This window comes from Phaeobacter sp. JH20_08, assembly GCF_048056635.1.
GTDB classification, from domain to species: Bacteria; Pseudomonadota; Alphaproteobacteria; order Rhodobacterales; family Rhodobacteraceae; genus Phaeobacter; species Phaeobacter bryozoorum.
On sequence record NZ_JAYMVV010000022.1, the window covers coordinates 1 to 57,017 of the forward strand.

The window sequence follows — 57,017 nt, forward strand, 5'->3', positions numbered from 1 at the left end:
TGATGAATTTCTCAAAAGTCTATTATTTTCATATACTTACGAAAACTTCTCAATCGAGGACACCACATTTCCCCGGCATGATCGGGCCATTTTCCCAGCAGGAACAAAGCTGCAACCGGTTTCAGCTCCGAGTCGCTGTCGTCTGCGCTCATGTCCGGGCGAGTCGAGAGGGCTATTCGCTGCGATGTTTCGACTCGCCATACGCACCGGCAGGAGCTTTCTGCGATCGAGATACGCCTCGCACCGCGACTCAGGCGGGCCTCAACCGCTGGACCGCCGGCAGGCGGAGTGCCAGCAGGAGAAGGATCAGCCCCATGTAGATCAGCGGTTCCAGCTGGAAGCCTTTCACCAGCATCACATAGTGCAGGGCTCCGAACAGAGCGGCCGGGTAAGTCAACCGGTGAAGGCTACGCCATTTACCTCTCAAACGCCGGACCGAAGCGTTATTGGAGGTCAGAGCGAGCGGCAGCATCAGAACAAAGGCCGCCATGCCGATGGTGATATATGGGCGCTTAACAATATCGGCAAGAATCTGACCGAGCAGCTGCACATCCAACAGAAGCCAGACCAGCAGGTGACAGCTGACATAGAAGAAACACAAAAGACCGATGGCCCGGCGAAACCGCATCAGGTTCAGCCCGAGCAGCCGACGCAGCGGTGTCACAGCGAGGGTGACGACGAGCAGCTGAAGCGCCAGTTTGCCGTATTCATGCTCAAGCGCCTTGATCGGCTCAGGGCCAAGCGCGCCAGAGAGCCCCTGATAGAACAGCAGGCCTGCGGGCAGCACACCCAGCAGATAGATCAGCCAGATGGGCACGACCCGAATTGTATCGTTGATGCGCTGCATTCAGAAGTTCTTTGCCAGATCCATACCCTCGTAGAGCGCGGCCACCTCTTTTTCATAGCCGTTGAACATCAGGGTCGGCTCGCGGCGAGCAAAGAGCCCCCCGCCAATGCGGCGCTCGGTGGCCTGGCTCCAGCGGGGATGGTCCACATTGGGGTTCACATTGCTATAGAAGCCGTACTCGCCCGCATTTGCCATGTTCCAGCTGGTCTGCGGCTCTTGATCGGTGAGAGTCATACGGACAATCGATTTGATCGACTTGAACCCGTATTTCCACGGCACCACCAGTCGCAGCGGGGCCCCGTTCTGATTGGGTAGCGATTTGCCAAAGATGCCAGTGGCCATGATCGTCAATGGGTGCTGCGCCTCATCAAGGCGCAGGCCCTCCCGGTAGGGCCAGTCCAGCACCTTATAGGCTGTGCCGGGCATTTCCGACGGCCGGTAGAGGGTTTCGAAGGCGACGTATTTCGCGCCCTCCTGCACCCCGGCCAGATTGAGCAGATCCGCCAGTTCAAACCCCTGCCAGGGCACCACCATCGACCAGGCCTCGACACAGCGGAAGCGATAGATCCGGTCCTCAAGCGTCATAGCCTCCATGATCTGCTCCATGGAGTAGCTGCCCGGGCGCTCGACCAGGCCATCGATTTCGACGCTCCAGGGCTGGGTGGTCATCTGACCGGCATAGGCAGCCGGATCCCCCTTGCCGGTGCCGAACTCATAGAAGTTGCAATAGCTGGTCACGTCTTCCCAGCTGTTGGGTTCCAGCTCCGCCTCCGTTGCGGCCTGTGCGGTGCCGCCAGCCAACCCCGCCAGACCAAGCCCCGCAGCGCCGCCCAGACCGGCCATGATCTGGCGTCGGTTCAGAAAAGCCGAATAAGGCGTGACGTCGCCGTCACTCAGATCGTTCTTCCAGCGGTGGGCCATGCGGCGTCTCCTTAGTATGGGTATCTGCAGGATCTAAGCCAGCGGGCGGCACAGTCCAAAACATATCCTCTCACGTCTCCGCGATGGCACTGTAACCTGGCATAAGCTCATTCATCGGCCGGCTGCGCCCATCTTCCTGCATGATCCTGACATGTCGGCGGCGCAGCTGACGCGGTTCGGTCACGCCAACGGAATGCGCGATGGTTTCAACCTCATGGATGATCTCCTTGGCATAGCGTGCGACGCGGGTGGATTTTTCCTCGACCACCAACCCCTTTTGCAGGCGCTTGTCATGGGTTGTGATACCTGTCGGACAGCTGTTGCGGTTACACTTCAGCGCCTGAATACAGCCCAGCGAGAACATGAATCCCCGCGCCGAGGTCACAAAATCGGCGCCTGCCGCCAGCGCCCAGGCAACATCGCCCGGATTGACCAGCTTGCCAGAGGCGATGAGGCGAATGCGGTCCTTCAGCCCGTATTCATCGCGCAGATTGCACGCAAGCGGCAGTGCCTCCCGGACAGACATCCCAACCAGATCAATCAACGGCATAGGTGCGGCTCCGGTTCCGCCCTCGCCACCGTCCACGGTGATGAAATCCGGCGCGCTGTCGTCCCTGCGGGCGGCAATATTCAGAAACAGCTCGCGCAGGGCCGTCTCAGCACCGACCACCAGCTTTATCCCCACCGGCTTGCCTGTGACTTCCCGAAGATGCGCGATCATATCCAGCAGCTGATCGTAATTGGCAATCTCCGGATGCCGATTGGGGGAGATGCTGTCCTCGCCTTCCGGGATGCCGCGTATCTCGGCAATCTGCTGGGTGACCTTGGCCGCGGGAAGGATCCCACCCTTGCCGGGTTTTGCCCCCTGCGCCAGCTTCAGCTCAAACATCCGCACCGCATCATGGGCGGCAACCTTGCGCAATTGTTCGTCGCTCAGCCCGCCGTTCTCATCGCGCACGCCGTATTTGGCAGTACCAATCTGGAACACCACATCGCAGCCCCCCTCCAGGTGATAGGGACTCAGACCACCCTCGCCGGTGTTCATCCAGACACCGGCCTCTTTTGCCCCATGGCTGAGGGCACGGACGGCCGGCGCAGAGAGCGCCCCATAACTCATGCCGGAGATATTGAAGAACGAGGGTGCCATATAGGGCTGGCGGGCGGTTGGCCCGATCAGGCGCGGCTCGCAACAGGCCTTGCCCTCATCCAAGGCCGGAAATGCCGCATTCACGAAGATTGGCGTCCCCGGCACGTTCAGATTGCGGGTCGAGCCGAAGGCGACGGTATTCCCCTTTCCTTCTGCGGCACGTCCCACCCATTCGCGCTGCGCGCGGTTGAAGGGCATCTCCTCGCGGTCCATGGCAAAGAAATACTGGCGGAAAAACTCTCCCAAGGTGCTGAACAGGCCGCGAAACCTACCGATCACCGGATAATTGCGGCGCACCGCGTCCTCGGTCTGCACCCGATCAACCACGAACAGCCCCGCAGCCACCAATGCCAGCGCCCCCAAAGCAAAGACAAAGGCATATGCGAGGAATTCTATGGCATTTGCCGCGAAACCCATGCAAAAACTCCTATATGATAATGGAACGCGCTGCCCATCGGCCCGTTCGCCCTAGACCAAATTGGTGTATTCCACCGGGCGGGCAAGTCACCTTTGATCACATTGGGAGAGGACCATGACAAAATCCACCGTAATAACCGCTGCATTTCGCACGGGACGCCGCTTCGCCAGCTTTCTGTCGCTGGGTTACGGGGCATTCATCGCGTTATCCCTCCCGGTCACGGCCGAGCCGACAATAACGGCGGATATGGTCAGCTATCAGACCGATCTCGCCTTCGATGATGTCACCTTTGGGCTGGAAAGCGCGATCACCAATCGTGGGTTTGTGGTCGATCATATCAGCCATGTGGGAGAGATGCTGGAGCGGACGCGCGAGGATGTCGGCTCTGACGTCGTTCTGTTCCAAAAGGCCGAGGTCTATTCTTTCTGCTCCGCCAGCCTGTCGCGCAAGGTGATGGAAGCCAATCCGATGAATATCACCTTCTGCCCCTACGATATCTTCGTCGCACAGCAGCCCGGCAGCGAGATCACGACAATCGGCTTTCGCGCTTTCCCTGATGGCGACATGCAGCTGATCCAGTCGTTGCTGAATGACATCGTCCTGGAGGCAATCGAGGAGTAAGACCCATCGTTTGAGTTTTTCCGCTGCCTCCTGGCGCTGGCTTTGATAGTCTGATCACCACGGAAATTGACAGCGGACAGATCCTGCATGAAGTCCATCCTTGTTTCGCTTCTGCTGCTCGCGGGCACGATGATCGCTGCCTGCGCACCGGGCACGGACACCCAATCGGATGAGGTCGGCCAGCTTCGCCACGCGATTGAAGCACTTGGCCCGCAAGTCGATCCGGAAGAAGCGGCCAGAGCCGCGCTGATTGCCTATCGCCACGCTACCGCGCTTGCGCAGGAGTATAAGGTGACAACCTCACCGATCCTGCACAACACCCTCGTCAATACCGGCGTCAAACAACGCGGCCTTTGTTATCATTACGCCGAGGACATGCAGGCCCGGCTGCAAAGCGAAGGGTTTCAAAGCCTTACGGTTCTACGGGCCATCGCAGAGCCAAGAAACAGCTTTCGGATTGAACACAGCAGCGCCGTGATCGCCCCGAAGGGAGCGGATATCTACGGCGGCATCGTGCTGGACCCATGGCGCTATGGTGGCAGGTTGTATTGGTCCGCAACGGCCAAGGATCCCCGGTATGACTGGGAACCCCGCCTGACCGTCCTGCGGCGCAGAGGGGCCACGGCCGTGATGGCCAGAAATTGAACAGCCGCGCATAGCAATGAGCAGACATTTATAAGAGAGGCCCGCCGGATCGGCGGGCCTTCCTTCTTCGTGTCAGCTTAGTGCACCACCGCATCATCGGGGCGCGGCCGATCGGTGGAGCCGATGCGATCGCCGATGATCAGACCTTCGACACCGGCACTTACAGGCACCGTGTCGCCATCGCGGATATCTCCGGCCAGAAGCATCTCCGCCAATGGGTTCTGCAAGACCCGCTGGATCACCCGTTTCAACGGGCGGGCGCCGAACACCGGATCATATCCTTCATCCGCCAGCCACGTCTTTGCACCCTCATCCAGCTCAAGCACGATCTTGCGACCCACAAGCCGCTTTTCAAGCCGCGCCAGCTGTAGCGTGACGATGCCATCCATGTCCTTGCGTCCCAGGCGATCAAAAATGATCGTCTCATCCAGACGGTTCAGGAATTCAGGACGGAAATGCGCACGCACCGCGTCCATCACATCCCGCTTGGCATCGGCGGCATCCGCCCCATCCGGTAGCTGGCTGAGCGCCTGCGCACCGAGGTTGGAGGTCAGGATAATCAGAGTCTGTTTGAAATCGACGGTCCGCCCCTGTCCATCGGTCAGCATCCCATCGTCCAGCACCTGCAACAGCACGTTAAAGACATCCGGATGGGCCTTCTCCACCTCGTCAAACAGAACAACCTGATAGGGTTTGCGCCGGACGGCCTCGGTCAGCACGCCCCCCTCATCATAGCCGACATATCCCGGAGGCGCGCCGATCAGGCGGGCTACCGAATGTTTCTCCATGAACTCGGACATATCCACGCGCACCATGGCGCTGTCATCATCGAACAGAAACTCAGCCACCGCCTTTGTCAGCTCGGTCTTGCCGACACCGGTCGGACCAAGGAACAGGAACGACCCCAGCGGGCGGTTCTCGTCATTGAGCCCGGCTCGGGCGCGCCGCACCGCATTGGCCACAGCCGTGACCGCAGTGTCCTGACCAATCACACGACCATGCAGATCCGCCTCCATCCGCAACAGCTTCTCGCGCTCGCCCTCGAGCATCTTGGATGTCGGGATCCCGGTCCAGCGCTCGACCACGCCGGCGATTTGCTCCGGACGAACGGCCTCTTCGACCATCAAACCGTTACGGTCAGAGGCTTCAGCCTCGCTCAGCTGCTTTTCCAGACCTGGAATAACGCCGTAGGACAGCTCCCCTGCGCGGGCGAGGTTGCCTTCACGTTTGGCTGCATCCAGATCCGCTCGCGCACGGTCCAGCCGCTCCTTCAGCTCACGGGCCGAAGCCAGCTTGTCCCGCTCGGACTGCCACTGTGCGGTCATCTCTGCGGATTTCTCCTGCAGGTCCGACAGCTCTTTCTGCAGGGTATCCAGCCGATCCTTGGAGGCCGCGTCATCCTCGAGTTTCAACGCCTCTTCCTCGATCTGCATCTGCAGAATCTGACGGTCGAGCGCATCCAGCTCTTCTGGCTTGCTGTCGACCTGCATCCGCAGACGCGCCGCAGCCTCATCAACAAGGTCAATCGCCTTGTCCGGCAGGAACCGGTCGGTGATGTAGCGATGCGACAGGGTGGCCGCCGCCACCAGCGCCGCATCCGCGATACGGACACCGTGGTGCAGCTCGTATTTCTCTTTGATGCCCCGCAGGATCGAAATAGTGTCTTCCACAGTGGGTTCCGTCACCATGACAGGCTGGAACCGCCGGGCAAGCGCCGCGTCTTTCTCAACGTATTTGCGGTACTCATCCAGAGTGGTTGCGCCGATACAGTGGAGTTCGCCCCGCGCCAGCGCCGGTTTGATCAGGTTGGCCGCATCCATCGCGCCATCGGATTTACCCGCGCCAACCAGCGTGTGCATTTCATCGATGAACAGAATGATTTCGCCTGCGGCGTCGGTCACTTCGGTCAGCACCGCCTTGAGCCGTTCCTCAAACTCGCCCCGGTATTTGGCCCCGGCAATCAATGCGCCCATATCAAGCGAGAGCAACTGTTTGTCACGCAGGGATTCCGGCACATCGCCATTGACGATGCGCAGCGCCATACCTTCGGCAATCGCAGTTTTACCAACCCCCGGCTCACCAATCAGCACCGGGTTGTTCTTGGTCCGGCGGCTCAGCACCTGCATAGCGCGGCGAATTTCCTCGTCGCGGCCGATGATCGGGTCAATCTTGCCCTCGCGCACAGCTTCGGTCAGATCTCGGGCATATTTCTTGAGCGCGTCATAGCCATCTTCGGCACTGGCACTGTCTGCCTTGCGCCCCTTGCGGATGTCATTCACCGCCTCATTCAGCGCCTGGGCGGTCACGTGACCAGCCGCCAGCGCTTCCTTGGCTTTGGATTTCACCATGCACAGCGCCATCAGCACCCGCTCGACAGGGACAAAGCTGTCGCCAGCCTTCTCGGCAATCTTGGCCGCTTCATCCAGCACCTTGGCGGTCTGGCCGTCCAGATAGATGTCTGCGGAATTGCCCTGCACCTTCGGCAGCTTCGAAACCGCAAGTTCCAGCGCCTGGACCACCTGGGTCGGGTTACCACCGGCGCGGGTGATCAGATTGCTTGCCAGCCCCTGGTCATCATCCATCAGCGCCTTCAACAGGTGCTCCGGCATCAGCCGCTGGTGATCTTCACGTCGGGCAATCGTCTGGGCCGCCTGCACAAAACCACGCGCCCGTTCAGTGAACTTGTTCAAGTCCATCTTGCTCTCCTTATATAAGCGCCCCCTTTTCTGGTGACGCCCGCTCTGCGGCACGTCCCGGTCGGGGCCTCCTGTCCAATGTGGGAGGTCTTATCCTCTCTTCAAGGCTACTATGCGGCAAATATGTCACCAAATCCCTGACCCAGATCAACCGCTTGCTCATTCAGCCACTCCCTCGATCGGTTTGTCGCACCCTGCCACCGCCCCGCCGGGCCCGTTTTTCCCTTTCCCAACCGAGGCGGCGGCACTAAAAGCAGTGCGATCCCAAGACCACCCCTACCGTCACACGGCCTGAACCGCCGCACAAAAGACGAGGAACCTTCATGTCCGCTTCTTCCACCAGCCACTCTTCCCCTGACGCCAAAGCCGACGACCGGCTGATCGTTGCACTGGACGTGCCCAATGCGCTTGCCGGGCTTCAGCTGGCCGACACGCTTGGTGACGCGGTCTCCTTCTATAAAATCGGATTGGGGATGCTGACCGGTGGTGGTCTGGCGCTTGCGAATGAGCTGAAACAGGAGCGCGGCAAACGAATTTTCCTCGATATGAAACTGTTTGATATCAGCGCCACGGTTGAGGCCGCGGTTCGGGGGCTGGCCCAGTTCGACCTCGACTTTCTCACAGTGCATGGCGACCCCCATGTGGTGCGCGCAGCCAAGGAAGGTGCCGCCGGCACAAGTCTCAAGATCCTTGGTGTCACCATTCTGACCTCGCTGGACCGCTCCGATCTGGATGAAGCCCTGATAAAATCAGGCGACATTCCCGATCTGGTACAAGAGCGCGCGGGGCTAGCTCTCGCGGCCGGGGCCGATGGCGTAATCGCCAGCCCGCAGGAAGCGGCGCTGATCCGCGCCCTGCCAGAAGCCACAGGCAAGTTGATCGTCACCCCCGGCGTCCGCCCTGCCGGTGCGGCGCTTGGAGATCAGAAAAGGGTGGCAACCCCAGCAAGTGCGCTGGAGGCCGGCGCCGATCATATTGTGGTCGGTCGCCCGATCTGGGCAGCAGACGCCCCGCGCAGCGCCGCCGAAGATATTCTGGCCAGTCTGCCACGGTAAACCGGCCCCCGCCTGCGGCGCGTCCCACACGGCATCAGTTACACTTATTCAACACGGGCAACCCGTCGGCACAGATCTGCCCGACGGGTTTTCTGGTCAGATTGACCCGAAGGCGGCGGGCAGACCCACTCGCCACTCAAAGATCTGGCCGAAATAAAACTTTTCATCAGATCCATACTGGACGGGAATTCTGCCACATTTGCGCCAAGATTACCTAAGGTCAACCTACAGTATTACAACAGTATTTTGCGTTTCACCGCAGCAAATTGCGCCCTTTTGTCCTGTGCCCGCAAAAGCACACAATCAAAGGCAGAATTACATAATCCTGCCTTACAGCCTTTGCCCAGCGGTCAAAATGACCGACCCTATACGGGAGACACTCCCCTGACGGCCTTGCTCTTCCTGAGGTTCGTCACCTCCCCCGCTACAGCAGCGGGGGTTCTTTCTTTTCAGCCCCGGATATTCAGCCGCTGACAGGCGATCCGCCAAGGGTGATACCGCACATTTTATCCTATGCCACCAGCTTTGGCAGGGCGTGTCAGGTAGCTTTGCAGATATTCCGCAAAATGCGGCACCGCCAGCTCATGCCCGATGTACCACTCAGGACGCACCAGCGCCCAGCTCTGACCTTCATCGCCCAGCCGAATGTCGTGCTCCCGCGCGGCCGACAGATGCGCGACAAAGAACCAGACGACACCATTGCGCCGCTCATAGCTTTGCCGCCACACCAGATCCACCTCCTGCACGACCAGCCCAACCTCTTCTTCCGTTTCGCGCAGCGCGCAGGTTTCCGGTGTTTCCTCGCCTTCGCGCCCGCCGCCTGGGAAATCCCAATGGCCGGGGTAGGGAATATGCGGATAGGCATCACGCTCGATCACCAGCAGCCTATCGCCAATGAAAAGCGCCAGCTTGGCGCCGTTGAATGTCATTGCTGCTCTCACCATGTCAGATGATCTAAAGACAATTGCTGTGGCAGAGGCTACTCTGAGCGCCCCCGCAGCACCATCAGATTCCCCGACCCTTTCGGCCTCAACGCCTCCGCCCCATGTCAGACCAATCGCACATACCGCCCGATCACACGGCTCCGTCTGAGCTGGAGACGCCCAGCCATGCGCCCCGGCGCCTGCAGGTGCTGTGCCGGGAGTGCTTGTCCTATGGTGTCCTCAAACCAAAAAACGGCCAGACACCAAATCCAAAGCGCTGCCCAAGCTGCCAGAGCCCACGGATCAAGGCGCACCCGGAGCTGTTCTCGCTGTCGATTGCACATATGGACTGCGACGCCTTCTACGCCAGCGTTGAGAAACGCGACAATCCCGAGCTTGCCGACAAACCGGTGGTGATCGGGGGCGGGCGGCGTGGTGTCGTCTCTACGGCCTGCTATGTGGCGCGCATTCGCGGTGTGCGATCGGCCATGCCGATGTTTCAGGCGCTCAAGCTTTGCCCGGACGCCGTGGTGATAAAGCCGCGAATGAATGTCTATGTCGAGGTCAGCCGCCAGATCCGAGCGATGATGGATGAGCTGACGCCGGATGTGGAACCCCTGTCGCTGGATGAGGCCTTCATGGATCTGTCTGGCACCCAGCGGCTGCATGGTGCGCCACCTGCGGTGATGCTGGCACGGCTGGTCAAACGCATGAAGGACGAGCTGGGCGTGACAGGATCAATCGGGCTGTCACACAACAAATTCCTGGCAAAGGTCGCCTCCGACCTCGACAAACCGCGCGGATTCTCGGTGATTGGCAAAGAGGAGACAGCCGATTTCCTGAAAGACAAACCGGTGCGCCTGATATGGGGTATCGGCCCAGCCGCTCAGGCGTCGCTCGACAAAGCCGGCATCCGCAGTTTTTCGGATTTGCTGCGCTGGGACCGCACTGATCTGAACGCGCGGTTCGGCTCAATGGGGGAACGGCTCTGGCATCTCGCGCGCGGGCAGGACCGGCGGCGGGTGTCGGCCAATGCGCCGGTGAAATCCATATCGAACGAAACCACCTTCTACGAGGACACCGCAAGTCTGGAGGTGCTGGACGGTCACCTGTGGCGGCTGGCCGAAAAAGTCTCTGACCGCGCCAAAGCCCGACAGCTTGCAGGGCGGGTGGTGACGCTGAAGCTGAAGCGCGCCAATCACAGCAGCCTCACCCGGCGGCAATCTCTGCGAGATGCGACCCAGATTGCCGACATGATCTACCGAACGGCGCGGGCGCTTCTGGATCAGGTCGGCGACGAAGGCCCCTATCGGCTACTTGGCTGCGGCATCTCCGAGCTGGTGCCCGAAACGCAGGCCGATATCACCGGCGACCTTCTGGATCCACAGGCCGGGCAGCGCGCAAAGGCGGAGCGGGCCACGGATGCAATTCGCGAACGCTTCGGCAAATCGGCCATCCAGAAGGGTCGCGCCCTGCGCTGAACAGCCGCCTGTGTTTATTCCGCAGCCAGCGGCATCGGTTCACAGTTCAGCTGCGACAGCTCGGCAATCACATCGGACAGCACCTTTTGCAGCGCTGCAAAATCAGAGGTTTTCTCAATCCGCGCCTCATCCATATAGAGTGAGCGGTCAATCTCGACCTGCACCGCGTGCTGCGCCCGTGACGGGCGCCCGTAGGTCTGTGTGATATAAGCCCCGGCAAAAGGCGTGTTTCGCGCGACTCGCAAACCTGCGCCAACAAACGCCGCTTCGACCCGGTCCATGATCTCGGCCGAAGCTGCCGCGCCGAAACGATCGCCAAGCACAACATCCGGCAGCCCAGCCCCCCGCCGTCCTGCGGCCGAAATCGCTTCGTGCGGCATCGAATGACAGTCAATCAGCACGGCCTGGCCAAAGCCGATGCGGGCCTGGTCCAGTAGCTGCTGCAAAGCCGCGTGGTAGGGGCGCCAATAGGTGGCAATCCGGTGGCTTGCTTCAGCCCGGTTCAGCTTGCCATGATAGATCGCCCGCCCATGGGCCACCACGCGCGGCACCACCCCCAGGCCAGAGGCCACACGCGGGTTCTGCCCCCGCTTGATGACGCCTTCGATCAGCGCCGGATCCAGCTCTTCGGTTGAACGATTGAGATCGACATAGGCCCGTGGCGCCCGCGCGGTCAGCAGGGGCATCCCGAATCGCGGCGCGGCGGCAAACAGCTCATCCACGAAGGCGTCTTCTGAACTGCGCAGCTGCAAAGGATCGAGAATCGTCTGCGCCAGAAAAGCCGCGCTGTAATCCGATCCGCTATGCGGCGAGGCAAAAACCACTCCAGACCGCAATTCCTGTGGCATTTCCACCAAATATACTGTGTCAGACATGCAGGCTCCGGCGGCTCAAATACAAGAAACAGCATAGACCGGAAATTTCTGCGGTCAAAAGCTCTTGCACCCCTCTCCGACTCATTTTATAGACCCCCTCACCGGCGCGGTCATCCGCGCCCCTTTCAATTTGGGGCCGGCCGAAAGCGTGGGTATTCATGGGCGATTAGCTCAGTGGTAGAGCACTTCGTTGACATCGAAGGGGTCACAAGTTCGAACCTTGTATCGCCCACCATGAATTCATTGCTCTGGTCCTACGATCGGAGCCCCGCAACCCAGGCGCTGGTTCGCGCCGCAGAACAGGAGATAGGCCATGAAGGTCAAGAACTCGCTCCGCTCGCTCAAGAACCGGCACCGTGATTGCCGCGTTGTGCGTCGCAAGGGCCGTGTCTATGTGATCAACAAGACCCAGCGCCGCTTTAAAGCACGCCAGGGCTGATCGCCAGACGCAGCATAGCTGATTTGAGAAAACCGCATCTTCGGATGCGGTTTTTTTGTGTTTTCAGGCCTCTCTTGCCGGTGACCTCAAGAGGGCTGTAACGGCCCATCTCTTTTTCTGATCGTTTTTGTCAGTTTTGCTTTGCATTTTTTGTGAAACTCTTTATCTGAGCAAATCAGTCGGGTTCGACGCCAGTGGCCAAGATCCCCCCGAGTGTTTTGAATAGATGGGAAGTACCATGCTGAAATCGACCACCATTCTTGCAGGCGCTTTGGTCGCCGCCGTCGCAACATCCGCCGCTGCCGAGGGTGAGCTGAACCTCTACTCCTCGCGCCACTACGATACCGACGAACGGCTCTATTCCGACTTCGAAGAGGCCACCGGCATCACGATCAACCGGATCGAAGGCAAGGCTGACGAGTTGATCGCCCGGATGAGCGCCGAGGGCGCGAACTCCCCCGCCGATATCCTGCTGACAGTTGATACATCGCGTCTGGCACGTGCCAAGAACGAAGGCCTCCTTCAGGCCATCGACAGCGACATCCTGGAAGCCCGCGTTCCCGGCTACCTGCAGGATGCGGACAACCAGTGGTTCGGCTTCTCCCAGCGTGCGCGCATCATCTTCTTTGACAAGGCAGATGTCGCCAACCCGCCGAAGACATATCTCGACCTCGCGGATCCCGCCTACAAAGGTCAGATCTGCATCCGCTCTTCGACCAATACCTACAACCAGACTCTGCTGGCCTCCATCGTCACGCATCACGGTGAAGAAGCCGCAACCGACTGGGCAAAAGGCGTCGTTGCCAACATGGCCCGCGCGCCCCAGGGCGGCGACACCGATCAGCTGCGCGGCATCGTCTCCGGCGAGTGCGAAATCGCCGTTGGCAACAGCTACTACTTCGCCCGCTCCATCCGCAAAGACGTGAAAGGTCTGTCCGCCGAACGTGACATGATCGGCTGGGTCTTCCCTGCGCAGGACGCAGAAGGCGCCCACATGAACCTGTCCGGTGGCGGTGTTGCAGTGAACGCACCGAACAAGGAGAACGCGATCAAGTTCCTCGAATACCTCGCCTCCGATCAGGCGCAGCAGTATTTCTCCGCAGGCAATGATGAGTACCCGGCGGTTCCGGGTGTTGCGCTTGCGCCCAGCATTGCGGCGCTCGGCCACTTCAAACCCGATGACGTGCAGCTGTCGGACGTAGCGCAGAACATCCCCACCGCACAGAAGATCTTCAACCAGGTGGGTTGGGAGTAACTGACCCGGTCGCTGCAAGGCCGAGCAGCCACCGCAGCCGAATAACGGGAAAGGCGCAGGAGACTCTCCTGCGCCTTTCTTGTTTTCCAACGCGGCAGTCGTCTGTCTATTCTGCCGGTGAAATCTGGTCACTTGATCCATGCTGACCCTTCGGCGCGAGGCGCGACAGGCCATAGGCGACGACATAGAGACCCAACCCGAACGAGAAATGCGACATCAGGCTCTTCAGCCGCGCAATGTCCGGGTTCGGTTTGTTCGAAGCCATGATTCCGGCCCCCAAGGCAGGCTGCAAGATGAAGAATGGCGCAACCACCGTCACCAGACCAAAAAGAATCGGCGCAACCGGCCCCGGCTTCAGCAGCTGGCGCTGCCCGCCAAACGCAACAAACAGCGCCGCAAAAATCACGCCCACAACATAATGCGCAGTCCAGCCGATTGCGGCCTCATTCGCCACCGGCGGGACCTTGCCGATGCTTTCATGGGTGAAGATCCCATCCGGCATGTACCCCAGCCAGCGCCCCACCACGGCAAAATTGCTTTGCGGCACGCCAAATAGCGCATCGGCGACGACGGCCCACAGATCCATGAAGGCGGTTGCCCCCACCCCCAGCAGAACAATGCGGATTATCAAGTCATTGCGGTTCAACACGGCATCCATCCCTCTTGTGTGATTTTGGCTCCCGCAGGGGAAATCCACCCTCGGGTCACAGTGATTTTAGGTGCTGAGGACCGTCGGCCGCCAATTGCATTGTCTGAGGTACCCCCCCAGCAAAGCCGATACGAACGCGAAAACCGCCGAATGACCGCTATCCAAGGTCCTTTACCTCACGTCGCGCCGTGGGTGGACGGGCTGGAAAAGACCACCTATAGCTTCGGGTCGAATTCACAGATGCAGAGCGAGAAACTAGCCATGCGTGACCACAATACTCCATCGGGTGAATACCAATGACACGTATTCCGGTCACCATCATCAGCGGCTATCTCGGCGCTGGAAAAACCACGTTGATCAACCGTCTGCTGAGCGATGATCATGGGTTGCGCCTGACTGTTCTGGTCAATGATTTTGGGCGCATCAACATTGATGAAAGCCTGTTGCAGGACGGAACCTCACAGACCATCGCATTGAGCAACGGCTGTGTCTGCTGCACCCTGGGCGAAGATCTGACCGCCGCGCTGCATCGTATTCTGGCCGAGGGCAGCCGCCCGGATCATATCGTGATCGAGGCCAGCGGCCTCTCCGATCCGGTCGCCATTGCCAACACCGTGGTGAACGAGAGCCAGCTGTCCTATGGCGGCATCATCACCGTCGCCGATGGCGAAAACCTCTGCGATCTGCTGAACGACGATCTGCTGCGCGAGCAGACCAGTCAGCAGATCCGTGCCGCGGACCTGGTGCTGATCAGCAAATGCGACGCCCCTTCTGACGCTGTTATGACCCGGCTGGACGAGCTGGGGGCCCGCACGCCGACGATTCTCGAAGACGCCCCGATTGCCGACCTGCTGTTTGACGTGGTCCCGCTGCCGGTTGGCAGGGCAACTGCAAAATCCGCCCACCACGCCTATGCGACCTGGCACCACCGCAGCGCCGAGCCGATGGATCGGTGCCGCCTGGGTGATAAGCTGGCAAACCGGCCAAGCGGGATCTATCGGATGAAGGGATTTATCCTCACCAATGGCGGCGGCTATGAGCTGCATGTGGTTGGTCGGCAGGTCTCGGCCAAGCGCTGCGATGCCGAGGAAACCGTTCTGGTTGCCCTTGGCCCGGCGGCCCGGATTTCCCGTGAGGAAATCGAGGCTTGGTGGCAGAGCTAAAGGCCGGCGCCACGCCGCCAGCATTGATAGCCTAGCTGCGTCGGCCCACTTGCCTGCAAATCAGAATCACCGGCAACAGCCCGACCAGCATGATGACCAGCGATGGCACTGCCGCGCCCTCCAGCCGCTCATCCGAGGCCAGCCGGTAGGCCTGCACTGCCAGTGTGTCATAGTTGAAAGGACGCATAATCAGCGTCGCTGGCAGCTCTTTCATCACATCGACAAAGACAATCAGCAAAGCCGTCATCAGGCTGGGCGTCAGGATAGGCAGGTGAACCCGGCGCAACATACCCAGCGGGCTTTGCCCCAGCGAGCGGGCAGCCGCATCCATATTGGCATGAACGGTGGCCTGCCCTCCCTCATAGGCACCCAATGCCGCCGCCAGAAAGCGCACCATATAGGCCGCCACCAGCAGCCAGATCGACCCGGTAATCAGCAGTCCGGTCCTGATCTCGAAATTCGCCCGCATCCAGGCATCCAAAGCGTTATCAAAGGCTGCAAACGGCACCATCAGCCCAACCGCGATCACCCCGCCCGGCACCGCATAGCCGAGCCTTGAGACGTAACCGGCAAGAGCAGACGGCCGACCCGGACGCAGCCGTTGGTAGAAGCCGAGGCAGACCGCCGCCATCACGGTAAGGACAGCCGCCGTCGTCGCCAGCGTCACTGAATTCTGCAGGAAGCCCAGATACCGTTTGCTCAGCAGGTTCTGCTCCGACTCAAGCCCCATCTGCGCCAGGATCACTACTGGCAGCAGGAACCCGAGAAGGACAGGCAGGACGCACAGCCCAAAGGCCAGAGCCGCCTTCGCCCCATGCAGCTCCACCGGCGGCATCTTGGCCTGATGCTTGCCCGCATGATGATAGCGCGCACGACCTCGCGTTGCGCGCTCCGCTACTGCCAGCGTCAGCGCAAATCCCAGAAGACAGAGCGCCAGCTGCGCCGCACCCGCCCGGTCGGCCAGCGAAAACCAGCTGGTATAAATCCCTGTCGCAAAGGTCTGCACGCCAAAATAGCTCACCGTGCCGAAATCAGCGATGGTTTCCATCACCGCCAGCAGAACACCGGACGCAATCGCGGGGCGCGCCATGGGCAGGCTGACCCGCCAGAAGGCCTGTAGCGAGGTATTGCCAAGTGCGCGCGCCGCCAGAAACGCACCCGCGCTTTGTTGCAGAAAAGCCGCCCGAGCCAGCAGGTAGACATAGGGGTAAAGCACCAGCACCAGCATCACCGCCGCCCCTCCCACAGAGCGGATCTCCGGGAACCAATAGTCGCGTGGTCCCCAGCCTGTCATCTGCCGAAAGGTGGTCTGCACGATGCCGGGATGATCCAGAACAAAGGTATAGGCATAGGCCAGCACATAGGCCGGGAAGGCCAGCGGCAGGATCAGAACCACCTCCATCACGCGCACGCCCGGAAACCGGGTCATAGTGACCAGCCAGGCCGCTCCTACCCCAACCAGCCCGGTTCCCAGCGCCACCAGAAAGACCAGAACCAATGTGGTACCGGCATAACCCGGCAAGACAGTTTCCATAAGATGCCGGATCGTATCGGTGCCACCGGTCAGAGCGGCCAGCGCAACCGCCAGCATTGGCAACAGACAGGACAGGGCCACAACCCAGCCCACCGTCGCAAACAGCGCCCCCCCCGGTTTCTTCCGCCGCCCACGTGTCCGATTAGGCGCATCCGCCGACGGGACGGCGCCGGCCGTTGCTGCGCCATCGAAAATCGGCGCCCTAGCGGAGCGCTTGGCCTCTGTGGAGGTGGGGGAGATGGGTGTGATCTTTGGCATAGATACGGGACTACCTCAGTGCAGCCCTCTATTTCGATCATTTTCGTCGGAAATACCAGCGACAAAGCCAAAGCGCAGCCATTCGCCGCGCCTCTCTCTATCGCTGTTGCTGTCACAAAAACTGGCGCAACCGGTGGGAGGAGCCCGGTTGCGCCAGCAGATACCCTGATCGGGTGGTGTCCCCACAGGAAAGGGGATCAGTCGTAGCTGCGCTGGTCCTCGATCACCAAACCGTCCTTGGGCAGGGCACCGGGCGCGACCACTTCCACGCGCCCTTTCAGCTTCAGCACCTCCACGACCGAGCGCGAGAAGGCGGTTTCGTCCCCATCCTGTGCCTCGATCTGAACGGTCATCGCATCCATCTCGCCATCACGGCTGGCGATAACGCGTGCCTTTACGATCTCGGCATGTTTGTCGACCAGCGCGGCGACCTGTTCCGGGCGTACAAACATGCCCTTGATCTTCGTGGTCTGGTCCGCACGGCCCATCCAGCCCTTGATCCGCATATTGGTGCGTCCACAGGGAGATTCGCCCGGCAGAACCGCACTCAGATCGCCAGTCGCAAACCGAATGAGCGGATAGTCGGGATTGAGCGTGGTGACGACAACCTCGCCGACGTCTCCGGCGGCCACAGGGGTGCCGGTGCCGGGGGTGACGATTTCGACGATAACCTGCTCATCGACGATCATCCCCTCCATCGCCGCGCTTTCATAGGCGATATTGCCCAGATCCGCCGTCGCATATGACTGCAGACAGGAAATCCCGCGATCGGCATATTCCTGACGCAGGGAGGGGAACAGCGCACCACCGCCCACTGCCGCTTTGGTAAAGCCCAGCTTGACGCCCATGGCATCGGCCTTATCGAGGATCACCTTCAGATAGTCCGGCGTCCCGGCATAGGCCGTCGCCCCGACGTCACGCGCCGCAGTGACCTGCAATTCCGTCTGACCGGTGCCCGCAGGCAATACGGCTGCACCAACCGCACGCGCGCCGTTCTCAAAGATCATCCCGGCAGGTGTCAGATGGTAGCCGAAACAATTCTGCACCACATCGCCAACACCGATCCCGGCCGCATGCAGGAACCGTCCCATGCGCCACCAGTCATGATCCACACCACCCGGTTCGTAAATCGGACCAGGCGACTGGAAGATATGGGCAAACCCGCTGGCCGGTTTCACGGTGAACCCGCCAAAGGGCGGATGCGCGGCCTGCGCCTTGCTCAGATCCGATTTGCGCAGCACAGGCAGAGCCGCCAGATCCTCCGGGCTGGTGATTGTCGCCGCATTTACAGAACGCAGGCTTTCGCCATAACCCGGCGCGGCCATAGCACGGGCAATCTGTTGCGGCAGCTGTTCCGCCAAATCAGCGGCACGGGCGTCTGCACTGCGGGTCTCAAGGCTGTCAAAATATGTCATGTCAGCACCCCGCCTCAGCTCAACCACCGCTTCCGGCGGCGGTATGACCGCACATCCCGGAAACTCTTGCGTCCTTCGTCGGACATCCCGAGGTAGAATTCCTTCACATCCGGGTTCTCGCGCAGCTCAGCCGCCGGGCCATCCATGACCACACGGCCAGACTCCAGGATGTAACCATAGTGCGAATACCGCAGCGCGACATTGGTGTTCTGCTCAGCCAGAAGGAAGGTCACCCCTTCGTTTTCATTGATCGACTTCACGATTTCAAAGATCTGCTCCACCAGCTGAGGTGCCAGCCCCATGGACGGCTCGTCCAGCAGGATCGTCTCAGGGCGGCTCATCAGGGCGCGCCCCATGGCCACCATCTGCTGCTCCCCGCCGGAGGTATAGCCGGCCTGACTGCGGCGGCGTTCCTTCAGGCGCGGGAAATAGCTGTAGACCATTTCAAGATCGCGCTGGATGTTCGCATTGCCATCGCTGCGCGTATAGGCGCCGGTCAGCAGGTTTTCCTCAACGGTCAGATGCTCAAAACAGTGACGGCCCTCCATCACCTGAATGACGCCTTTCTTGACCAGTTCGGCAGGATCGCGGTCCTGAATCCGCTCGCCCCGGTAGCTGATCGACCCCTTGGTGACCTCGCCCCGCTCCGAATGCAGCAGGTTTGACACTGCCTTGAGTGTTGTCGTCTTGCCCGCGCCATTGCCACCCAATAGCGCGGTGATCCCGCCCTTGGGCACCTTCAGGCTGACGCCCTTCAAAACGAGGATCACGTGGTTGTAGATCACTTCGATGTTGTTGACCTCAAGCAGGGTCTCTGCCTGAACATCGGTGGTTTTGGCTGTATCCAGCATCTGTTAATGTCCTCACGCGGTCCTGACCCGGTCGCCCTGTTCCGGGTCTGTCTGTGGGTGCGGCCCTTGCGCGCCGCACCGGATGATATGCGCGCCAGCAGCGACGCGGTTCGCCAGGTCCGCCCCCGACCGAAAGCCGGGGGCAGACCAAACTGCGTTACTTGCAGCCCACCTCAATGTTGTTTTCCTTGGCATAAGCCATGGAATCTTCCTCGATGAGAGGCTGGATCACGTCGCGATCGCTCGGGGCAAAGTCACTGATCAGGTTCCAGGTTTTGCTCGAGGCATCCCACTGGGTCATACCAACCAGGCCGGGGCCACCGTGGTTCTCGCAGGAGACGTTAAAGGACGGGCCGAAATACGGCATACCCAGCGCCGACATGCGCGCCTCGGGCATCTCCAGAGCTTCCATGCCGTCACGCATCATCGCCGGAGTGATGTCATTGGTGCCGTGGATCTCCTGTGCGGTCTTGGCCGCTTCAACGGCCAACATCGCCGCATACATGCCGCGGTTATAGAGCACGTTACCGATCTGATCGCCGGCACCAGCCGCAAGCCCCTTGTCAACGACATGCGTCTGGATGTCATCGAACACCGGGAAGTCACGACCAACACCGTGGAAAGTCACGGCCTTGTATCCATTGGCCTTATCGCCCGCAGCCATCACGTCATGCTCGGCGCCGGACCACCAGACACCGATGAAATTCTCCATCGGATAGCGAATGTTGGCGGCCTCCTGAATGGCAACCTGGTTCATGACACCCCAGCCCCACATGATCACGAAATCCGGGCGATCACGGCGAATTTGCAGCCACTGGGACTTCTGTTCCTGACCGGGGTGATCCACCGGCAGGGTCGACAGGGTGAAGCCGTGCTTCTTGGACAGCTCTTCCAGCGTGCGGATCGGCTCTTTGCCGTAGGCGGAGTTATGGAACAGCAGCGAGATTTTCTTGCCGTTCAGATCACCGCCGTTTTCCTCAAGCAGATAGTTGATGATCCCTGACGCACCATCCCAGTAGTTGGCAGGATAGTTGAAGACATTGCTGAACACTTCGCCATTGGCTGCCGATGTCCGGCCATAGCCCATGGTGTGCAGCGGGATGCCGTCCGCCGTAACTTTCGGGATCAGCTGATAGGTGATGCCGGTGGACAGCGGCTGATAGACCAGCGCGCCTTCGCCTTTGGTCGCCTCATAGCATTCCACACCTTTTTCCGTGTTATAGCCGGTCTCGCATTCGATGACCTTGGCCTTCACACCATTGATGCCGCCGTCACGCTCGTTGACCAGGGTAAAGTAATCCGCATAGCCGTCGGCAAAGGGGATGCCACCGGCGGCATAGGGGCCGGTGCGATAGCTCAGCGACGGGAACACCAGGTCTGCCATCGCAGGGCCAGCGGCCATCATGGCGCCCAGCGCCAGAGTCGTCAGTTTCATTTTCATCGGGTCTCATCCTCCCTTGAATTGTCCGATGTGGGTCGAAACGGGGTTTGATCTTGTTGTTTCCCCGCGGTCTTGCCTGGCTGACCCCGCTTAGTGCGGGAACGGCCAGAGTCTCAGTTTTTCTTTGGCAACGCGCCACAGCTGGGCGATGCCATGCGGTTCGGCGATCAGGAAGATCACGATCAACGCACCAACAATCACCAGCTGAATATGGGCGACGATATCGGTGGGCCAGCCCAGCACATCAACGCCGACAACCTTCAGAACCACCGGCAGCAGCACCAGGAACGCCGCCCCGGCAAAGGAGCCGAAAATCGACCCCAGACCGCCGATGATCACCATGAACAACACCAGGAACGACTTGTTGATGCCAAAGGCCTCGCCGACTTCAACCGCACCAAGATAGACGGAAAAGAACAGCGCGCCGGAGACACCGATAAAGAAGCCCGACACACCAAAGGCCGACAGCTTGGCCTTCAGCGGGTTCACTCCGATGATCTCGGCGGCGATGTCCATATCACGGATCGCCATCCAGCTGCGCCCAATCGTGCCACGGGTCAGGTTGCGGGCCACCAGTGCGCAAAACGCCAGGAAAATCAGGCTGAACATATAGGTGGCCCAGGCCGGAGCATTGGGGCCGGTGATGAGGATGCCGAACACATCCCGCTCAGGCGCGCTGATCTGGCCGGAGGCCGAGTAGTTGTAGAACCAAGGCACCCGGTTGAAGAGCCACACCAGAAAGAACTGCGCCGCCAGTGTCGCCACCGCCAGATAGAACCCCTTGATGCGCAGCGACGGCAGGCCAAAGGCGATGCAGACCAGCGAAGTGATCCCGCCCGCCAGCAACACATGAATGAACATGCTCACCTCTGGAAAGGCAGTCATCAGCTTGTAGCAGGCATAGGCCCCCACCGCCATGAAACCACCGGTGCCCAGCGACACCTGACCACAATATCCCACCAGGATATTGAGGCCGATCGCCGCGATCGAATAGATCAGAAACGGCAGCAGAATGGCGTTGGCCCAATAGTCATTTATCACAAAAGGAACCACCAGAAACGCCAGTGCCAGCACCACATAATAACGGATCCGGTCGAATTTGATCGGGAAGGTCTGGCTGTCATCTTGGTAGGAGGTTTTGAAATCTCCGGCTTCACGATAGAACATGACTCAGATGCTCCCTTCTTGCTGCGCGCGGTTTCTAAGACCCGCGTCGAGTTGATTTGTCTTGCTGGCGTAACCGCTTAACTCGGCAGCACGGGCCAGTCGCAGATAGGCAAGAACCCCGGTAATCAGCCCCGCCGCCGCCAACAGCGATGCTGTGACCATCTGTGCTTCGGAAAACCCTTCGGCGGTCAGCGCCAGATATCCAAAGGCCCAGAACCCGGCCCAGGCAATGACATTGATGATGGCGATCAGCTTCGTCATCGGCCGCCTCCGGCGTTAACCATTTCTTCGGATTTCTGGCTTTCGCCACATTTCGTCCAAATCTTTCTGCCACCTTCATCGTGGGAAAAGTGAGTGGGAACGATGAGTGCAATCTTGCAGGAAATCCGGCAGCTAGAGGCTGCGCGGGACAGGGGAGAGATATCTCCCGAGGAGTTCACAAAGGCCAAGACCCGGCTGTTGAACACGGTCGAGGAGGCAACGGTGCTGCCGCAGGCCAGCCGCCAACCAGTGGCTCGGACCGCAGTGCGGCCTTCAGGCGATGTTGCGCCGGGTGCCTGGGGCATGCTGCTGCTTGCGCTCTGCGCGGCGGCGGCCATGACGGTGCTTGTCGGACAGCTGATCGGCGATCTGACGATAGCCTTCACGCTGGTTGTCACCGTGTTTGCAGCCATCGTCATCGCGGCCTTCCGACGTCTGGAAGGCTGACGGAGCCACCGCGACGCGGTCCCGAAAGATCGGGGCCGCACGCCATGCCAAGGCGCATCAGACCCGTTCAATGATCTTCTCCCCGAACAGACCTTGCGGGCGGAACACCAGGAACAGCAGCGCCAGAACATAGGCAAACCAGTTTTCCGTCGCGCCCCCGACCATCGGGCCGACCATGAATTCGAACAGTTTTTCGCCTACGCCAATGATCAGCCCGCCAACAATTGCGCCGGGGATCGAGGTGAAACCGCCCAGCATCAATACCGGCAGGGCCTTCAGCGCGATGAGCGACAGCGAGAACTGCACGCCGGACTTCGTGCCCCACATGATCCCGGCGACCAGCGCGACAAACCCCGCGACAGACCAGACCAGTACCCAGATAAAGTTCAGTGAAATGCCAACCGACAGCGCCGCCTGATGGTCGTCGGCCACCGCCCGCATGGCGCGCCCCTGTTTGGTATATTGCGCAAAGGCCACCAGCCCCGCCACCAGCAGTGCCGCGATGATCGTCGCAACGATGTCGAGATTGTCGATGAAGAAACCATAATCAAAGATCTGATAGGTGGTCTCGTCGATCCACAGGTTGATGCCCTGCGGCAGACCGACGTCCAGCGTCTTGATCTCCGAGCCCCACATCAGATCCGCCACCCCTTCGAGGAAATAGGCAAGTCCAATGGTGGCCATAAAGAGGATGATCGGTTCCTGGCCAACCAGATGGCGCATCACGAATTGCTGGACCATCCAGGCCAGGAGAACCATCACCCCAACCGTCATGACGATCGCCACAAAGGACGGCACGGTCCAGCCAAAATGGGTGACATGCCCGCCAAAGATCGCGTTGATCACATGGGAGAACGGAACCTGCCCGTTCATGATCCCAACCAGAGTCATCGCGGCAAACAATGCCATCACGCCCTGGGCGTAGTTGAAGATCCCCGAGGCCTTGTAGATCAGGACAAACCCCAGCGCGACCAGCGCATAGAGCACTCCAGCCATCAGGCCATTCAGCGTGACCTCCATCGCAAAGACGAGTTGTTCAGGCATCCCGCTCTCCTCCTGCAAGTTTCCTCAAAGAAACTTGCCAAAAATTTTCGAAAATTTTTCCACCCAATCGCTCATCAGTCATGGCTGACCCCCAGATAGGCGTCGATCACATCCTGATTGTTGCGCACTTCCTCGGGCGTGCCGTCGCCGATCTTCTTGCCGTAATCCATCACGACAACCCGGTCGGACAGATCCATAACCACGCCCATGTCGTGTTCGATCAGCGCGATGGTGGTGCCAAACTCGTCGTTCACATCCAGGATAAAGCGGGACATGTCCTCTTTTTCCTCGACGTTCATCCCCGCCATAGGTTCATCCAGCAGCAGCAGCTTTGGCTCCGCCGCCAGCGCCCGCGCCAGCTCAACCCGCTTTTTCAGACCATAAGGCAGCCGTGCCACAGGCGTTTTGCGGATGTGCTGGATCTCAAGAAAGTCGATGATCCGCTCAACCGCCGCCCGGTTTTCGGTCTCCTCGGCCTCCGCCTTGCCACGCCAGATCGCCTGCTGAAGCAGATTGGTCTTCATAAAGTTGAGCCGCCCGGTCATCACGTTGTCCAGCACGCTCATCCCGTCAAACAGCGCGATATTCTGGAATGTCCGGGCGATGCCCTGACGGGCCACCTCGTAGGGGCGCATCTGCGGGCGGGGTTTGCCGCGAAACAGAACTTCGCCTTCCTGTGGGACATAAAAGCCCGAGATCACGTTCAGCATCGAGGATTTGCCCGCACCGTTGGGGCCGATGATGGCCCGGATCTCGCCTTCGCGAATATCAAACGAGATATCCTTGATCGCCACCACGCCGCCAAAGCGCAGGGTGATGTTCTTCATCTCCATCACCACGCCGCCGATCTTGCGCCCGTCCTCGGTGATATAGCCGTCTTCCATATCCTTCACGACACCACGCCTTTCGCCTTGTTGGTTGATGTGCTGTGGCTCCGCGCCGCCGCCGACCGCATCGACGCAGCGCCTGTCATAATCCGTTTCATTGGGCAGCCACCGCTTGTGGGGTCACCGGTACGACCTTGGCATCAATGATATCCAGCGTGGCACTGATCGCGCCCTTGCGGCCATCTTCGTAAGTCACCTCGGTGCGTGTCGAAATCTGTGACGAGCCATCGTAAAGAGCCGCAATGATGTCGGCATATTTGTCTTCGACCACCACACGGCGGACCTTCCGCGTCCGGGTCATTTCGCCGTCATCTGCGTCCAGTTCCTTGTGCAGCACAACAAAGCGATGCACCTGGCAGCCGGACAGCATCCGGTCCTGAGCTACGGACTCATTGACCTTTTCCACATGCTCTTTGATGGATTGCAGAACTTTCGGATGCCCCGCCAGCTCCTGATAGGACGCATAGGCGATATTGTTCCGTTCTGCCCAGTTGCCGACTGCCGTCAGATCGATATTGATGAAGGCAACACAGCGGTCCCTGCCATTGCCGAACAGCACGACCTCCAGAATATCCGGATAGAACTTCAGCTTGTTCTCGACGTATTTGGGCGCAAACATCGCGCCATCCGCCATTTTTCCGACATCCTTGGCACGGTCGATAATGCGCAGATGGCCGCTGCCCTCTTCAAAGAAACCCGCATCACCAGTGGCCACCCAACCCTCGGCATCCTTGGTCGATGCCGTGGATTCCGGGTTGTTGTAATATTCAACAAAGGTGCCCGGCGACCGATAGAAAATCTCGCCATTCTCGGCGATCCTGATCTCCACATCCGGGGCCGGAACCCCCACCGTATCTGCGCGCACCTCGCCATCAGGCTGCACGGTGATGAACACCGTCGCCTCTGTCTGGCCGTAGAGCTGTTTGAGGTTGATGCCCAGACTGCGGTAGAAATCAAAGATTTCCGGCCCGATTGCCTCACCCGCAGTGTATCCGACGCGAATACGGCCATAGCCCAGCGTATCCTTCAACGGACCGTAGACCAGCAGATCGCCCAGCTTGTACTTCAGCCGGTCCATCAGGCCTACCGGACGCCCGTCGAGAATGTCGCCGCCCACCTTTTTTGCATGTGCCAGGAAGTGGTGGAACATCTTGCGCTTCAGCGTGCTCGCGTCTTCCATACGGATCATCACGCTGGTCAGCTGGCCTTCAAAGACACGTGGCGGCGCAAAGAAATAGGTCGGACCGATCTCGCGAAGGTCGGTCATCATCGTTTCGGCGCTTTCGGGACAGTTCACGCAGAAGCCGCACCAATAGGCCTGCCCGATCGAGAAAATGAAATCCCCGACCCATGCCATCGGCAGATAGGACAGGATGTTCTCTCCCGCCGTCAGCCGGTCGAACTCCGCCGAGTTCTTGGCGCTTTCGATCACGTTGCGGTTGGACAGGACGACACCCTTCGGCTTGCCCGTGGTGCCGGAGGTGTAGAGCATGACGCAGGTGCTGTCGTAGGTCAGCTTGGCCTTGCGGGCTTCCAGATCGGGGGCCCATTCGTCGCGTGCCGCGCGGCCCTGATCCTGAACGTGGGAATACTGATGCAGCGCATGGTGATCATATTTGCGCATACCACGCGGATCCAGATAGATGATCTGCTCCAGATTGCTCAGCTCTTCCTGAACCTCGATGACCTTATCGACCTGTTCCTGATCACCCGCGATCACAAACCGCGCACCGCAATGGCCCAGTACATAGGCCATCTCTTCCGCCACCGCGTCCTGATAGAGCGGCACCGGCACCGCGCCCACGGATTGTGCCGCAACCATCGCCCAGTAGAGATACGGACGGTTGCGCCCGATGATGGCGATAAAGTCGCCTTCGTTGACGCCCAGATTGATCAACCCAAGCGCCAGCGCCTCGATCTCCTTCTGGGTTTCGGACCAGGTCCAGCATTGCCAGATGCCGAATTCCTTTTCCCGATAGGCTTGGCGATCGCCAAACTGCGCCGCATTGCGTTCAAGCAGCGCCGGCAGGGACATCATCCCTGCGGCACCCGACTGCGTCTGAGCCACGTTCTTTCTCCTCCCCTTTCCGACCCATGCGGCCGGACTGATCGCTAACCGCGATTCTGATCCCGATTAGGGACGGCCTCATGCTATTGCGTCAACTTTTTCCTGAAGTTTTCCCAAATCTTACGAATTGTAACAGCCGTTCGCCCAGCGAACACAGATCGTCCCACCGGGGCCCCCTGTCGCAGGCTAAGCTCTTTGCGCAGGCCCGTCGGGATGCTAGCCATGCGGCGGGGAGACAGCATGAACCGATCCGAGAAACACCGCGCCACAATGACCACCGCCGGGCTCAACCTGATTGCCCAGGCGATGTCGATCTATGACAGCGAGCTGCGCCTTGTTGTGTGCAATCAGCGTTTTCAGGAGATGTTCGACCTGCCCGATGCGTTGATCACCCCGGGTGCACGCTTTGACGAGACGATCCGGCATATTGCCACCAGCGGTGAATATGGACCGGTCGATGATATCGAGGGGTTCGTGCAGCAGCGCGTTGATCAGGCGCTGGATTTCGTGCCCCATTATCTGGAACGCGAACGCGCCAACGGTCAGGTGATCTCTATCGAAGGGGCACCTCTGCCTCAGGGGGGCTGGGTCACGGTCTACACCGACATCACCCGGACCAAGCGAATTGAACAGCTGTTGCGGGCCCGGTCCGAGGAAATGTCCGATCAGCTGATCGCCCATACCGAAGAGCTGTCAGCCACCAACCGCAAACTGGCCGCGACGATCACCGCACTGGAAGAGGCGAAGCGTCAGCTCACGGAGATGGAAGCGCGCACCCGCCTGACGACCGAGATGATGCCCGCCCATATCGCCCATGTCGACGCCGAGGGCTATTACACCTATACCAACCGGCGCCTCAGTTCGGTGTTTCCCAGCCGTCCGTCCGAAATCCTCGGCACGCATATCGCAGAGGCGCTCGGCGCGGCCGCCTATGACAAGATTGCACCGCATCTGATGGCGGCCTACCAGGGCGAAAGCCCGGTGTTCGAGTTCACTGAAAGCCATGACAGCCGCCGGATCCGGGTGGCCTTCACCCCCGATGACACCGGCGGCGTGTTCATCCTGTCGATGGATGTGACCGAGGAAACCCAGACCCGTGTCGCCCTGCAACAGGCCCGCCGCCGCGAAATGGCCGCTCAGATGACCAGCGGGCTGGCGCATGATTTCTCGAACCTCCTGACCATCATCCTCGGGATGCAGGGCAAACTGGCGAAATCCGATCTGACCCCGGAGGCGGCCGATCTGGTTCAGGCCACGCTCTCCGCTGCCCGCCGTGGCGGGCGCCTCCTCAACCGTATTGCCGAGATGACCGGACACCGCAGCCTGCGTCCGCGCGCCACCGATCTGCACGGCCTTCTGCAAGAGCTGAAGGTCCTGGCGACGCCTTCGCTGCCCCAGGGCATGGGCCTTAGCATCGTGGATCACACGCCGGATGTGCGGCTGCTGCTGGATCCGGGCAAACTGCAGGATGCCCTTTTGAACCTTATTCTGAACGCACGTGACGCCTGCGGCAGTCAGGGTCAGATCACTGTCAGCGCCCATGTCGTCGGGCAAACCTGGCTTGAACTCAGCGTTACCGACACCGGACCGGGCTTTTCCAAAACCGCGCTGGAGAAGGCATTGAACCCTTTCTTCACCACCAAGGGCGGCGAAGGATCAGGTCTGGGCCTGCCGATGGTCTACGATATGGCCAAATCCACCGGTGGGGACATGCGGATCGGCAATACCGTTTCCGGTGCCAGCGTGACCCTGCGCATTCCCTATCGGCTGGCACCGGATGCCGCCGGCGGGCTGGCGCTGCTGGTGGAGGACAGCGAGGAGCTGCGCGCCACCTTCCGCGATATGCTGATTGATCTTGGCTATGCCGTGGTTGAGGCCACAAGCGTGGACGAAGCCTGCGCGCTGACCGCAGATATCGATGGCATCTCTCTGGTCCTGTCGGATATCAAGCTGCAGGGCAGCGCCACCGGGATCGACCTGGTCGACCGCTTGCAGGGCTCTCGCCTGCCCTGCATTCTGATGACGTCCCTGCCGACCAGCGATCCTCTGTTCCGCATGGCGCTGAAACGTTGCCCGGTGTTGCAGAAACCCTTTACCACTCATCAGCTTTCAGCGCTGATCAAATCGGAACCCGCCGCATGAGCCGACCCCTGATCACCATTCTTGACGACGAGCCGGAGATCCGCCGCATCCTGACCGACACGCTGGAGGAAGCCGGATTTCGCACCCAGAGCTTTGCCCGCGCCCGCGAATTTGAGGCCTCTCTCAACCGGGTGACTCCCGATGTCTGCCTTGTCGATCTCTCGCTGCCCGATACCGATGGGCTGGCGCTGGTGCATCGCCTCGCGCTGGAACAGGGGGCGGCCGTGATCATCATTTCTGGACGCGCACAGGTACAGGACCGTGTTACCGGGCTGGAGCTCGGGGCAGATGATTACATCACCAAACCCTTTGACCCGGCCGAGGTGGTGGCGCGCATCCGCGCCCGGCTGCGCGGGGGCCCCCGCACCGCGGCAACCACGGGAAACAGCGCCTCGTTTTCCGGCTGGACCGCGCATTTCGATCGCTACATCCTTGAAGATGACAGCGGCGCAGAGACCCCGTTTTCACATGCCGAGGGCGAGGTGCTGCGGCTGTTCCTGGAAAGCCCGAAACGGCTGATTTCCCGCGCCCAGATGCAAGAAAGCCTAGGCGGTGGTGCTGGCGAAAGCTTTGATCGGGCCATGGATGTGCGCATCTCGCGATTGCGCACCAAGCTGCGCGAAGACCCGAAGAACCCGCGCCTGATCAAGACGATCTACGGCGCCGGCTATATCTTCCTCGGCGATGTCAGCTGGCTCTGATCACGCCGCCGTCGGCTCGAAATCCAGCCGCCAAAGCTCTGGGAGTACTCCGGCCAAAGCTCGGACTGGACGCAGCGAATCGACGGCGATATGATTCGGGTATGGCTACCTGTCTGCTCTATCGCCAACACCCGGCGCGGGTCCCGCGCTTCTATCGGATCGAACTTGCGATGAACCTCTTCGCTGAAGTCTCCGTTCTCAGGGAATGGGGGGTGGCCGGCGGCAGCGGGCAGAGCGCCATCAATATCTACGGCAACCTGCGCGAAGCCTCGATCGCGGCGGATCAGCACCGCAAACGGATGCTGAAACGGGGCTATGACCGCGCCTGATCTGCGATAAGCCATCGCATACCGCCGTCGCCCATCAGCTCAAGATCCCCTTTCACCCACCGTACAGCGCGCCGGTTTACGGCGGCCCAATTCCCCGCGCGCCCATTGCGCAACAGCTGTAAAACAAGGTCTTTTGTGTGGTTCTTCGTTAAGCTTTTGTTCGTTTGTTTCGCACGCGAAACATTTGGTCCGAACCGGACCTAATCTACCTGTCACCGTGCCGCCCGACTGGATTGGATCCGAAATCGACAACTGGCCCTTTCCACCGTTGAAAAGCTTGCTTAAGACTTGCCCGGACGCAAAGGAACACGCCATGACGCATATCACGCTGATCCGCCACGGACAGGCCAACACCAGCGCCCGCGACGAAGCGAGCTATGACCGGTTGAGCGATCTGGGCCATCAGCAGGCACGCTGGCTTGGCGCGCATCTGAGCGAGACGCGCGCGCATTACACCCGCGTCTATTGCGGCACGCTGACCCGCCATCTGCAAACCGCGACTGCCATGGGGCTTGAAAACGTGGTGCAGGATCCGCGACTGAACGAAATGGAATACTTCAATCTGGCCGAGGCGATGCAGGCCCAGCACGGGCTGAAGATCCCGACCGAACGGGAAGGGTTCATCGAGCACATGCCCAAGGTTTTCTCCGCCTGGGCTGCGGATGAGATCACCAACCCGCCAGAAAGCTGGCGAGACTTTGAAACCCGCACTCGCTCCGCCTTGGCCGAGATCTCCGCAGGCGACGGGCCGGCCCTGGTGGTCACATCCGGCGGGCTGATCGCGATGGCCATGCGGCAGGCGATGGGGCTGGATACCACCGGAATGGCGCGCATGGCGCTCGCGATCATGAACAGTTCGATGCACCGGCTGCACGCGATCGGCGGTCAGCTGAGCCCGGTGCTGTTCAACGCGGTGCCCCATCTGGAAGCCCCGGATCGGCATTACGCACAGACCCATCTGTAGGCCCGACATCCGACCGGGGACCGCACTATCTGAGGGAGGGACAGGATGATGCAGCTCTATTATGCACCCAGGACGATTTCGGTGGCCGTCGCCATCGCTCTGGAAGAGTCCGGACTGGACTACGAGCCGATCCGTATTGACTTCGCAGCCAAGGAACAGCTTGGCACCGCCTATGCCCAGATCAACCCCAAGGGCCGTGTCCCGGCGCTGGTGGTGGATGGCGGCATCCTGACGGAAACCGGCGCCTTGCTGGAATATGTGGCCGATATGGCCCCCGATGCCGCTCTGCGCCCCCGCGAGGCGGTCCTGCTGGCCCGCATGCGTGAGGTGATGTTCTATCTCGCCTCCACCATGCATGTGAACCACGCCCATAAACTGCGCGGAAGCCGCTGGGCAAACAAGACTTCCAGCTTCAAGGACATGCAGGCCAAGGTGCCACAGACCATGGCCGCCTCCTGCGACTATATCAGCCAGTTCGGACTGCGCGGCCCTTACGTGCTGGGCGACACCATTAGCCTCGCGGATTGCTATCTCTATGTGATCTGCACCTGGCTGGAGGGCGACGGCGTGACCCTCGCCAACTACCCAAAAATTCAGACCTTCATGGCGGCTATGGAACAGCGTGACTCGGTACACGCGGTGACCGCCAAGGGCATGCTGTAAAGGACAAGACATGACACATCTATGGGTACGGGCCGAACAGCGCCCGAATGAAGAACGGGTTGGCCTGACGCCCGAAGGTGCCAGAGCGCTCATCGACGCCGGGCTGAAGGTCACGGTCGAGGAAAGCACGGTCCGCGCCATCCCGTTGCAGGGCTACATTGACGCCGGCTGCGAGATCGCGGCAGAGAACAGCTGGCCCGACGCCCCCCGCGACGCCATCATCTTCGGCCTGAAAGAACTGCCCGAAGACGGCACTCCGCTGCCGCACCGCCACATCATGTTCGGACATGCCTACAAGGGGCAGCACTCCGGCAAAGCGCTTCTTGAACGGTTCCAGGCCGGCGGCGGCACGCTCTACGATCTGGAATATCTGGTCGATGAAAGTGGCCGCCGGGTTGCGGCCTTCGGCTATTGGGCCGGCTATGCCGGTGCGGCCGTCACGCTGAAAACCTGGGCCGCGCAGCAGCGCGGTGAGCTCTGCGGCCCGGTTGGCGTCTACGAGGGCAAGGATGCGCTGCTTGCCGAGCTGAGCGCAGAGCTGGATGGTCTGAAAACCGACCGCCCCTCGGCCATCGTCATTGGCGCCCTGGGCCGGGTCGGCACCGGGGCCGCCGATATCTGCGAGGCGATGGGTGTCGCGGTCACCAAATGGGATATGGCAGAAACCGCCAGCGGCGGCCCTTTCCCCGAAATTCTGGCCCACGATCTCTTTCTCAACTGCATCTTCGCACGCCCCGGCACGCCGGTCTTCGTCCCGCAAGAGGCGCTGACCGCTGATCGTCGGCTGACCGCCATCGGCGATGTCGCCTGCGATCCTGATAGCGACTACAACCCGGTTCCGGTCTATGACCGCGCCACCACATGGAAGGCCCCTGCCCTGCGGGTCGCCCAGGATCCCGTACTGGACGTCATGGCGATTGATAACCTGCCTTCGATGCTGCCGGTCGAAAGCTCCGAAGACTATGCAGCCCAGCTGCTGCCCTCCCTGCTGACCCTTACCGATCTTGCCAGTGGCGTCTGGGGCCGGGCGGAAACCACCTTCAAGGACCATCTTCCGGGCTGACCATCGCCGGAACCAAACAACGGAGACTGACAATGACAATCCATTGGTGCGGCACCGGCCTGTCCGCAATCCCTGGCCTGCGCCGCCTGCTTGAGGCGGGCCATGACGTCGCGGTCTGGAACCGCACTCCCGATAAGGCGCGCGAGGCAATCGGCGATCTGACAACCAATATCCATGCCTTCAGCCTTGCCAATCTGGGCCAGATGCTCAGCCCCAAGGATGTGATCGTCTCGATGCTGCCCGGTGACTGGCATGTGCCGCTGGCTGAGCTGGCGATTGAGCATGGCGCCCATTTCGTGTCGTCCTCTTACATCGCCCCGGAGATGCGCGCGCTGGACCAGCGGGCAAAGGACGCCGGTGTCTGCCTGATCAACGAGGTTGGCCTCGACCCTGGCATCGACCACCTGATGGCCCATGCGCTGGTTGCCGACTATAAGGCCTCCAAGGCCTTCGATGCGGACAATGAGATCAGCTTTATCTCCTACTGCGGCGGCATCCCCAAGACACCGAACCCGTTCCGCTACAAATTCAGCTGGTCGCCGCTCGGCGTGCTGAAGGCGCTGCGCTCCCCGTCGAAGTCGATCCGCGATTTCAAGGCGCTGGACGTCGCCCGCCCCTGGGATGCGATCTCCTCCTACGAGGCACCGCTGCCCGCATCCGAAAGCTTCGAAGTCTATCCGAACCGCGACTCGCTCCCTTTCATGGCGCAGTATGAATTCGGCGCGGACTGGAAGGTAAAAGAATTCGTTCGCGGCACCCTGCGCCTCAACGGCTGGGCCGATGCCTGGGCGGATGTCTTCAAGGAGGTCGAGACACTATCGGGCGCCGAAGGCGATGCCCGGCTCAAGGAAATGTCGGATCAATTCTGGGCAGAGAATGCCTATGACGACGGTGAGCCAGACCGCGTGGTGCTTTGCGTCGGGCTGAAAGCCGAAAAAGACGGTGCCGAAGTCTGGCACAAGACCTATGTGATGGATGCCTGGGGTGACGAACGCGGCACGGCGATGGCGCGGCTGGTCTCCTACCCGGTGTCCTTCGCCATCGAGGCTGCCATCAACGGCAAAATCGCTCCCGGCGTCAGCGCCGCGCCCAGCGACGCCGATCTGGTGGATCAGTGGATGGGTAAGATCGGTGTGCTGGCCCAGCATCTCGAGGTGGTCGACAGCACGTCTTAAACCCACGCCCCGGCTGCCGACTGCGCGGAAGATAGCCATCTTCTGGCCCCAAATATCCCGGGGTCCGGGGCAGAGCCCCGGCGCGACAGGCCATGCGGGCGCCACACCTCGGCGCCCCCTGCCATACCGATCTGCCATCGCAACCCGTCAGCGGAACGCTCAGCGCCCGATGACATCCTCTTCGACGCTCTGAACATCAATCCCCAGCGCGTCCAAGCCGGATTCCAGATTATCCGCCAGATGTGGTGTCCCGATCAGGTAATCCGCAGTCGGCGTGGTCGCCTCCTGCTGAGCGGTTGCGATGGCCTCCTCCAGATCGTCGGCGTCGAAACTGCCTCGGCCAATCCACATGATCGCAACCAGCTCGGCCTGCTCATCCTCGCCCATGCGGTCGATAAACGCCCTGAGCTCCCCCTCGGCGCGCGATAGCTCGCGCGCCATCATGGCCACTTGCGCCACCTTTCGGGCACTGATCTCCAGCATGGGCTCGTCCTCCATTGTCCGCGCTGTTCATGAGGATCAGACCCCATTGCCGCGTGGCTGTCCTTGATCTGGGGCAAGAACCGCAGAAGCCGCCAGACCGCGCCCCCGGGGAGGCCGGCGGGCGACGGATCAGCTGTCTTTGGCGTAGATCTCGATCAGCCTGCTGCGCCCGCGCAACGTCACCGGCGCCAGGGCAACCCAACGCTGGCGCGCGGGGGCGATACCTGCGATCTCAAACGTAACAGCTGAGGCAATGATGGTCTGCGGAACGGTCTTGCTGTGCTGCTCGAGGCGGGAGGCGGTGTTGACCGCATCTCCAAAGACCGAATATTCCAGCCGCGCCGCATTGCCGACAACACCAGAAAACACCTCACCTGCGTGAACGCCGATGCCAATGTCCACCGGCGGTTCGCCCGCAGCGACGCGCCGGTCCGACCAGCGGTGAATGGCCTCGCTCAGCGTCGCCGCACAGGCCAGAGCCCGGGCGGCGCCATTTGCGCCGCCGCGCGCCACAGGCGCATCATCAAACAGCAGCATTGCCGCATCGCCCATATATTTGTCGATCATTCCGCCATGCCGGGTGGCGCTGAATTCCACCTCATTGCGGAATGCGGTGATGAAATCTCCGACCTCCTGCGGATCACGTGATTCCGACCAGCGGGTAAAGCCGCGGATATCGACAAACATCACGGCCATCGGCTGGCGCTGGCCCTGTTGCAGCGCCGAAAGCCCGCCATCCGCGAGCTGATCGGCCACCTGCGCCGGCAGATAGCGGGTCAGGTTGGCGCGCGCCTCAGCCGCCGTCAGCTCCCGGTAAAACAATCGCCGCATCCGCGCAGCCGCCACAACCATGACCAATCCGGCCAGCAGGATCATTGTCAGCTTCATCACGTTTGCCGGGCTGTCCAGCACGCTGTACAGACTGCCCATCTGCCCCACATCCAGCCGGGTCACCGGCCAGAAGATCAGGATCCCCAGCCCACCGGTCAGCAGAACCGTCGTATACAGCTGCAGGCGCGGGTCCATCCGCATGACACCGTAGGCCAGCACCAGCGGAACCAGCCAGGCCGGCGGCAGCAGCAGCGCCACGCCTCCGGGGTAGTTGCTGTTCTCAAGGCTGAACCAGACATTGAAGAGCAGAAAGGCACAGTCCGCCGTCACGCTAATCCAGGACATCCAGGGCCGGAACCACCCGAATGTCGTCGCAGCAAAGGTAACGATACCGAGGGTCAGATAGGCAAACATCGTCAATAGCGCAAACAGCAGCTGACGATGCAGGAAGGGCGCCAGAGAGCTGAAGTCCACCCCCGACATCGTCACCACGAATACGGCAAACAGGCCCAGCGTCACCGCGATCCGCAGAACCGACACCAGCCGCTCTGCCGCGATTGAGGCCGTGTTCAGCAGGGGAGCGATGGTGGTCTGTTGCATCAGCTATCGGAACGCCCCAGCGGAACGACATTCACCGGATCGGGGGGCTGACCGATGCCAGCTGATGTCGGGGCAATTTCTTCAAAGTCGAAGTTGTCCAGCCGCTGCGCCCGGCGTCCGGCCTTGTCAGCGCTGATCTTGATCTCCGCGATGTCCTTTGCCGCCATGCCGAAATGGCGGTCCAGATTACCCACCCGGTCGCCCAGACGTTCGACATCCTTATGCAGAAGCCCCAGCTCGCTGCGGATCGCGCCGGCCTGTTCGCGCATCCGCGCATCCTTGAGAATGGCGCGCATCGTGTTCAGCGTGGCCATGCAGGTGGTTGGCGAAACGATCCAGACCTTGGCGGAGAAGCCCTCGCGCACAATGTCGGAAAAATTGGCATGGAGTTCGGCATAAACAGCCTCGGAGGGCAGGAACATCAGCGCGCCATCCGCCGTTTCGCCCTCCAGTATGTATTTCTCTGAAATCGCCCGGATGTGGCCCCGCAATGCCGCCTTCAGCTGGCGCGCGGCGCTGGCGCGCTGCTCCGGTGTCTCGGCGTTGCGCAGCGCCTCATAGGGTTCCAGCGGAAATTTGCTGTCGATCACGATCGGACCGGGGGGATTGGGCAGATGGATCAGGCAATCGGCGCGCTTGCCGTTGCTCAGCGTGTGCTGAAAGGCATAGCTGTCAGAGGGCAGCGCCTTGGAGACGATATCATTCAGCTGGATTTCTCCAAAAGCGCCGCGCGTCTGCTTGTTTGCCAGGATGTCCTGAAGCCCCAGGACATCACCCGACAGCTTCGTGATATTGTCCTGCGCCTTGTCAATCACCGCCAGCCGCTCCTGCAATTGAGTGAGCGAGGTGACGGTGCGTTTGGTCGACCCGTGCAGGCTCTCCTGCAAGCGCTCCTGCATTTCGGCCAGCGCGCGGGCCTGCCGCAGCGCGTTGTCGGAGAGACGGTCGTTGACCTGCTGCTGCACAGCGCCGAGCCGTGCCTCAACGGTCTGGATCATCTGCATCTGCGCGTTGGCCTGCGCGTCGGAGACATGCTGTAGCCCGCCGCGCAACTGCTGAACGCTTTGTCCCAGATGAGCCATCTGCTGTGCGATCGGGTCCATGCTCGCGGCAGCGCGTGCATGGCTGCGCAGCAGCATGACGAGCCCCACCATCATCAGACCACCAATCCCCAGAAGCACCAGCATCTGCGGCTCTGCGCGCTCCAGAAAGAGCAGGACCGACTCCATCAGCTCCGCCCGAACAGACGTTCGATATCGGCCAGTTTCAGCTCGACATAGGTGGGACGCCCGTGGTTGCACTGCCCGGAATGCGGCGTTGCTTCCATTTCGCGCAGCAGGGCGTTCATTTCCTCGCCGCGCATCCAGCGGCCCGAGCGGATGGACCCATGGCAGGCAACCCGGCTGAGGATGGCTTCGATCTTGGCCTGAACCAGCTGGCTTTCGCCCTGATCATCCAGCTCATCAAGGATATCGCGCACCATCGCTGTGGCATTGACAGTGCCGAGTATGGCCGGGGTTTCACGCACAGCGATGGCGCCGCCACCGAAGGCTTCGATGCCCAGACCAAAGCGGCCCAGATCATCGGCCACCGCCAGGATACGGGCACAATCCCCCTCGCTAAGCTCGACGATCTCGGGGATCAGCAGGGCCTGCGCAGCGACGCCGGTCTCGGCCATCTGGCGTTTCAGCTTCTCGTAGACCAGCCGTTCATGGGCGGCGTGCTGATCGACGATCACCATACCGTCGGCAGTCTGGGCAATGATGTAGTTCTCATGCACCTGCCCGCGTGCGGCACCAAGCGGCAGATGCTCGGCCCCGGGCGCAGAGGTTTCGGGTCTGTCCGAGGGCTGACCCGGGGCCATCGCACCTTTGGGCGCCTCTGTCACACGGCCGCTATAGGCGCTGGCCAGCTCAGCAAAGCCGGGCGACACCGATTGCGCCGGATGAGCAGGAGCAGGCGCGAAGCTCTCTGGTTGCTGGGCTGCATAAGAAAGGCTGCGCGCGCCCATTGACGGCCGATCCATCTGGTAGATCCGCGGGCCGCCAGCGCCGGCCGGATCTGGCGAGGTGGCTTCTGGGCGCATCGCCCCCAGGGTCGCGCCCGCAACCGTGGACGAGGCCCGATGACCGGCCTCCGCCAGCGCATGGCGCAGCGCTGAGACGATCAGACCCCGCGCCACACCGGGATCGCGAAACCGGACCTCGGACTTCGCGGGGTGGACGTTCACATCAACCAGCGCCGGATCGCAGTCCAGAAACAGCGCCGCTGCCGGGTGGCGGTCGCGGCTGAGAAAATCGAAATAAGCCGCCCTGAGGGCACCGGTCAGCATCTTGTCCTTAACCGGTCGGGTGTTCACAAAGAGGAACTGCGCCACCGCGGCGCCCCGCGAATAGGTCGGCAAGGCCGCATAGCCAAAAAGCCGGACCCCCTCTCGGGTGGCATCAATCTTGAGCGCGTTTTCCGCAAATTCGCGCCCCAGAACCGTCGTGAGCCGCCCGTGCAGCGCATCGAAAAGATCACCCGACAGCGGGTCCGCGCGAAAGGTCACCCGCCCCTCACCGCCGCCGGAGACATCACGCAAGGTAAAGCCAACCGATGGTTCCGCCATCGCCAGCCGCTTGATGACGTCGCCAATGGCCTGCGTCTCGGCGCGGTCGCTGCGCATGAACTTCAGCCGGGCGGGCGTGGCGTAGAACAGATCCCGCAGCTCAACCACGGTGCCTGCGCGCAGGGCGGCAGGTTTCACCGGCTCCATCTGGCCACCGGCGACGCGAATCCTCGCGGCCTCGTGTCCCTTGGCGCGGCTGGTAATGCTCAACCGTCCGACAGCGCCGAGTGATGGCAGCGCCTCACCGCGAAAGCCGAAGGTATGGATGTTCAGCAGGTCAGATCCGTCGATCTTGGAGGTGGCATGTCTCGACAGCGCCAGCGGTAGATCTGCCGGTGCCATGCCGCAGCCATCATCGGTCACCCGGATCAGCGTCTTGCCACCATCCGCGATGTCGATGGTGATCCGAGAGGCCCCCGCATCAATGGCGTTTTCCACCAGTTCCTTGACCGCCGAAGCAGGGCGTTCGACCACTTCTCCCGCAGCGATGCGGTTGATGGCACTGTCATCAAGCTGCCGGATGATCGGTTGTGAACTGTCGCTGATTTGGGGGTCTGCATATGCCATGCCGCAATATTTAGCATGCCGCCGCGCGATTCTTCCAGCCGCAATCCGTCCTGTCGGGCGCAGTCAGCGGCCTGTTGATCAGACCCCTGCTGGCGCCCCGGCCCGGTGACGGCACGGGCCGAACCGTGCCGCAATCGCCAGCAACAGACCCGAAACCGTTGCGATCATCCCGGCGGCGCTTACGGCGTCCGCAGCACCAAGCCAGAGCGGGCCATAGCCCGCCAGGACATAGCCGACAACCGCTGAAACCACAGCAAACCCGACGCTCCACCCCAGCTGACCCTCCAGTTGGTTCGACATCATCCGCGCTGCGGCCGGCGGGCAGATGAACATCGCGATCACGATGATCGACCCCACCGCATCAAAGGCCGCAACGGCGGCGATTGCAGCAGTGATCACCAACCCCAGCCCCAACAGATCGGTGCGGATACCCAGCGTGCGGGCAAACCCCTCATCAAAGGTCGCAATCTTAAGAGGGCGCCAGAACAGCGCGATAAAGACGGTGACCCCGATCAAGGTCAGCCCCATGCGCAACAGCTCGGTCGGCAAATAGCTGAGCGCCACCGGATCCAGCAGCGATTCCCAGCCGGTGGCATCAAGCCAGATCAGGCTTTCGAGATTGCCGTAGAGCGCGTGTTCCACATCCAGATGAACCGCCGATGTATCGGTCTGCTCCAGCAGCAAGACCCCGCCTGCGAACATGGTGGTGAAGACCACGCCCATGGCGGCCCCCGGCTCGATCCGGCCAAGGCGGCGGATCAGTTCGATCACAACCACGGCAACGATGGCGGCTCCAGCGGCCCCCAGCATCATCGGACCCGCTGCGATCACCCCGGTCAGGAGGAAAGCAACAACGATACCCGGTAGAACAACATGGCTGATAGCATCTCCAATCAGCGCCTGCCGACGCAGCAGCAGGAAATTCCCCGGCAGCGCACAGGCTACGGCGGCAAAGACACCGATCAGCAGAGGTGTCAGGGACAACGGGACAAATTCAGCGCCGCTCATGGCAGAACCTCACGGGGGCCGCCCATGCGGCGGTCAATGTCGGAAATCTGGTCGGCAGTCAGAACCGTCTCTATCTCGCGCAGCCCATCATATAGCGCCGCTGCCGCCTCATGTGTCTGGTCGCTGCGCACCAGCGCCCAGCGATGTTCGTCTCGCAGCGCCTTGGCGGCGCGGGCGCGGCCCTGTTCCGTGGGCACCCCATCGGCGCGTAAGAGGCCACGCTGGCGCAGCAATCGCAGGGTCAGCGGCTCATAGATCACCTGATCCTGCGCCAATGCCAGCAGCCCCTGGCGCAGATGGACCCGGCGCTGAAACCGCCGATGGCGCAGCACAGCCGCCAGCACCCCGCGATTGGGAGCCAGCAGAAGCGACAGGGCAAAGAGGCCAAAGCTCATCAGGACGATGATAGGTCCGGTGGGCAGGTTCGGCGCCGATGCAGATACCGCCGCACCAAGATAGGCTGACAGCCCGCCGGCACCGCCAGCCAGCAGCACCACCAGATCGGACCGCTCGGTCCAGAACCGGGCGGTGACGGCCGGGATGATCAGCAGCGCCACGATCAGGATCAGGCCGACGATTTTCAGCCCGACAACGGTGACAGCCATCACCAGCCCCATCATCATCATGTCGATACGGGAGACGGAGACACCCTGTGACGCGGCGTACTCAGGGTCAAAGGCCACCAGGGTCATCGGGCGCCGCAGCAGCAGGATCAACAGCAGCGTGGCCGCGCCACCTCCCGCAATCACCAGCGCATCGTTCCACAACATGCCTGCCGTAGAGCCAAGCAGGAACCCCTCCAGCCCAGCCTGACGGCCCACCCCCAGCGTCTGGATCACCGTCAGGATCACGATCCCGAACCCGAAGAACACGGAGAGCACGGCGCCAATCGCGGCGTCCTCGGCCAGACGGGTACGGCGGGTCAGCCAGTTGAGGCACCACAGCCCGGCCATCGCCGAGAGTGCCGACCCAAGGAGCAGACCGGCCAGATTGCGACCATCGCCGCCAAGCGCGACCATTACCAGAAAGGCAAGCCCGACACCGGGCAAGGTGGCATGGCTGATGGCATCGCTGACCAGCGCCCGTTTGCGCAGGAAAAGGAAGGTTCCGGTGATGCCGGCGGCGATGCCAAGCAATGTGGCGCCAATTGCGACCAGCGTCGCATTATAGCCCATTTGCAGCAGCAGGGCGTCCCAAAGCATCAGAATGGCCCGCCGCTCTGTGGGAGAATAGATCCGGGTGCCACGGCCAGCTGGTCAACCTGCGCAGTGGCCAACCGCCCGCCATAGGCGCTTTGCAGGGTTTCGGCGGTAAAGGCCTGTGCAACCGGACCCTCTGCGACTTTGCGTGTGTTGATCAGGAAGACATTGTCGAAATACTCGCCGACGGTGGCAAGATCGTGATGCACCACAACCACTGTCCTGCCATCTGCGCGCAGCTGTTTCAGCACCGCGATAATGGCCTTCTCGGTCGCGGCATCGACACCGGCAAAGGGTTCGTCCAGCAGATAAAGATCTGCTCCCTGAGCCAGCGCCCGCGCCAGAAAGACCCGTTGCTGCTGACCCCCGGACAGCTGGCCAATCTGGCGGGTGGCGAAATCGCCCATCCCGACACGGTCCAGACAGGCCTGCGCCTCGGTGCGATGGCGTCCGGTGATGCGGCCCAGCAGGCCCAGCTCGCGGTAGAGCCCCATCATTACAACGTCAATCACCCGTGTCGGGAAATCCCAGTCGACGCTGGCCCGTTGCGGGACATAGGCAATGCGGGCCCGTTGGCTGTCCAGCGGCTTGCCAAAGACCTGCACCCGCCCTGAAACTGGCGGCACGATGCCAAGCGCGGCCTTCAGCAAGGTCGATTTACCAGCTCCATTCGGGCCGATGATGGCCGTCATCCGTCCCGGCTCCACTGTCATATCGACAGAGAAAACGGCTGGCTTCTCGCCGTAGGTTACGGTCAGCCCCCTGATGGCCAGCGGCGACCTGTCAAGGCTGTGGGTGATTCCCTCAGCGGCAGTGGGCGCGCCATTGTCGCGGGCCAGTTCCACGCTCATCTCATCGGTTCCCTTCAAAATCCGGCACCGGACAGGCGGCCGGACATGCCCTTAGGTGGCACCTTGGCGCCAAGAGCAGCCGCGATGGTGGTCATATTATGATCCAGCATCCCGACATAGGTGCCCTCATAGCTGCCATCGGCGCCCATCGCGTCGGAGAACAGCTCTCCGCCGATGCGAACCTCATGGCCTTGCGCCGCTGCCCCTTCGATCAGGGCACGCATCGAACGATCCGAAACCGAGCTTTCGACAAAGACGGCAGAGATCTGACGCGCCACCAGCATATCGACCAGCGCGCCAATGCGATTGAGGCCGGCTTCGGATTGGGTGGAGATGCCTTGAATGCCCAGCACCTCAAACCCGAAGTCACGGCCAAAATACCCAAAGGCATCATGCGCCGTGACCAGCACCCGATTTTCGACCGGCACCTGGGCCAGGATGTCGTTGCCGTAGGCGATGAGCTGATCCAGCTCTGCCAGATGCGCCGCTGCATTGGCGGCAAAAAGATCGGCCTGATCCGGACGCGCATCACTCAGCGCCGCCTGAACCTCTGCGACCATGTCCTTCCACAGGGCCGGGGTCATCCAGACATGGGGGTCATATTTATCTGCATAGGCGTCATGGCCGCGCAGCTTATCCTTGTCCAGACCGTCGGCGACGGCAACCACCGTCCGTTTGCGCGCCAGATCGTGGAAGAACTCTTCCATCTGTGCCTCAAGATAGAGACCGTGCCACAGCACCAGATCTGCACGGGTCATCGCCACAATATCGGACCGTGTCTGCCGATAGGCGTGCGGGTCTACCCCGGGTCCCATCAGGGCGCGCACCTCGACTGCATCACCGCCAACCTGGCGGGCGGCATCGGCGATCATGCCAGTTGTTGCCACCACTTTCAGCGGGGCATCCGCCCGCGCAGCAGAGCCGTCTGAGCCGCCGAACGTCGCGGCAACGAGCCCGGCAAAGGCCATCACAGCAGCCAGCACCAGCTTGTGGGCGATCTTCATTGATGTGCTGAGCTTCGAACGCATGGAGCTGATCCTCTGATTGTCATCTGACATCAATAAGAGCGCTCAGCGATGTCCTGTCAATGAAAATGCGACTTATTCGCAAAAAGAAATGAGAATGGTTCGCAAGAATAGATAATTTTTGTCCAAACAGTCAAAATTTTACCCCAGACAACCCTGCCCTTGCTTGCCAAGCTTGGGTGGTCGTGCGATTTTCGCACCGAACTCGAATGAGGATTCCCGGCATGGAAAGCCAAATTGCAGAGCACACCGCGCAGCTGCCGCAGGTGGGCGAACCGCGTAACCCCGGCATGGAGCTGGATCTGGACTGGGCGCTTGGGGTTGAGGCAAACACCTCCGCCATCGAACGTCGCTGTGCCACGCTGCCAGGTCGGCGCAGCGTCAAGAAAGACTATCAGGCGGCCTGGCTGCTGAAGGCGATCACGCTGATTGACCTGACCACACTCTCCGGTGATGACACCGTGGGGCGTGTGCAACGGCTTTGCGCCAAGGCGCGCCAGCCTGTGCGCAGCGACCTGATGACCGCCCTCGGCATGGAGCCGATCACCACCGGCGCGGTCTGCGTCTATCACGACATGATCGAAACCGCTGTCGACGCGCTGGAGGGCACGGGTATTCCGGTGGCCGCCGTGTCTACGGGTTTCCCCGGCGGCCTGTCGCCGTTTCACCTGCGCCTCGCCGAGATCGAAGAAAGTGTGAAGGCCGGGGCCAAGGAGATTGATATCGTGATCTCCCGTCGTCACGTGCTGTCCGGCAATTGGCAGGCTCTCTATGATGAGATGAAAGCCTTCCGCGAGGCCTGTGGCGACGCCCATGTAAAGGCCATCCTCGCCACCGGAGAGCTGGGCACATTGCGTAACGTTGCGCGTGCCTCGCTGATCTGCATGATGGCGGGTGCTGATTTCATCAAGACCTCGACCGGCAAGGAAAGCGTCAACGCCACGCTGCCGGTCAGCCTGGTCATGATCCGCGCCATCCGCGACTATCACGAGCGCACCGGCTACCGCGTTGGCTACAAACCCGCTGGTGGGATCTCAAAGGCCAAGGATGCGCTGGTATATCTTTCGCTAATCAAGGACGAGCTGGGCGACCGCTGGCTGCAGCCGGATCTGTTCCGCTTTGGCGCGTCCAGCCTGCTGGGCGATATCGAACGGCAGCTCGAACACCATGTCACCGGCGCCTATTCCGCCGGCTACCGCCACGCGCTGGCCTAACCTTCAGATGCCACCCCCGGATGCCTGAAGGGCCTCCGGCCCGCTTCCGGATCCGGGCAAGCAGCGACAGACACAAGGCTCGACACATGACTATCAAAGAGATTTTCGACACCATGACCTATGGCCCCGCCCCCGAAAGTGCAGCTGAGGCGCTGGCCTGGCTGGTGGATCAGGGCGCCCGGTTCGGCCATTTCATCGACGGCGACTTCACCGCACCCGGCGACGGGTTCGACAGCAAGAACCCGGCAACCGGCGAGGTTCTGGCCACATTGACCCAGGCCAGCCAGTCGGATGTCGACAGCGCTGTTGCCGCGGCGCGCAAGGCGCAGGGCAAATGGGCTGCCCTCGGCGGCGCCGGCCGCGCACGCTATCTCTATGCCATCGCGCGGCTGATGCAGAAACACGCGCGCCTGTTTGCGGTTCTGGAAACGCTGGATAACGGCAAGCCAATCCGCGAAAGCCGCGACATTGATGTGCCGCTGGCGCAGCGCCATTTCTACTATCACGCAGGCATGGCCCAGCTGATGGAAAGCGAACTTCCCGACCGTGAGGCGCTGGGTGTCTGTGGGCAGATCATCCCTTGGAACTTTCCGCTGCTGATGCTGGCGTGGAAGGTCGCGCCGGCCCTGGCCATGGGCAATACTGTGGTGCTGAAACCTGCGGAATACACCTCGCTTACCGCCCTGCTGTTTGCCGATATCTGCCGTCAGGCGGGCCTGCCCAAGGGTGTTGTGAACATCGTGACAGGCGATGGCGCCGTGGGGGAGATGATCGTCGGGGCCGAAGTCGACAAGATCGCCTTTACCGGGTCCACCGCCGTCGGCCGCCGCATTCGCGAAGCCACCGCAGGCAGCGGCAAGGCGCTGACGCTGGAGCTGGGCGGCAAATCTCCCTACATCGTCTTTGACGACGCCGATATCGACTCCGCCATTGAAGGTCTCGTTGATGCAATCTGGTTCAATCAGGGACAGGTCTGCTGCGCCGGCTCGCGACTTCTGGTTCAGGAAGGCGTCGCCGACCGTTTCCACAGGAAACTACGCGCACGGATGGACAAGTTGCGCATCGGCAATCCGCTGGACAAGAGCATCGACATCGGCGCCATTGTCGACCCGGTGCAGCTGACCACCATCAGCGAGATGGTTGCCGCCAATTCGGCCGGCCGCATGTATCAAGCGCAGATCGATGTGCCGGAGCGCGGGTGTTTCTACCCGCCCACCCTCATCGAAGGTCTGGCGCCCTCCGACACGCTGATGCAGGAGGAGATCTTTGGTCCGGTTCTGGTATCGACCACCTTCCGCACCCCGCCCGAGGCTGTAGAACTGGCGAATAACACCCGCTACGGTCTGGCGGCGACGCTCTGGACTGAAAACGTCAATCTCGCGCTGGACATCGCCCCCAAACTGGTTGCCGGAGTGGTCTGGGTCAATGCCACCAATCTCTTTGATGCGGCCGCAGGATTTGGCGGCACCCGTGAAAGCGGCTTTGGCCGTGAAGGCGGCTGGGAAGGGCTTGGCGCCTACACCAAGCCAAAGGGCAAGGTCAAAGCTCTTGACCAGATCAAGGGTTTTGACGGTGAAGGTGCACCGGTTGATGCCGTGGACCGCACCGCAAAACTCTATATCGGTGGCAAGCAGGCGCGCCCGGATGGCGGCTATTCCAAAGCCATCCATGGCAAATCCGGCGCGCTGCTGGGCCACGTTGGCCTCGGCAACCGCAAGGACGTGCGCAACGCAGTGGAGGCCGCAGCCGGGGCCAATGGCTGGGCCAAGACGACGGGCCATCTGCGGGCGCAGATCCTTTACTACATCGGCGAAAACCTATCTGCGCGGGCTGGCGAATTTGCCGATCGGATCGACCGGATGACCGGCAAGTCCCAAGGCGCGCAGGAGGTCGAAACCTCGATCCAGCGCCTGTTCACCGCCGCTGCCTGGGCCGACAAATACGACGGGCAGGCCCATGGTGTGCCAATCCGCGGTGTGGCCCTGGCGATGAAGGAACCTGTTGGGGTGATCGGCGCACTCTGCGCGGATGAGGCGCCCTTGCTGGGCCTGATCTCGGTGCTGGCACCCGCCATTGCCATGGGTAACCGCGTGGTCCTGGCCGCATCCGAGGCCTACCCGCTGGCGGCGACCGACTTCTATCAGGTGCTGGACACATCCGATCTGCCCGGTGGCGTCGTCAATATCTTGACCGGCCGTCACGCCGAACTGGCCGAACCGCTGGCCGCCCATCTCAATGTAGATGCTGTCTGGAGCTTCTCCTCCTCTGACCTCTCCGCCGCGATCGAGGCTGCCTCCGCCGGTAATCTCAAGCGTACATGGGTCAACAATGGCATGGCGCTGGACTGGACGTCGGACCACAGCCGCCGCTTCCTCGAGGCCGCAACCGAGGTAAAGAACATCTGGATCCCCTACGGCGAATAAGCCGATGGGTGCAGCCCAAAGGGGCTGCACCCGCCATATCCTGCAAAAAGGGCGCTACCAGAAATGGTAGCGCCCTTTTTTCCGTTTGATATCCCGCCAGCCCAGCTCAGTTGGTGGATTGCAGACCTTCAGGACGACCCACCACGATGAAATGCAGCTGATCCGGCAGCAGGATCTCCGCTGCCACCTTGTTGATCTCGTCCAATGTCACTGCATTCACCTTGTCATTGCGGGTGGCGACGTAATCAATGGGCAGGTCATCCATCTGCATGCCCGCCAGAATGGACGCGATCCGGCTATTGCCATCAAAGCGCAGTGGGTAGGCCCCGGTCAGATAGGTCTTTGCATCCGCCAGTTCCTTCTCCGTTACACCCTCGGCTGCCAGCTTCGCCCATTCGGTCTGGATCACCTCAACCGTCTCGGCGATCTTGCCATTGGCCGAGGCGACGGAGCCCATGTAGACAGCACCAAGATCACGCGGAACCAGGTAGCTGTAGACACCGTAGGTGAGGCCGCGTTTCTCGCGCACCTCCGACATCAGGCGGCTGTCAAAAGACCCCCCACCGAGGATCTGGTTCAGCAGATAGGCCGCAAAATACCGCGGGTCGTCGCGCTTGATGCCGATATGACCAAACAGCGCCACCGATTGGGGCGTGTCGTAGTCAACAACGGTCACGCCCCCTTCGATCGTGACATCTGCAGGTCCCGGAATTGGCGCGCCTTCCGCTGGCAGATCCGCCAGCAAAGTATCGAGAAGCGCTCCCAATTCCGCCTCGGTGATATCCCCCACCGCCCCGACGTAGAGCCGGTCGCGGGCAAAGACCGCTTCATGCGCATCAAACATGTCCTGTCGGGTGAGGGCGGTCACGCTCTCGATGGTCCCGTTTCCTTCGGTGCCGTAGGGATGATCGCCAAAAGCCATCTGCGAGAACACGCGCCCGGCAATGTCATTGGGATCTTTCGCATCGGAGCGCAGTCCGGCGAGGACCTGCGCACGCACCCGGTCCAGTGCATCCTGATCAAAGCGCGGCTCGTGGATGGTCTGACGCAGCAGATCAATCGCCTGATTGCGGTTCTCGCTCAGGAATTGCGCCGAAATGGACACGGTATCCTTGTCTGCATCATAGGAGAACCCCGCCGCCAGGCTTTCCAGCGCGCGGGCGTAGTCCTGGGCAGGCAAGGGTCCGGCGCCCTCTTCCAACAGGCCGGCCATCAGATAGGTCGCGCCACGCTTTCCCGGTTTGTCGAGCGATGTGCCACCGCGAAACCGCAGTTCCAGCGCGGTAAAGGGGATGCTGTGATCCTCGACCAGCCAGGCGGTGATGCCACCGGGAGAGGTGACCTCCTTGATTTTCACCTCTGCCCAGACAGGCAGGGCGAAGAAACAGACGGCCATTACCGCCGTGATGAGCTTTATCGCCTTCATTGGCTTACCTCTTCATCTCGCATCATCCAGCCGGTCACCGAGACCTCCGGTCGCAGCACTTCGCGGGCAACTGCGATGATTTCATCCGCCGTGATGGATTGCAGGATGCGGGGCCAGGCCTGCACATCCTCAACCGTCAGTCCCGAGGCCAGCGCCCGGCCATAGCGGTTTGCGATCCCGTCGACATTGTCGCGGGCATAAACTTCGGCGGCACGCAGTTGCAATTTGATCCGCTCCAGCTGTGCCTCATCGACGCCCTCTTCGAGGAACCGGGCAAAGGTCGCATCAAGCGCGGCCTCGGCATCCTCAAGGCTGATGTCCGCCCCCGGCACGATCAGAAAGTCGAAGGTGGTGTCGTCCAACGAGACATCGGAATAGAAAACCCCGGTATAGACTGCCACCTGCTGGTCGAACTGTAGCGCATTGGTCAGATACGACGTGCTGCCGCCGCCCAATAGTTCGGCCAGAAGATATAGCGCCGCTGCGCGTTCCTGCGCACCACTGTCACGTTCAGGCGCCAGATAGGAGCGCTGGACAAAGGGCTGCGCCACACGCGGATCCTTGAAGATAATGCGGCGGGCAGCGGTCTGCGGAGGCTCCTTGCTGCGGAGCCGTTCGGGCAGCTCCGGGTTGGCCGGGATCTTGCCATAGCTCTCCTCGGCAAGGCGACGCACCTCTGCGGGATCGACATCACCGGAGACCACCAGAATCGCATTATTGGGGGCGTAGTATGTCCCGTAAAAGGACAGCGCATCTGCCATGTCCAGCTCTTCCATCTCATGGCGCCAGCCAATGATCGGCTGCCCGTAGCGATGGTTGAGATACTGCGCCGCATTCAACTGCTCACGAAACAACGCGCGCGGCTCGCTGTCGGTGCGCTGGTTGCGTTCCTCCAGAATGACTTCGCGTTCGGTTTCGATATCCTGTTCGGTCAGGCGGATATTGACCATGCGGTCGCTTTCCATCTGCATCATCAGCCCCAGGCGATCCGCTGCGACACGCTGGAAATAGGCGGTATAGTCATAGCTGGTGAAAGCATTGTCCCGCCCGCCATTGGCCGCAACCGTGGCTGACAGCTCTCCGGCCTCCATCGTATCGGTGGCCTTGAACAGCAGGTGTTCGAGGAAATGCGCCACGCCGGATTGGCCCACAGGTTCGTCGGCGGAACCGGCGCGGTACCAGACCATATGCTGAACAACGGGCGCGCGATGATCCTCGATCACGACCACCTGCATGCCATTGTCCAGCACAAAGCTTGTGACCATGTCGCTTGCATCGTTCGGCGCATCGGCGCCCTGTGCCTGCGCTGTCTGAACAAAGTTGCCGGACCTCAGAGTCGCCAAATCCATGGCCACGAGGGCTGCAACAAGCGCGCTGGCCCTGATGATCCGGCGGATCACGGGTTTCATAGGGGGGATCATTGGTGATCTCCTTTTTTGCGGTACGCCAGCGGCAATGGGTAGACCGGTAGCGTCAAAATAGACAAATGCAGCCGGTCAGACAGGGCCACCTGCCCGCGATGGGCAATGCTATACGCCACCCTGTCCGTGTGGGGGCGTGCAAAGTAGCAGGTCCGATCCGACGACATATCATTGGCATTGATCCATAAAACGGACCAACATCGCTGGCATCAAACTACGCTCTAGGGGGGCATGTGCAAGGGAAATGGCGTTTTTGTGATCGCCACATAACCCCGAAAACTGCCGACTCGGCGTTACTCTGCCGGCGGGGCCGACGGGGTCTCGAATCCGGCACGGCGGAATCGTTCGCTGACCACATCCGGCGCAATCGCCTCGCGTTTATAGGCGTCCTGGTAGCGGTCAACAGGGAACAGCTTGAACCGTGCCGTGCGGTTTTCACGCTTGCGCTTCTTTGCATCGCGCGCGGCGAGATCCGCACGCACGTCGGGATCGACGCCATAGCGGCTGGCTGCAGTGACCAAGGCGCCATCGCTGGCGGGGACACCATCACCGGGAACCAGCGCTGCGGCATTTCCGCCGAGCACGGCGACGGCTTCGCCCTTGGGGTTGCGGTCGGTAAGGTTGGCCGCGCCCGGCGTCGGCTGCGGCAGCGTCTTGTAGCTGGCCGGTTCTTCCAGCGGTTTGGCAGGCAGGACCATAAATTCATCCGGGCCGGTTCCGGAGGGGCGCAGATCACGCAGCCCTTTTTGCCCGCAGGCAGATACGGCCAGCGCGCCCATCAGAACAATCACACCAAAAGGGATCCGCATGACCCGTTACTCCTGCCTGTTTGAGCCGCTTTTATCGTATTTACCCAGCGAGGTCACGCAGGGTTTTTCTGCCGCCCGTCAAATAGGATCAAGCCGGCCGCTCCCGCAAAGATAAAGATGTCCGCCACATTGAAGACAAAGGGATTGTCGATGCCGCAGCAGGACATATTGAGGAAATCGAGCACATAGCCATAGAGCAGCCGGTCGACGACATTACCCAGCGCGCCGCCGATGACCAGCCCGGCGGACAGTTGCATGACGCGGGCATTGGCAGGCAGGCGCGAGATCCAGATCACCAGCACCAGGCAGATCACCAGCGACAGCCCGATCAGGATCCAGCGTGTGGTGTCAGTGCCGCCGCCGAACAGGCCGAAGTTGATGCCCGTATTTTCACCATAGCGGAACCGCAGCAGCGGCGGCAGCACGTCAATGCCGCCGCGATTGGCCACATCCATGACCCAAACCACCAGATATTTACTGATCTGATCCGCAAGCAACGCCAATACCGCTGCCCAGATCATCACTTTGGCTCGCATAGCGCGGCTCCTCTTGACGGGGTTTCGGATGGCCGACCGGACCAAACTGGTCCGATCGGCGTCAACGGTGTCTAGTGGCGGAAATGGCGCATGCCGGTGAAGACCATCGCCAGACCGGCGTCATTGGCGGCCTTGATCACCTCGTCATCTCGCATGGAACCACCGGGCTGGATAACGCAGGTCGCGCCATTCGCTGCCGCTTCCAGCAGGCCGTCGGCAAAGGGGAAGAACGCATCAGACGCCACCGCTGATCCTTTGGCGAGGCTTTCGGGCAATTCCAGCGCGTCAGCCATGCGCTGCGCCTTGACGCCTGCGATGGTGGCACTGTCCAGACGGCTCATCTGACCTGCACCAACACCAACAGTCTGGCCGGATTTTACATAGACGATGGCGTTGGATTTCACATGTTTCGCCACCTTCCAGGCAAAGAGCAGATCCTGCATCTGTTCTTCAGTCGGGGCCTTTTCAGTGACCACCTTCAGGTCGTCCATGGCGCGGTGGCCGACGTCCTTGTCCTGCACCAGCATACCGCCAGAGACCTGACGGGTGGTCAGACCTGTATCCTGCGGGTTGGGCAGACCATCGGTCAGCAGCAGACGCAGGTTTTTCTTGGCGGCGAAAATCGCCTTTGCCTCTTCCGAGGCACCGGGGGCGATGACGACTTCGGTGAAGATCTGGACGATCTCTTGAGCGGTTTCGCCGTCCAGCGGCTGGTTCAGCGCGACAATACCGCCAAAGGCCGAGGTCCGGTCACAGTCGAAGGCTTTCTGATAGGCCTCTTTCAGTGTTGCGCCACGGGCCACTCCACAGGGGTTGGCGTGTTTGATGATAGCCACGGCGGGGCCATCAGCGGGGGCAAACTCGCTGACCAGCTCAAAGGCGGCATCGGTGTCATTGATGTTGTTATAGGACAGTTCCTTGCCCTGCACCTGCTGTGCGGTGGCGACACCTGCGCGGGCGGAGCCATCCAGGTAAAACGCCGCCTGCTGATGAGGGTTCTCACCATAGCGCAGGGTCTGGGCCAGTTGCCCTGCAACGGCGCGGCGGCGCGGCGCCTCAAGCTTCAGCGCGCCGGCCATCCAGTTCGACACCGCCGCATCATATGCGGCTGTGCGAGCATAGGCGTTCTGCGCCAACCACTGACGGAAGCCATAGGAGGTCTGGCCGTCGTTTTTGTCCAGCTCTGCCAGCAGCGGTTCGTAGTCCTCGACATCCACCACAACATTCACGAAGAGGTGGTTCTTGGAGGCGGCGCGGATCATTGCCGGACCGCCGATGTCGATGTTCTCGATGCAGCTGTCGTAGTCGCCGCCCTTGGCCACGGTTTCCTCAAATGGATAGAGGTTCACCACCAGAAGGTCGATGGCACCGATGCCATGTTCCTCCATCGCAGCCACATGCGTGTCGTTGTCCCGCAGCGCCAGCAGACCGCCATGCACCATCGGGTGCAGCGTCTTCACCCGACCATCCATCATCTCAGGAAAACCGGTGATCTCGGACACGTCTTTCACGGTCAGGCCTGCCTCGCGCAGCGCCTTGGCCGTCCCGCCGGTTGAGAGCAGCTCAACGCCGCGTGCCGCCAGGGCCTTACCCAGGTCGATCAACCCGGTCTTGTCGGATACGGAAAGCAGCGCACGGCGTACGGGGTGAAGGTCGGTCATGGCAGGGCGGTCCTTTTCAGGCTCAGTCGGTTAACGCGGGGTCGTCCCGGTTCAGGTCTCGCACGGCAACGGCAGTCTCCTGCGCCTTACTGAGCGTCCACCGGATGCGCGTGGCATAATTCATTGCCCGCCCGGAGAGAACGATCTGTTTTGCCGCACGCGGCTTCAAGCGGGTTTTTTCCAGGTACACGCTGGGCTCCAGCTTCAATTCGCAGGTCCCATCATGACGGAACACCCAGATCTCCCCGCTCTTGAGCGCCATGGATACTGCTGCGCCCCCCAAGTCAAGGGCTGCGTCCACATCGGGGTGCAGATGCAGGCGGATCTCAAAGCCGATGCCGCTCAGGGAATGGGCATCCATCGCCTTGTCAAAGCGTCGTTTGTTCGTCGTGTCCAGCGCCAGCAACATGTCCTCGCCCGCAAGGCCACGGCCATCCATGGCGAGCTCCAATGTGCGCGCGTGGGTCAGGCCGAAATGACGTTCATATCCGTTGTGCCCACCCTGGAACCGATAGCCATCTTCCAGATCCGATACATCGAGCGGCACGTTATCCGGGGCTTCTGTCATCAGCTCATGTCCACTCCCCCGTTCCGGAGCGGAGAGACGGGCGCTTGAGTGGCCCTCGATGCACAGCGTCGAATGCGACGGCGTGGCACGCCCGGCACGGCGCCATTCTACGCCAAAGGTTTCGCCAGAGCCGCAGTTCACGATCAGCGGGCGACGGCCTGAGGTCAGTTCGAATGCCAGCGTGGAGGCATGACCGTTCCATGAGGCGCGCCCCTTGGGCGGCACAGAGGCGTCAATGATGACAGAGGTGCGCCGCCCGGAGAGCCGGGCATAGCCCATTGCAAGCCCGTCGGCATGGCGCTTGGTGACATGGCTCGCTGCCAGCGCATGATCGAGCCGTCCCTCAAGCCCGCGCCCGCCGCCGTGAAAGCGCGCCAGTCCGCCATCGGCGTGGCGCAAAGTACGCAGGGTCGGTGCAATCCGTTCAATTGCTGCGACCTGTGCTGGTGGAACCCCGCGTCCGACATCCTGCAGCGCCGCGGCAGCCCAGGTAAGCAGGGTGAAGACTTCCAGCAGTTCCTCCGGGTTACGGGTCGGCAGCCCGCCCTGATCGTCGATCTGGCTGGCACATTCCTCGGCGAGGGCTTTCAGGGCCGGATCGACCTGATCTTCGTGCCCCTTGAGTGCCAGACCGGCATAGATCAGCCCGGTCAACGCCTCAAAACGTGGCAATCCAGGTGAGGCCCCCTGCCAGCGCCGCGACAGGAACCACGTCTGGCGGGACAGGGCGCCAAAGAATGCCTCGGATTGTTTTGCATCACGCGCAGCTAACAGAAACAGTGCATGATTGATCCAGCGGATCACGCGGCGGCCGGTCAGATCCGGCGACCAGCCCGGTCCGGTGCCATTGCCGTGAGCCTCGATCCAGCCCCAGACCCAGAGCTGCGCTTTTTCGCGGGCGCGAAAATCACCGACAGCGGCCAGATCATCCAGCCAGGCAAACCCGTGGCGCTCCGCATCAAAGGCGAGGTCAGGTGCCACAACATCCCAAAGACCGGTCGTGGGCGATTCGACGAGATAGCCTGCAAACAGAAGATTGCCCGCCACCAGCTGACGCCCACGGGCAAAACTGCCAATGGTGCGCGGCTCAGGCTGCGACACAAAGGCCGTGGCACCGGGCTGCCGACGGGCGCGCCTTGCGTAATAGCGGTTCAAAAGGCGGGTGCCGCGCCGCGCCATTCTATCGTATCGGGACATGCTCTCTTGCCTCACGCCAGAGAAATTTTCCGGGGCGTTTTGCGCCGAGCATAGCGGCGGTTACCGGGCAAGTCACCGATAATGCGGCAGATACCTCAGGGCAGTATCGGCAAGGGGTTGCCGGTCTCAGTCGGCCTTGCGCAGCTCCGCCATGTAAAACCCATCCATGCCGCCCAACTCGGGCCAGTAATCCGGGCGCAGGCGCAAGCCGCCTTCTTCGGTGATCCAGTCAGCGACGATCCCGTCCAGCTGTTGCAGTCGAGTGCCAACCGACATGTCGGGAAACATTTCCAAGGCATCCTCTACTTGGCATTCGCCCTCATCCGGCAGGAGCGAACAGGTGCAATAGATCAACCGTCCACCGGGTTTCACGAGGCTCCAGGCATGGGCAAGCATCTGTGCCTGCAACTCAATCAGCGCGCCAAAGCCGCTGCCGTCCTTGGCATGGGGCAGATCGGGATGGCGGCGGATCGTACCGGTGGCCGAACAAGGTGCATCCAGCAATACCGCATCATATGCACCGGTCTGCTCCAAGGCATCGCCGACAACCACCGTGGCGGTCAGCCCGGTCCGGGCGAGATTTTCCGAAAGCCGTGCCATGCGGCCTGCGGATTGGTCGACGGCGGTCACCGTGGCGCCAGCCGCGGCTATCTGCATGGTCTTGCCACCCGGCGCCGCGCAGAGATCAAGCACCGATTCGCCGGGCTGGGCGGCCAGCAGCTGCGCGGGCAACGCTGCGGCGGCATCCTGAACCCACCAGTCGCCCCCCTCGAACCCTGGCAGACCAGAAACCTGCACAGACCCGTGGATGCGATAGGATCCTGTCGGCAGCCTCGTGGCGTCCAGCGCAGACAGGTCGGCGCCCGGTTTGGCAGTCAGATCCAGCGGCGCGCCCGCCAGATGCGCAGCCTCGATCGCAAGCATCGCGGGAGCACCCCAGGCCTGCGACAGCGGGCTGCGCAGCCATTTCGGCAGGCGAGGCACCCGCAGCTTGGCCCATTCAGCCGGCCCCTGCTCTGCCACCTTGCGCAATACCGCGTTGACCAGCCCCTTCAGTTTTCCGTGGCGACGATGGCCAGAAATGATCCCCACCATATCATTCACCACCCCATGCGCCGCGCCGCCCTGGCATAACTCAACCGTGCCAATGCGCAGCGCGTTGTGCACGGTGAGCGGTGTCGATTTTTTCAAGTGTTTCTGCAGGATGCGGTCGGCACGTTCGAGATTGCGCAACGTATCTGTTGCCAGGCGCTGGCTGCGCGCGCGTTCCTCTGCCGGCAGTTTATCCAGCGCACCCGCTGCATAGCATTCCGACAACAGCCTGCCCTCTCCCAGCACCTGATCCAGCAGGTGAATGGCACGGCGGCGGGCTTGGCTTGCATTGGACATGCGGGTCTCCTGACAATAGGGGCAGCGGCGCGATGGGTTGTCGACGCCGGACGCGGGCGTATATCATAGAACGACAACAAGGGAAGCAGGCATGAGTGACGCTAATAAATCCAAGACCCAAGTAGCAGCCCAGCCGCTGCCCCCCGCCGCGCAGCGCGCGCTGGCCGAGGCTGCGGAGCGGCGCAAAGCTGCTGAGGCCGAAGCCGCCAAGCGCCCGGTTGAACTTGGCGGTCGGGACGGCCCCGATCCCGCGCGCTACGGCGACTGGGAAAAGAAGGGCATCGCCATCGATTTCTGACGCCTGACAGACCGAGGCCAGGCCTGTTTCTAGGGTTATCCGCCCTGACGGCGCTGAAGCTCAGAGACCCAGAACGTCGAGCATGTCATATTGGCCCGGCTGCTTGTCCTGCCCCCAAAGCGCAGCTTTGATGGCGCCGCGGGCAAAGATCGCGCGATCGGTTGCCAGATGGCGCAGAACAATGCGCTCTCCCTGACCGGCAAACAGCACGTCGTGTTCGCCAACGATATCGCCGCCCCGAATGGCGCTGAAGCCGATGTCGCCGCGCTTGCGCGCGCCGGTGATGCCGTCGCGCCCGCTGTCGGTCACATCCGCCAGCGTCACACCGCGCCCCTCGGCGGCGGCCTCCCCCAGCATAAGGGCCGTGCCCGATGGCGCGTCGACCTTATGGTGATGGTGGGCTTCGATCACTTCGATATCGAAATCCTCGTCGAGCGCGGCAGCGACTTTCTTGGTGAGCTGTACCAGCAGGTTTACACCGAGGCTCATATTGCCGGCGCGCATCTGCACCGAGTGACGCGAGGCCGGTTCCAACTGCGCAATCTGCGCATCGCTCATCCCGGTGGTGCCAATGATATGGACCGCTCGGGCCTGCGCCGCCAGTTCGGCAAAGGCAATCGTCGCCTCGGGGCTGGTGAAATCAATCACCGCCTGCGCCCTGGCAAAAGCTGCGAGCGCATCATCCGTCACCGTGACGCCGATCTCGGCCCCGCCCATGGCAAGGCCCACGTCCTGGCCGATCCAGTCATGCCCCTCACGCTCAACCGCGCCAACGAGACGCGCGCCAGGGTGCTCCATGATGGTGCGGATCAGCATCTGGCCCATCCGACCAGAGGCACCGGTGATCACGATGCCGGGTGTATCCGTGCTGCTATCTGCCATGTCAGGGGTCCTCGTCTGTGCGCTGGATCGCGGATGATCTGTTTCGTGCAGGTTTTGTCCTAACCGCTTGTGCTGCGCTTGGCAAAGCCCTGCTTTCGGCATAAATCGGATATATGGCTAAGAACAAACTCCACGAGGGCACCGGGCCCTCACAACGTCAGCTACGCGTCGGCGAATTGATTCGCCGCGCCCTGTCCGAGATTTTTGCGCGCGGCGACCTGCATGATCCCGAACTGAACCGGCTGTCGATCACCGTCGGCGAGGTCCGCACCTCACCCGATCTTCGTATTGCGACCGCCTATGTGCTGCCACTGGGCGGCAAGGGGCAGGAGGAAACGCTCAAGCTAATGGCCCGCAACAAGGGTGAACTGCGCCGGATCATCGGCAAGAAGCTGACGCTGAAGTTCACGCCGGAACTGCGGTTTCAGCTGGACGACACCTTTGACCGGATGGATGACACCCGCAGGATGCTG

The 57,017-nt window shown here is 61.4% G+C and carries 51 protein-coding genes and 1 tRNA gene (1 of these 52 running past the window's edge); 20 read left to right on the plus strand and 32 right to left on the minus strand.

Annotated elements, in window-relative coordinates; genetic code table 11:
- Positions 1 to 250: 250 nt before the first annotated feature.
- The 3 genes from msrQ to VWY75_RS18470 all read right to left on the minus strand — a co-directional run bounded on the left by msrQ (position 251) and on the right by VWY75_RS18470 (position 3,332).
- On the minus strand, positions 251 to 847 hold the full coding sequence (msrQ, locus tag VWY75_RS18460; protein WP_340546851.1) for a protein-methionine-sulfoxide reductase heme-binding subunit MsrQ: 597 nt from the start codon (positions 845 to 847) through the stop codon (positions 251 to 253).
- A complete protein-coding gene (gene msrP / locus VWY75_RS18465; protein WP_416537831.1) occupies positions 848 to 1,768 on the minus strand; it encodes a protein-methionine-sulfoxide reductase catalytic subunit MsrP in 921 nt (306 codons plus the stop codon).
- A gap of 70 nt (positions 1,769 to 1,838) precedes the next feature.
- The gene (locus VWY75_RS18470; RefSeq protein ID WP_416537830.1) at positions 1,839 to 3,332 is read right to left on the minus strand and encodes an FMN-binding glutamate synthase family protein; all 1,494 of its coding nucleotides are present in this window, start codon (positions 3,330 to 3,332) and stop codon (positions 1,839 to 1,841) included.
- 115 nt (positions 3,333 to 3,447) lie between these two features.
- Here VWY75_RS18470 and VWY75_RS18475 point away from each other — a divergent pair, with 115 nt between their 5' ends.
- Both VWY75_RS18475 and VWY75_RS18480 read left to right on the plus strand, forming a co-directional pair.
- Positions 3,448 to 3,954 (plus strand): DUF302 domain-containing protein, encoded by a 507-nt coding sequence (locus VWY75_RS18475; protein ID WP_416537829.1) that lies wholly within the window; start codon positions 3,448 to 3,450, stop codon positions 3,952 to 3,954.
- A gap of 87 nt (positions 3,955 to 4,041) precedes the next feature.
- Entirely contained in the window at positions 4,042 to 4,599 is a 558-nt protein-coding gene (locus VWY75_RS18480; RefSeq protein WP_416537828.1) for a hypothetical protein, read from the plus strand.
- 77 nt (positions 4,600 to 4,676) lie between these two features.
- On the opposite strand, the gene clpB is transcribed toward VWY75_RS18480, so the two are convergent.
- The gene (gene clpB, locus VWY75_RS18485; protein ID WP_416537827.1) at positions 4,677 to 7,295 is read right to left on the minus strand and encodes an ATP-dependent chaperone ClpB; all 2,619 of its coding nucleotides are present in this window, start codon (positions 7,293 to 7,295) and stop codon (positions 4,677 to 4,679) included.
- 323 nt (positions 7,296 to 7,618) lie between these two features.
- Here clpB and pyrF point away from each other — a divergent pair, with 323 nt between their 5' ends.
- The gene (gene pyrF / locus VWY75_RS18490) at positions 7,619 to 8,350 is read left to right on the plus strand and encodes an orotidine-5'-phosphate decarboxylase (protein ID WP_416537826.1); all 732 of its coding nucleotides are present in this window, start codon (positions 7,619 to 7,621) and stop codon (positions 8,348 to 8,350) included.
- Between the two features lie 506 nt (positions 8,351 to 8,856).
- On the opposite strand, the gene VWY75_RS18495 is transcribed toward pyrF, so the two are convergent.
- The gene (locus VWY75_RS18495) at positions 8,857 to 9,279 is read right to left on the minus strand and encodes an NUDIX hydrolase (RefSeq protein ID WP_416537825.1); all 423 of its coding nucleotides are present in this window, start codon (positions 9,277 to 9,279) and stop codon (positions 8,857 to 8,859) included.
- 194 nt (positions 9,280 to 9,473) lie between these two features.
- Here VWY75_RS18495 and VWY75_RS18500 point away from each other — a divergent pair, with 194 nt between their 5' ends.
- Complete coding sequence (locus tag VWY75_RS18500) at positions 9,474 to 10,754, plus strand: DNA polymerase IV (protein ID WP_416537833.1); 1,281 nt, start codon at positions 9,474 to 9,476, stop codon at positions 10,752 to 10,754.
- A gap of 14 nt (positions 10,755 to 10,768) precedes the next feature.
- Here VWY75_RS18500 and VWY75_RS18505 read toward each other — a convergent pair whose 3' ends face one another.
- Positions 10,769 to 11,629, minus strand: coding sequence for an N-formylglutamate amidohydrolase (locus VWY75_RS18505; protein WP_416537824.1), 861 nt, complete (start codon positions 11,627 to 11,629; stop codon positions 10,769 to 10,771).
- 160 nt (positions 11,630 to 11,789) lie between these two features.
- Here VWY75_RS18505 and VWY75_RS18510 point away from each other — a divergent pair.
- The 3 genes from VWY75_RS18510 (at position 11,790) to VWY75_RS18520 (ending at position 13,323) form a co-directional block, all read left to right on the plus strand.
- A tRNA-Val gene (locus tag VWY75_RS18510) sits at positions 11,790 to 11,864 on the plus strand.
- 78 nt (positions 11,865 to 11,942) lie between these two features.
- Complete coding sequence (gene ykgO, locus VWY75_RS18515; RefSeq protein WP_008562923.1) at positions 11,943 to 12,068, plus strand: type B 50S ribosomal protein L36; 126 nt, start codon at positions 11,943 to 11,945, stop codon at positions 12,066 to 12,068.
- A gap of 238 nt (positions 12,069 to 12,306) precedes the next feature.
- Positions 12,307 to 13,323 carry a Fe(3+) ABC transporter substrate-binding protein gene (locus tag VWY75_RS18520; protein ID WP_340546860.1) on the plus strand — a complete coding sequence of 339 codons (1,017 nt, stop codon included), beginning with the start codon at positions 12,307 to 12,309 and terminating at the stop codon, positions 13,321 to 13,323.
- Between the two features lie 106 nt (positions 13,324 to 13,429).
- Here VWY75_RS18520 and VWY75_RS18525 read toward each other — a convergent pair whose 3' ends face one another.
- A complete protein-coding gene (locus VWY75_RS18525) occupies positions 13,430 to 13,972 on the minus strand; it encodes a DUF2938 domain-containing protein (RefSeq protein WP_416537823.1) in 543 nt (180 codons plus the stop codon).
- Positions 13,973 to 14,268: 296 nt separating this feature from the next.
- Here VWY75_RS18525 and VWY75_RS18530 point away from each other — a divergent pair, with 296 nt between their 5' ends.
- A complete protein-coding gene (locus VWY75_RS18530) occupies positions 14,269 to 15,135 on the plus strand; it encodes a CobW family GTP-binding protein (protein WP_340546862.1) in 867 nt (288 codons plus the stop codon).
- Between the two features lie 31 nt (positions 15,136 to 15,166).
- Here VWY75_RS18530 and VWY75_RS18535 read toward each other — a convergent pair whose 3' ends face one another.
- The 6 genes from VWY75_RS18535 to VWY75_RS18560 form a co-directional block, all read right to left on the minus strand.
- Positions 15,167 to 16,927, minus strand: coding sequence for an ABC transporter permease (locus VWY75_RS18535; protein WP_416537822.1), 1,761 nt, complete (start codon positions 16,925 to 16,927; stop codon positions 15,167 to 15,169).
- Between the two features lie 197 nt (positions 16,928 to 17,124).
- On the minus strand, positions 17,125 to 18,342 hold the full coding sequence (locus tag VWY75_RS18540; protein ID WP_340546864.1) for a phenylacetate--CoA ligase family protein: 1,218 nt from the start codon (positions 18,340 to 18,342) through the stop codon (positions 17,125 to 17,127).
- A 14-nt stretch (positions 18,343 to 18,356) separates the two neighbouring features.
- Positions 18,357 to 19,193: an ABC transporter ATP-binding protein gene (locus VWY75_RS18545; RefSeq protein ID WP_024098644.1), complete on the minus strand. Its 837-nt coding sequence runs from the start codon at positions 19,191 to 19,193 to the stop codon at positions 18,357 to 18,359.
- A gap of 157 nt (positions 19,194 to 19,350) precedes the next feature.
- A complete protein-coding gene (locus VWY75_RS18550; protein WP_340546865.1) occupies positions 19,351 to 20,634 on the minus strand; it encodes an ABC transporter substrate-binding protein in 1,284 nt (427 codons plus the stop codon).
- 90 nt (positions 20,635 to 20,724) lie between these two features.
- A complete protein-coding gene (locus tag VWY75_RS18555; RefSeq protein WP_340546866.1) occupies positions 20,725 to 21,801 on the minus strand; it encodes a branched-chain amino acid ABC transporter permease in 1,077 nt (358 codons plus the stop codon).
- Positions 21,802 to 21,804: 3 nt separating this feature from the next.
- On the minus strand, positions 21,805 to 22,062 hold the full coding sequence (locus tag VWY75_RS18560) for a hypothetical protein (protein ID WP_340546867.1): 258 nt from the start codon (positions 22,060 to 22,062) through the stop codon (positions 21,805 to 21,807).
- A gap of 102 nt (positions 22,063 to 22,164) precedes the next feature.
- Between VWY75_RS18560 and VWY75_RS18565 the strand changes: the two genes are divergently transcribed.
- Entirely contained in the window at positions 22,165 to 22,509 is a 345-nt protein-coding gene (locus VWY75_RS18565; protein ID WP_416536729.1) for an SHOCT domain-containing protein, read from the plus strand.
- A gap of 57 nt (positions 22,510 to 22,566) precedes the next feature.
- Here the strand turns inward: VWY75_RS18565 and VWY75_RS18570 are convergent, their stop codons facing one another.
- From VWY75_RS18570 to VWY75_RS18580, 3 genes are all read right to left on the minus strand, one after another.
- Entirely contained in the window at positions 22,567 to 23,553 is a 987-nt protein-coding gene (locus VWY75_RS18570) for a branched-chain amino acid ABC transporter permease (protein WP_416536730.1), read from the minus strand.
- Positions 23,554 to 23,627: 74 nt separating this feature from the next.
- The gene (locus VWY75_RS18575; RefSeq protein WP_340547244.1) at positions 23,628 to 24,437 is read right to left on the minus strand and encodes an ABC transporter ATP-binding protein; all 810 of its coding nucleotides are present in this window, start codon (positions 24,435 to 24,437) and stop codon (positions 23,628 to 23,630) included.
- A 97-nt stretch (positions 24,438 to 24,534) separates the two neighbouring features.
- Entirely contained in the window at positions 24,535 to 26,478 is a 1,944-nt protein-coding gene (locus VWY75_RS18580) for an AMP-binding protein (RefSeq protein WP_416537832.1), read from the minus strand.
- Positions 26,479 to 26,748: 270 nt separating this feature from the next.
- Here VWY75_RS18580 and VWY75_RS18585 point away from each other — a divergent pair, with 270 nt between their 5' ends.
- The 7 genes from VWY75_RS18585 to VWY75_RS18615 all read left to right on the plus strand — a co-directional run bounded on the left by VWY75_RS18585 (position 26,749) and on the right by VWY75_RS18615 (position 33,545).
- A complete protein-coding gene (locus VWY75_RS18585; RefSeq protein ID WP_416536731.1) occupies positions 26,749 to 28,650 on the plus strand; it encodes a PAS-domain containing protein in 1,902 nt (633 codons plus the stop codon).
- The gene (locus tag VWY75_RS18590) at positions 28,647 to 29,351 is read left to right on the plus strand and encodes a response regulator transcription factor (RefSeq protein WP_340546871.1); all 705 of its coding nucleotides are present in this window, start codon (positions 28,647 to 28,649) and stop codon (positions 29,349 to 29,351) included. The genes VWY75_RS18585 and VWY75_RS18590 overlap by 4 nt, the downstream gene beginning before the upstream one ends.
- A gap of 101 nt (positions 29,352 to 29,452) precedes the next feature.
- Entirely contained in the window at positions 29,453 to 29,680 is a 228-nt protein-coding gene (locus tag VWY75_RS18595; protein WP_340546872.1) for a WGR domain-containing protein, read from the plus strand.
- A 313-nt stretch (positions 29,681 to 29,993) separates the two neighbouring features.
- The gene (locus VWY75_RS18600; protein WP_340546873.1) at positions 29,994 to 30,644 is read left to right on the plus strand and encodes a histidine phosphatase family protein; all 651 of its coding nucleotides are present in this window, start codon (positions 29,994 to 29,996) and stop codon (positions 30,642 to 30,644) included.
- 48 nt (positions 30,645 to 30,692) lie between these two features.
- Positions 30,693 to 31,307 (plus strand): glutathione S-transferase family protein, encoded by a 615-nt coding sequence (locus VWY75_RS18605; protein WP_416536737.1) that lies wholly within the window; start codon positions 30,693 to 30,695, stop codon positions 31,305 to 31,307.
- Positions 31,308 to 31,317: 10 nt separating this feature from the next.
- The gene (locus tag VWY75_RS18610; protein ID WP_416537821.1) at positions 31,318 to 32,370 is read left to right on the plus strand and encodes a saccharopine dehydrogenase; all 1,053 of its coding nucleotides are present in this window, start codon (positions 31,318 to 31,320) and stop codon (positions 32,368 to 32,370) included.
- Between the two features lie 32 nt (positions 32,371 to 32,402).
- On the plus strand, positions 32,403 to 33,545 hold the full coding sequence (locus VWY75_RS18615) for a saccharopine dehydrogenase family protein (RefSeq protein WP_416537820.1): 1,143 nt from the start codon (positions 32,403 to 32,405) through the stop codon (positions 33,543 to 33,545).
- Between the two features lie 159 nt (positions 33,546 to 33,704).
- Here the strand turns inward: VWY75_RS18615 and VWY75_RS18620 are convergent, their stop codons facing one another.
- From VWY75_RS18620 to VWY75_RS18655, 8 genes are all read right to left on the minus strand, one after another.
- A complete protein-coding gene (locus tag VWY75_RS18620) occupies positions 33,705 to 34,028 on the minus strand; it encodes a DUF3775 domain-containing protein (RefSeq protein ID WP_340546876.1) in 324 nt (107 codons plus the stop codon).
- A 129-nt stretch (positions 34,029 to 34,157) separates the two neighbouring features.
- Positions 34,158 to 35,459, minus strand: coding sequence for an adenylate/guanylate cyclase domain-containing protein (locus VWY75_RS18625; protein ID WP_416537633.1), 1,302 nt, complete (start codon positions 35,457 to 35,459; stop codon positions 34,158 to 34,160).
- Complete coding sequence (locus VWY75_RS18630; protein ID WP_416537634.1) at positions 35,459 to 36,688, minus strand: DNA recombination protein RmuC; 1,230 nt, start codon at positions 36,686 to 36,688, stop codon at positions 35,459 to 35,461. Before VWY75_RS18630 ends, VWY75_RS18625 begins: the two co-directional genes overlap by 1 nt.
- Positions 36,688 to 38,637 carry a DNA mismatch repair endonuclease MutL gene (gene mutL / locus VWY75_RS18635; RefSeq protein ID WP_416537635.1) on the minus strand — a complete coding sequence of 650 codons (1,950 nt, stop codon included), beginning with the start codon at positions 38,635 to 38,637 and terminating at the stop codon, positions 36,688 to 36,690. The genes VWY75_RS18630 and mutL overlap by 1 nt, the downstream gene beginning before the upstream one ends.
- A 78-nt stretch (positions 38,638 to 38,715) precedes the next feature.
- Positions 38,716 to 39,645, minus strand: coding sequence for a metal ABC transporter permease (locus VWY75_RS18640; RefSeq protein ID WP_340546880.1), 930 nt, complete (start codon positions 39,643 to 39,645; stop codon positions 38,716 to 38,718).
- Positions 39,642 to 40,847 carry a metal ABC transporter permease gene (locus VWY75_RS18645; protein ID WP_340546881.1) on the minus strand — a complete coding sequence of 402 codons (1,206 nt, stop codon included), beginning with the start codon at positions 40,845 to 40,847 and terminating at the stop codon, positions 39,642 to 39,644. Before VWY75_RS18645 ends, VWY75_RS18640 begins: the two co-directional genes overlap by 4 nt.
- The gene (locus tag VWY75_RS18650; protein ID WP_416534495.1) at positions 40,847 to 41,695 is read right to left on the minus strand and encodes a metal ABC transporter ATP-binding protein; all 849 of its coding nucleotides are present in this window, start codon (positions 41,693 to 41,695) and stop codon (positions 40,847 to 40,849) included. Before VWY75_RS18650 ends, VWY75_RS18645 begins: the two co-directional genes overlap by 1 nt.
- 14 nt (positions 41,696 to 41,709) lie before the next feature.
- The gene (locus tag VWY75_RS18655; RefSeq protein ID WP_416537710.1) at positions 41,710 to 42,663 is read right to left on the minus strand and encodes a metal ABC transporter solute-binding protein, Zn/Mn family; all 954 of its coding nucleotides are present in this window, start codon (positions 42,661 to 42,663) and stop codon (positions 41,710 to 41,712) included.
- Positions 42,664 to 42,944: 281 nt separating this feature from the next.
- Between VWY75_RS18655 and deoC the strand changes: the two genes are divergently transcribed.
- Together deoC and VWY75_RS18665 are read left to right on the plus strand one after the other, a co-directional pair.
- Positions 42,945 to 43,934 carry a deoxyribose-phosphate aldolase gene (gene deoC / locus VWY75_RS18660; protein ID WP_340546884.1) on the plus strand — a complete coding sequence of 330 codons (990 nt, stop codon included), beginning with the start codon at positions 42,945 to 42,947 and terminating at the stop codon, positions 43,932 to 43,934.
- An 86-nt stretch (positions 43,935 to 44,020) separates the two neighbouring features.
- Complete coding sequence (locus VWY75_RS18665; RefSeq protein WP_416537636.1) at positions 44,021 to 46,357, plus strand: aldehyde dehydrogenase family protein; 2,337 nt, start codon at positions 44,021 to 44,023, stop codon at positions 46,355 to 46,357.
- 106 nt (positions 46,358 to 46,463) lie between these two features.
- On the opposite strand, the gene VWY75_RS18670 is transcribed toward VWY75_RS18665, so the two are convergent.
- The 7 genes from VWY75_RS18670 to VWY75_RS18700 form a co-directional block, all read right to left on the minus strand.
- Positions 46,464 to 47,783, minus strand: coding sequence for a M16 family metallopeptidase (locus VWY75_RS18670; RefSeq protein WP_416537637.1), 1,320 nt, complete (start codon positions 47,781 to 47,783; stop codon positions 46,464 to 46,466).
- Entirely contained in the window at positions 47,780 to 49,204 is a 1,425-nt protein-coding gene (locus VWY75_RS18675) for a M16 family metallopeptidase (RefSeq protein WP_416534492.1), read from the minus strand. Before VWY75_RS18675 ends, VWY75_RS18670 begins: the two co-directional genes overlap by 4 nt.
- A 293-nt stretch (positions 49,205 to 49,497) precedes the next feature.
- Complete coding sequence (locus tag VWY75_RS18680) at positions 49,498 to 50,013, minus strand: DUF3035 domain-containing protein (RefSeq protein ID WP_416537638.1); 516 nt, start codon at positions 50,011 to 50,013, stop codon at positions 49,498 to 49,500.
- A 53-nt stretch (positions 50,014 to 50,066) separates the two neighbouring features.
- On the minus strand, positions 50,067 to 50,549 hold the full coding sequence (gene lspA / locus VWY75_RS18685) for a signal peptidase II (RefSeq protein ID WP_416537639.1): 483 nt from the start codon (positions 50,547 to 50,549) through the stop codon (positions 50,067 to 50,069).
- Between the two features lie 71 nt (positions 50,550 to 50,620).
- The gene (gene purH / locus VWY75_RS18690; protein WP_416537640.1) at positions 50,621 to 52,210 is read right to left on the minus strand and encodes a bifunctional phosphoribosylaminoimidazolecarboxamide formyltransferase/IMP cyclohydrolase; all 1,590 of its coding nucleotides are present in this window, start codon (positions 52,208 to 52,210) and stop codon (positions 50,621 to 50,623) included.
- Positions 52,211 to 52,232: 22 nt separating this feature from the next.
- Positions 52,233 to 53,975 carry a heparinase II/III family protein gene (locus VWY75_RS18695; RefSeq protein WP_416537641.1) on the minus strand — a complete coding sequence of 581 codons (1,743 nt, stop codon included), beginning with the start codon at positions 53,973 to 53,975 and terminating at the stop codon, positions 52,233 to 52,235.
- A 126-nt stretch (positions 53,976 to 54,101) separates the two neighbouring features.
- Positions 54,102 to 55,364 carry an RsmB/NOP family class I SAM-dependent RNA methyltransferase gene (locus VWY75_RS18700; RefSeq protein ID WP_416537642.1) on the minus strand — a complete coding sequence of 421 codons (1,263 nt, stop codon included), beginning with the start codon at positions 55,362 to 55,364 and terminating at the stop codon, positions 54,102 to 54,104.
- 91 nt (positions 55,365 to 55,455) lie between these two features.
- On the opposite strand from VWY75_RS18700, the gene VWY75_RS18705 reads away from it, so the two are divergent.
- Positions 55,456 to 55,662: a DUF1674 domain-containing protein gene (locus tag VWY75_RS18705; protein ID WP_340546893.1), complete on the plus strand. Its 207-nt coding sequence runs from the start codon at positions 55,456 to 55,458 to the stop codon at positions 55,660 to 55,662.
- A gap of 60 nt (positions 55,663 to 55,722) precedes the next feature.
- Here VWY75_RS18705 and dapB read toward each other — a convergent pair whose 3' ends face one another.
- Complete coding sequence (gene dapB, locus VWY75_RS18710; protein WP_416537643.1) at positions 55,723 to 56,544, minus strand: 4-hydroxy-tetrahydrodipicolinate reductase; 822 nt, start codon at positions 56,542 to 56,544, stop codon at positions 55,723 to 55,725.
- Between the two features lie 113 nt (positions 56,545 to 56,657).
- On the opposite strand from dapB, the gene rbfA reads away from it, so the two are divergent.
- On the plus strand, positions 56,658 to 57,017 hold the 5' portion of the coding sequence (rbfA, locus tag VWY75_RS18715; RefSeq protein ID WP_416537644.1) for a 30S ribosome-binding factor RbfA. Its footprint extends 36 nt past the window's final position; only the first 360 of its 396 coding nucleotides appear in the window; its start codon is at positions 56,658 to 56,660; its stop codon lies beyond the right edge, outside the window.

Excerpts from the sequence above, each read along its gene's own strand:
- msrQ (WP_340546851.1), bottom strand. The coding sequence starts at position 847 with ATGCAGCGCATCAACGATACAATTCGGGTCGTGCCCATCTGGCTGATC.
- msrP (WP_416537831.1), bottom strand. The coding sequence starts at position 1,768 with ATGGCCCACCGCTGGAAGAACGATCTGAGTGACGGCGACGTCACGCCT.
- VWY75_RS18470 (WP_416537830.1), bottom strand. The coding sequence starts at position 3,332 with ATGGGTTTCGCGGCAAATGCCATAGAATTCCTCGCATATGCCTTTGTC.
- VWY75_RS18475 (WP_416537829.1), top strand. The coding sequence starts at position 3,448 with ATGACAAAATCCACCGTAATAACCGCTGCATTTCGCACGGGACGCCGC.
- VWY75_RS18480 (WP_416537828.1), top strand. The coding sequence starts at position 4,042 with ATGAAGTCCATCCTTGTTTCGCTTCTGCTGCTCGCGGGCACGATGATC.
- clpB (WP_416537827.1), bottom strand. The coding sequence starts at position 7,295 with ATGGACTTGAACAAGTTCACTGAACGGGCGCGTGGTTTTGTGCAGGCG.
- pyrF (WP_416537826.1), top strand. The coding sequence starts at position 7,619 with ATGTCCGCTTCTTCCACCAGCCACTCTTCCCCTGACGCCAAAGCCGAC.
- VWY75_RS18495 (WP_416537825.1), bottom strand. The coding sequence starts at position 9,279 with ATGACATTCAACGGCGCCAAGCTGGCGCTTTTCATTGGCGATAGGCTG.
- VWY75_RS18505 (WP_416537824.1), bottom strand. The coding sequence starts at position 11,629 with ATGTCTGACACAGTATATTTGGTGGAAATGCCACAGGAATTGCGGTCT.
- ykgO (WP_008562923.1), top strand. The coding sequence starts at position 11,943 with ATGAAGGTCAAGAACTCGCTCCGCTCGCTCAAGAACCGGCACCGTGAT.
- VWY75_RS18520 (WP_340546860.1), top strand. The coding sequence starts at position 12,307 with ATGCTGAAATCGACCACCATTCTTGCAGGCGCTTTGGTCGCCGCCGTC.
- VWY75_RS18530 (WP_340546862.1), top strand. The coding sequence starts at position 14,269 with ATGACACGTATTCCGGTCACCATCATCAGCGGCTATCTCGGCGCTGGA.
- VWY75_RS18535 (WP_416537822.1), bottom strand. The coding sequence starts at position 16,927 with ATGCCAAAGATCACACCCATCTCCCCCACCTCCACAGAGGCCAAGCGC.
- VWY75_RS18540 (WP_340546864.1), bottom strand. The coding sequence starts at position 18,342 with ATGACATATTTTGACAGCCTTGAGACCCGCAGTGCAGACGCCCGTGCC.
- VWY75_RS18545 (WP_024098644.1), bottom strand. The coding sequence starts at position 19,193 with ATGCTGGATACAGCCAAAACCACCGATGTTCAGGCAGAGACCCTGCTT.
- VWY75_RS18550 (WP_340546865.1), bottom strand. The coding sequence starts at position 20,634 with ATGAAAATGAAACTGACGACTCTGGCGCTGGGCGCCATGATGGCCGCT.
- VWY75_RS18555 (WP_340546866.1), bottom strand. The coding sequence starts at position 21,801 with ATGTTCTATCGTGAAGCCGGAGATTTCAAAACCTCCTACCAAGATGAC.
- VWY75_RS18560 (WP_340546867.1), bottom strand. The coding sequence starts at position 22,062 with ATGACGAAGCTGATCGCCATCATCAATGTCATTGCCTGGGCCGGGTTC.
- VWY75_RS18565 (WP_416536729.1), top strand. The coding sequence starts at position 22,165 with ATGAGTGCAATCTTGCAGGAAATCCGGCAGCTAGAGGCTGCGCGGGAC.
- VWY75_RS18570 (WP_416536730.1), bottom strand. The coding sequence starts at position 23,553 with ATGCCTGAACAACTCGTCTTTGCGATGGAGGTCACGCTGAATGGCCTG.
- VWY75_RS18575 (WP_340547244.1), bottom strand. The coding sequence starts at position 24,437 with ATGGAAGACGGCTATATCACCGAGGACGGGCGCAAGATCGGCGGCGTG.
- VWY75_RS18580 (WP_416537832.1), bottom strand. The coding sequence starts at position 26,478 with ATGATGTCCCTGCCGGCGCTGCTTGAACGCAATGCGGCGCAGTTTGGC.
- VWY75_RS18585 (WP_416536731.1), top strand. The coding sequence starts at position 26,749 with ATGAACCGATCCGAGAAACACCGCGCCACAATGACCACCGCCGGGCTC.
- VWY75_RS18590 (WP_340546871.1), top strand. The coding sequence starts at position 28,647 with ATGAGCCGACCCCTGATCACCATTCTTGACGACGAGCCGGAGATCCGC.
- VWY75_RS18595 (WP_340546872.1), top strand. The coding sequence starts at position 29,453 with ATGGCTACCTGTCTGCTCTATCGCCAACACCCGGCGCGGGTCCCGCGC.
- VWY75_RS18600 (WP_340546873.1), top strand. The coding sequence starts at position 29,994 with ATGACGCATATCACGCTGATCCGCCACGGACAGGCCAACACCAGCGCC.
- VWY75_RS18605 (WP_416536737.1), top strand. The coding sequence starts at position 30,693 with ATGCAGCTCTATTATGCACCCAGGACGATTTCGGTGGCCGTCGCCATC.
- VWY75_RS18610 (WP_416537821.1), top strand. The coding sequence starts at position 31,318 with ATGACACATCTATGGGTACGGGCCGAACAGCGCCCGAATGAAGAACGG.
- VWY75_RS18615 (WP_416537820.1), top strand. The coding sequence starts at position 32,403 with ATGACAATCCATTGGTGCGGCACCGGCCTGTCCGCAATCCCTGGCCTG.
- VWY75_RS18620 (WP_340546876.1), bottom strand. The coding sequence starts at position 34,028 with ATGCTGGAGATCAGTGCCCGAAAGGTGGCGCAAGTGGCCATGATGGCG.
- VWY75_RS18625 (WP_416537633.1), bottom strand. The coding sequence starts at position 35,459 with ATGCAACAGACCACCATCGCTCCCCTGCTGAACACGGCCTCAATCGCG.
- VWY75_RS18630 (WP_416537634.1), bottom strand. The coding sequence starts at position 36,688 with ATGGAGTCGGTCCTGCTCTTTCTGGAGCGCGCAGAGCCGCAGATGCTG.
- mutL (WP_416537635.1), bottom strand. The coding sequence starts at position 38,637 with ATGGCATATGCAGACCCCCAAATCAGCGACAGTTCACAACCGATCATC.
- VWY75_RS18640 (WP_340546880.1), bottom strand. The coding sequence starts at position 39,645 with ATGAGCGGCGCTGAATTTGTCCCGTTGTCCCTGACACCTCTGCTGATC.
- VWY75_RS18645 (WP_340546881.1), bottom strand. The coding sequence starts at position 40,847 with ATGCTTTGGGACGCCCTGCTGCTGCAAATGGGCTATAATGCGACGCTG.
- VWY75_RS18650 (WP_416534495.1), bottom strand. The coding sequence starts at position 41,695 with ATGAGCGTGGAACTGGCCCGCGACAATGGCGCGCCCACTGCCGCTGAG.
- VWY75_RS18655 (WP_416537710.1), bottom strand. The coding sequence starts at position 42,663 with ATGGCCTTTGCCGGGCTCGTTGCCGCGACGTTCGGCGGCTCAGACGGC.
- deoC (WP_340546884.1), top strand. The coding sequence starts at position 42,945 with ATGGAAAGCCAAATTGCAGAGCACACCGCGCAGCTGCCGCAGGTGGGC.
- VWY75_RS18665 (WP_416537636.1), top strand. The coding sequence starts at position 44,021 with ATGACTATCAAAGAGATTTTCGACACCATGACCTATGGCCCCGCCCCC.
- VWY75_RS18670 (WP_416537637.1), bottom strand. The coding sequence starts at position 47,783 with ATGAAGGCGATAAAGCTCATCACGGCGGTAATGGCCGTCTGTTTCTTC.
- VWY75_RS18675 (WP_416534492.1), bottom strand. The coding sequence starts at position 49,204 with ATGATCCCCCCTATGAAACCCGTGATCCGCCGGATCATCAGGGCCAGC.
- VWY75_RS18680 (WP_416537638.1), bottom strand. The coding sequence starts at position 50,013 with ATGCGGATCCCTTTTGGTGTGATTGTTCTGATGGGCGCGCTGGCCGTA.
- lspA (WP_416537639.1), bottom strand. The coding sequence starts at position 50,549 with ATGCGAGCCAAAGTGATGATCTGGGCAGCGGTATTGGCGTTGCTTGCG.
- purH (WP_416537640.1), bottom strand. The coding sequence starts at position 52,210 with ATGACCGACCTTCACCCCGTACGCCGTGCGCTGCTTTCCGTATCCGAC.
- VWY75_RS18695 (WP_416537641.1), bottom strand. The coding sequence starts at position 53,975 with ATGTCCCGATACGATAGAATGGCGCGGCGCGGCACCCGCCTTTTGAAC.
- VWY75_RS18700 (WP_416537642.1), bottom strand. The coding sequence starts at position 55,364 with ATGTCCAATGCAAGCCAAGCCCGCCGCCGTGCCATTCACCTGCTGGAT.
- VWY75_RS18705 (WP_340546893.1), top strand. The coding sequence starts at position 55,456 with ATGAGTGACGCTAATAAATCCAAGACCCAAGTAGCAGCCCAGCCGCTG.
- dapB (WP_416537643.1), bottom strand. The coding sequence starts at position 56,544 with ATGGCAGATAGCAGCACGGATACACCCGGCATCGTGATCACCGGTGCC.